Annotated in this window: 51 protein-coding genes and 1 pseudogene (1 of these 52 running past the window's edge); 29 read left to right on the top strand and 23 right to left on the bottom strand. The window is 60.5% G+C overall.

Annotation, left to right across the window (positions count from 1 at the left end; all coding sequences use genetic code 11):
• Both JQ624_RS27290 and JQ624_RS27285 read left to right on the top strand, forming a co-directional pair.
• Positions 1-1,623: the 3' portion of a type I secretion system permease/ATPase gene (locus tag JQ624_RS27290; RefSeq protein WP_212421998.1), read on the top strand. The gene continues 111 nt to the left of window position 1, outside the view; 1,623 of the gene's 1,734 nt are visible here — the last part of the coding sequence; its start codon lies beyond the left edge, outside the window; the stop codon is at positions 1,621-1,623.
• Entirely contained in the window at positions 1,620-3,128 is a 1,509-nt protein-coding gene (locus JQ624_RS27285) for an HlyD family type I secretion periplasmic adaptor subunit (RefSeq protein ID WP_212421997.1), read from the top strand. Before JQ624_RS27290 ends, JQ624_RS27285 begins: the two co-directional genes overlap by 4 nt.
• Positions 3,129-3,160: 32 nt before the next feature.
• Here JQ624_RS27285 and JQ624_RS27280 read toward each other — a convergent pair whose 3' ends face one another.
• From JQ624_RS27280 to JQ624_RS27270, 3 genes are all read right to left on the bottom strand, one after another.
• Positions 3,161-3,940, bottom strand: coding sequence for a response regulator transcription factor (locus JQ624_RS27280; RefSeq protein WP_212421996.1), 780 nt, complete (start codon positions 3,938-3,940; stop codon positions 3,161-3,163).
• Between the two features lie 182 nt (positions 3,941-4,122).
• On the bottom strand, positions 4,123-4,731 hold the full coding sequence (locus JQ624_RS38790; protein WP_249130106.1) for a hypothetical protein: 609 nt from the start codon (positions 4,729-4,731) through the stop codon (positions 4,123-4,125).
• Positions 4,732-5,761: 1,030 nt separating this feature from the next.
• On the bottom strand, positions 5,762-7,594 hold the full coding sequence (locus tag JQ624_RS27270; protein WP_212421995.1) for a hypothetical protein: 1,833 nt from the start codon (positions 7,592-7,594) through the stop codon (positions 5,762-5,764).
• A 730-nt stretch (positions 7,595-8,324) separates the two neighbouring features.
• Here JQ624_RS27270 and JQ624_RS27265 point away from each other — a divergent pair.
• From JQ624_RS27265 to JQ624_RS27225, 9 genes are all read left to right on the top strand, one after another.
• A complete protein-coding gene (locus JQ624_RS27265) occupies positions 8,325-11,423 on the top strand; it encodes an efflux RND transporter permease subunit (protein WP_212421994.1) in 3,099 nt (1,032 codons plus the stop codon).
• Complete coding sequence (locus JQ624_RS27260; protein ID WP_212421993.1) at positions 11,420-11,905, top strand: hypothetical protein; 486 nt, start codon at positions 11,420-11,422, stop codon at positions 11,903-11,905. Before JQ624_RS27265 ends, JQ624_RS27260 begins: the two co-directional genes overlap by 4 nt.
• A gap of 58 nt (positions 11,906-11,963) precedes the next feature.
• Positions 11,964-15,119, top strand: coding sequence for an efflux RND transporter permease subunit (locus JQ624_RS27255; RefSeq protein WP_212421992.1), 3,156 nt, complete (start codon positions 11,964-11,966; stop codon positions 15,117-15,119).
• 19 nt (positions 15,120-15,138) lie between these two features.
• Complete coding sequence (locus tag JQ624_RS27250; protein WP_212421991.1) at positions 15,139-16,044, top strand: hypothetical protein; 906 nt, start codon at positions 15,139-15,141, stop codon at positions 16,042-16,044.
• Between the two features lie 76 nt (positions 16,045-16,120).
• Positions 16,121-16,819, top strand: a complete 699-nt coding sequence (locus JQ624_RS27245; protein WP_212421990.1) for a hypothetical protein — start codon at positions 16,121-16,123, stop codon at positions 16,817-16,819.
• 142 nt (positions 16,820-16,961) lie between these two features.
• Positions 16,962-17,258, top strand: coding sequence for a PepSY domain-containing protein (locus JQ624_RS38785; protein ID WP_249130104.1), 297 nt, complete (start codon positions 16,962-16,964; stop codon positions 17,256-17,258).
• Positions 17,259-17,305: 47 nt separating this feature from the next.
• The gene (locus JQ624_RS27235; RefSeq protein ID WP_212421988.1) at positions 17,306-18,175 is read left to right on the top strand and encodes a hypothetical protein; all 870 of its coding nucleotides are present in this window, start codon (positions 17,306-17,308) and stop codon (positions 18,173-18,175) included.
• A gap of 142 nt (positions 18,176-18,317) precedes the next feature.
• A complete protein-coding gene (locus JQ624_RS27230; protein ID WP_212421987.1) occupies positions 18,318-20,054 on the top strand; it encodes a peptidoglycan-binding protein in 1,737 nt (578 codons plus the stop codon).
• Positions 20,051-22,024 carry an ATP-binding cassette domain-containing protein gene (locus JQ624_RS27225; RefSeq protein ID WP_212421986.1) on the top strand — a complete coding sequence of 658 codons (1,974 nt, stop codon included), beginning with the start codon at positions 20,051-20,053 and terminating at the stop codon, positions 22,022-22,024. The genes JQ624_RS27230 and JQ624_RS27225 overlap by 4 nt, the downstream gene beginning before the upstream one ends.
• Positions 22,025-22,779: 755 nt before the next feature.
• Here the strand turns inward: JQ624_RS27225 and JQ624_RS27220 are convergent.
• Positions 22,780-23,082, bottom strand: coding sequence for a cupin domain-containing protein (locus tag JQ624_RS27220; protein ID WP_312014505.1), 303 nt, complete (start codon positions 23,080-23,082; stop codon positions 22,780-22,782).
• A gap of 485 nt (positions 23,083-23,567) precedes the next feature.
• On the opposite strand from JQ624_RS27220, the gene JQ624_RS27215 reads away from it, so the two are divergent.
• Positions 23,568-23,789: a hypothetical protein gene (locus JQ624_RS27215; protein ID WP_212421985.1), complete on the top strand. Its 222-nt coding sequence runs from the start codon at positions 23,568-23,570 to the stop codon at positions 23,787-23,789.
• A gap of 39 nt (positions 23,790-23,828) precedes the next feature.
• Here the strand turns inward: JQ624_RS27215 and JQ624_RS27210 are convergent, their stop codons facing one another.
• Genes JQ624_RS27210 through JQ624_RS27200 form a run of 3 tightly spaced genes read right to left on the bottom strand, consistent with a single transcriptional unit; the run spans position 23,829 to position 27,185 of the window.
• The gene (locus JQ624_RS27210; RefSeq protein ID WP_212421984.1) at positions 23,829-24,488 is read right to left on the bottom strand and encodes an HAD family hydrolase; all 660 of its coding nucleotides are present in this window, start codon (positions 24,486-24,488) and stop codon (positions 23,829-23,831) included.
• A 58-nt stretch (positions 24,489-24,546) separates the two neighbouring features.
• Complete coding sequence (locus tag JQ624_RS27205) at positions 24,547-25,989, bottom strand: hypothetical protein (protein ID WP_212421983.1); 1,443 nt, start codon at positions 25,987-25,989, stop codon at positions 24,547-24,549.
• A gap of 59 nt (positions 25,990-26,048) precedes the next feature.
• A complete protein-coding gene (locus JQ624_RS27200; protein WP_212421982.1) occupies positions 26,049-27,185 on the bottom strand; it encodes a GTP cyclohydrolase II in 1,137 nt (378 codons plus the stop codon).
• Between the two features lie 134 nt (positions 27,186-27,319).
• Between JQ624_RS27200 and JQ624_RS27195 the strand changes: the two genes are divergently transcribed.
• Positions 27,320-28,129: a RibD family protein gene (locus JQ624_RS27195; protein WP_312014504.1), complete on the top strand. Its 810-nt coding sequence runs from the start codon at positions 27,320-27,322 to the stop codon at positions 28,127-28,129.
• Here the strand turns inward: JQ624_RS27195 and JQ624_RS27190 are convergent.
• From JQ624_RS27190 to JQ624_RS27175, 4 genes are read right to left on the bottom strand one after another with little or no spacing between them, the layout of a single operon-like run.
• Positions 28,090-28,899, bottom strand: a complete 810-nt coding sequence (locus JQ624_RS27190; RefSeq protein WP_212421981.1) for an SAM-dependent methyltransferase — start codon at positions 28,897-28,899, stop codon at positions 28,090-28,092. The genes JQ624_RS27195 and JQ624_RS27190 overlap by 40 nt on opposite strands.
• Complete coding sequence (locus tag JQ624_RS27185; protein ID WP_312014503.1) at positions 28,896-29,948, bottom strand: glycosyltransferase family 4 protein; 1,053 nt, start codon at positions 29,946-29,948, stop codon at positions 28,896-28,898. Before JQ624_RS27185 ends, JQ624_RS27190 begins: the two co-directional genes overlap by 4 nt.
• On the bottom strand, positions 29,942-30,343 hold the full coding sequence (locus JQ624_RS27180) for a 6-carboxytetrahydropterin synthase (protein ID WP_212421980.1): 402 nt from the start codon (positions 30,341-30,343) through the stop codon (positions 29,942-29,944). The genes JQ624_RS27185 and JQ624_RS27180 overlap by 7 nt, the downstream gene beginning before the upstream one ends.
• 10 nt (positions 30,344-30,353) lie before the next feature.
• A complete protein-coding gene (locus JQ624_RS27175) occupies positions 30,354-31,232 on the bottom strand; it encodes a zinc-binding alcohol dehydrogenase (RefSeq protein WP_312014502.1) in 879 nt (292 codons plus the stop codon).
• A gap of 229 nt (positions 31,233-31,461) precedes the next feature.
• Here JQ624_RS27175 and mdoH point away from each other — a divergent pair, with 229 nt between their 5' ends.
• The 3 genes from mdoH (at position 31,462) to JQ624_RS27160 (ending at position 35,317) form a co-directional block, all read left to right on the top strand.
• Positions 31,462-33,243 (top strand): glucans biosynthesis glucosyltransferase MdoH, encoded by a 1,782-nt coding sequence (gene mdoH / locus JQ624_RS27170; protein ID WP_212421978.1) that lies wholly within the window; start codon positions 31,462-31,464, stop codon positions 33,241-33,243.
• A gap of 84 nt (positions 33,244-33,327) precedes the next feature.
• On the top strand, positions 33,328-33,990 hold the full coding sequence (locus tag JQ624_RS27165; RefSeq protein ID WP_249130103.1) for an FkbM family methyltransferase: 663 nt from the start codon (positions 33,328-33,330) through the stop codon (positions 33,988-33,990).
• A complete protein-coding gene (locus tag JQ624_RS27160; protein WP_212421976.1) occupies positions 33,974-35,317 on the top strand; it encodes a hypothetical protein in 1,344 nt (447 codons plus the stop codon). The genes JQ624_RS27165 and JQ624_RS27160 overlap by 17 nt, the downstream gene beginning before the upstream one ends.
• A gap of 7 nt (positions 35,318-35,324) precedes the next feature.
• Here the strand turns inward: JQ624_RS27160 and JQ624_RS27155 are convergent, their stop codons facing one another.
• On the bottom strand, positions 35,325-35,846 hold the full coding sequence (locus tag JQ624_RS27155; RefSeq protein ID WP_212421975.1) for a cytochrome c: 522 nt from the start codon (positions 35,844-35,846) through the stop codon (positions 35,325-35,327).
• 202 nt (positions 35,847-36,048) lie between these two features.
• Between JQ624_RS27155 and JQ624_RS27150 the strand changes: the two genes are divergently transcribed.
• A complete protein-coding gene (locus JQ624_RS27150; protein WP_249130114.1) occupies positions 36,049-37,758 on the top strand; it encodes a sulfatase-like hydrolase/transferase in 1,710 nt (569 codons plus the stop codon).
• A gap of 264 nt (positions 37,759-38,022) precedes the next feature.
• Here the strand turns inward: JQ624_RS27150 and JQ624_RS27145 are convergent, their stop codons facing one another.
• Both JQ624_RS27145 and JQ624_RS27140 read right to left on the bottom strand, forming a co-directional pair.
• On the bottom strand, positions 38,023-38,694 hold the full coding sequence (locus tag JQ624_RS27145; protein ID WP_212421973.1) for an RES family NAD+ phosphorylase: 672 nt from the start codon (positions 38,692-38,694) through the stop codon (positions 38,023-38,025).
• Positions 38,691-39,218 (bottom strand): MbcA/ParS/Xre antitoxin family protein, encoded by a 528-nt coding sequence (locus JQ624_RS27140; RefSeq protein WP_212421972.1) that lies wholly within the window; start codon positions 39,216-39,218, stop codon positions 38,691-38,693. Before JQ624_RS27140 ends, JQ624_RS27145 begins: the two co-directional genes overlap by 4 nt.
• 207 nt (positions 39,219-39,425) lie before the next feature.
• On the opposite strand from JQ624_RS27140, the gene JQ624_RS27135 reads away from it, so the two are divergent.
• Positions 39,426-39,734 (top strand): alcohol dehydrogenase catalytic domain-containing protein, encoded by a 309-nt coding sequence (locus JQ624_RS27135; protein WP_249130102.1) that lies wholly within the window; start codon positions 39,426-39,428, stop codon positions 39,732-39,734.
• Here JQ624_RS27135 and JQ624_RS27130 read toward each other — a convergent pair.
• The 3 genes and pseudogenes from JQ624_RS27130 to JQ624_RS27120 all read right to left on the bottom strand — a co-directional run bounded on the left by JQ624_RS27130 (position 39,622) and on the right by JQ624_RS27120 (position 42,060).
• Positions 39,622-40,809 (bottom strand): OpgC domain-containing protein, encoded by a 1,188-nt coding sequence (locus JQ624_RS27130; RefSeq protein ID WP_212421971.1) that lies wholly within the window; start codon positions 40,807-40,809, stop codon positions 39,622-39,624. The genes JQ624_RS27135 and JQ624_RS27130 overlap by 113 nt on opposite strands.
• Before the next feature lie 165 nt (positions 40,810-40,974).
• Positions 40,975-41,251, bottom strand: a pseudogene (locus JQ624_RS38780) (hypothetical protein).
• Between the two features lie 170 nt (positions 41,252-41,421).
• Positions 41,422-42,060 carry a S24 family peptidase gene (locus JQ624_RS27120; protein WP_212421969.1) on the bottom strand — a complete coding sequence of 213 codons (639 nt, stop codon included), beginning with the start codon at positions 42,058-42,060 and terminating at the stop codon, positions 41,422-41,424.
• A 131-nt stretch (positions 42,061-42,191) separates the two neighbouring features.
• Here JQ624_RS27120 and JQ624_RS27115 point away from each other — a divergent pair, with 131 nt between their 5' ends.
• From JQ624_RS27115 to JQ624_RS27105, 3 genes are read left to right on the top strand one after another with little or no spacing between them, the layout of a single operon-like run.
• Positions 42,192-42,725, top strand: coding sequence for a GcrA family cell cycle regulator (locus tag JQ624_RS27115; protein ID WP_212421968.1), 534 nt, complete (start codon positions 42,192-42,194; stop codon positions 42,723-42,725).
• Positions 42,722-42,892: a hypothetical protein gene (locus JQ624_RS27110; RefSeq protein ID WP_212421967.1), complete on the top strand. Its 171-nt coding sequence runs from the start codon at positions 42,722-42,724 to the stop codon at positions 42,890-42,892. The genes JQ624_RS27115 and JQ624_RS27110 overlap by 4 nt, the downstream gene beginning before the upstream one ends.
• 47 nt (positions 42,893-42,939) lie before the next feature.
• Complete coding sequence (locus JQ624_RS27105; RefSeq protein ID WP_212421966.1) at positions 42,940-43,515, top strand: DUF6456 domain-containing protein; 576 nt, start codon at positions 42,940-42,942, stop codon at positions 43,513-43,515.
• Here the strand turns inward: JQ624_RS27105 and bamA are convergent.
• On the bottom strand, positions 43,496-45,841 hold the full coding sequence (bamA, locus tag JQ624_RS27100; RefSeq protein ID WP_312014501.1) for an outer membrane protein assembly factor BamA: 2,346 nt from the start codon (positions 45,839-45,841) through the stop codon (positions 43,496-43,498). The two genes, JQ624_RS27105 and bamA, sit on opposite strands and share 20 nt — an antisense overlap.
• Before the next feature lie 237 nt (positions 45,842-46,078).
• On the opposite strand from bamA, the gene JQ624_RS27095 reads away from it, so the two are divergent.
• The gene (locus JQ624_RS27095) at positions 46,079-47,131 is read left to right on the top strand and encodes a hypothetical protein (protein ID WP_212421965.1); all 1,053 of its coding nucleotides are present in this window, start codon (positions 46,079-46,081) and stop codon (positions 47,129-47,131) included.
• 21 nt (positions 47,132-47,152) lie between these two features.
• On the opposite strand, the gene JQ624_RS27090 is transcribed toward JQ624_RS27095, so the two are convergent.
• The gene (locus JQ624_RS27090; RefSeq protein WP_212422010.1) at positions 47,153-48,709 is read right to left on the bottom strand and encodes a winged helix-turn-helix domain-containing tetratricopeptide repeat protein; all 1,557 of its coding nucleotides are present in this window, start codon (positions 48,707-48,709) and stop codon (positions 47,153-47,155) included.
• A 144-nt stretch (positions 48,710-48,853) separates the two neighbouring features.
• Here JQ624_RS27090 and mddA point away from each other — a divergent pair, with 144 nt between their 5' ends.
• The 3 genes from mddA to JQ624_RS27075 all read left to right on the top strand — a co-directional run bounded on the left by mddA (position 48,854) and on the right by JQ624_RS27075 (position 51,682).
• Positions 48,854-49,630, top strand: a complete 777-nt coding sequence (gene mddA / locus JQ624_RS27085) for a methanethiol S-methyltransferase (RefSeq protein ID WP_212421964.1) — start codon at positions 48,854-48,856, stop codon at positions 49,628-49,630.
• A 36-nt stretch (positions 49,631-49,666) separates the two neighbouring features.
• Complete coding sequence (locus JQ624_RS27080) at positions 49,667-50,089, top strand: GFA family protein (RefSeq protein WP_212421963.1); 423 nt, start codon at positions 49,667-49,669, stop codon at positions 50,087-50,089.
• 330 nt (positions 50,090-50,419) lie between these two features.
• Positions 50,420-51,682, top strand: coding sequence for a CaiB/BaiF CoA-transferase family protein (locus JQ624_RS27075; protein ID WP_212421962.1), 1,263 nt, complete (start codon positions 50,420-50,422; stop codon positions 51,680-51,682).
• Positions 51,683-51,878: 196 nt separating this feature from the next.
• On the opposite strand, the gene JQ624_RS27070 is transcribed toward JQ624_RS27075, so the two are convergent.
• Together JQ624_RS27070 and JQ624_RS27065 are read right to left on the bottom strand one after the other, a co-directional pair.
• The gene (locus tag JQ624_RS27070) at positions 51,879-52,046 is read right to left on the bottom strand and encodes a hypothetical protein (RefSeq protein WP_212421961.1); all 168 of its coding nucleotides are present in this window, start codon (positions 52,044-52,046) and stop codon (positions 51,879-51,881) included.
• 39 nt (positions 52,047-52,085) lie between these two features.
• Entirely contained in the window at positions 52,086-53,192 is a 1,107-nt protein-coding gene (locus tag JQ624_RS27065) for a Fic family protein (protein WP_249130100.1), read from the bottom strand.
• Positions 53,193-54,120: 928 nt separating this feature from the next.
• Here JQ624_RS27065 and JQ624_RS27060 point away from each other — a divergent pair.
• The 3 genes from JQ624_RS27060 (at position 54,121) to JQ624_RS27050 (ending at position 56,450) form a co-directional block, all read left to right on the top strand.
• Positions 54,121-55,254: an alpha-hydroxy acid oxidase gene (locus JQ624_RS27060; protein ID WP_212421959.1), complete on the top strand. Its 1,134-nt coding sequence runs from the start codon at positions 54,121-54,123 to the stop codon at positions 55,252-55,254.
• Between the two features lie 159 nt (positions 55,255-55,413).
• Positions 55,414-55,620, top strand: coding sequence for a hypothetical protein (locus JQ624_RS27055; protein WP_212421958.1), 207 nt, complete (start codon positions 55,414-55,416; stop codon positions 55,618-55,620).
• Between the two features lie 476 nt (positions 55,621-56,096).
• Entirely contained in the window at positions 56,097-56,450 is a 354-nt protein-coding gene (locus JQ624_RS27050) for a phasin (RefSeq protein WP_212421957.1), read from the top strand.
• Between the two features lie 9 nt (positions 56,451-56,459).
• Here the strand turns inward: JQ624_RS27050 and JQ624_RS27045 are convergent, their stop codons facing one another.
• Positions 56,460-56,681, bottom strand: a complete 222-nt coding sequence (locus JQ624_RS27045; RefSeq protein WP_249130111.1) for a hypothetical protein — start codon at positions 56,679-56,681, stop codon at positions 56,460-56,462.
• Positions 56,682-56,878: 197 nt separating this feature from the next.
• On the opposite strand from JQ624_RS27045, the gene JQ624_RS27040 reads away from it, so the two are divergent.
• The gene (locus tag JQ624_RS27040) at positions 56,879-57,163 is read left to right on the top strand and encodes a hypothetical protein (protein ID WP_212421956.1); all 285 of its coding nucleotides are present in this window, start codon (positions 56,879-56,881) and stop codon (positions 57,161-57,163) included.
• An 80-nt stretch (positions 57,164-57,243) separates the two neighbouring features.
• On the opposite strand, the gene JQ624_RS27035 is transcribed toward JQ624_RS27040, so the two are convergent.
• Positions 57,244-57,429 carry a hypothetical protein gene (locus JQ624_RS27035; RefSeq protein ID WP_212421955.1) on the bottom strand — a complete coding sequence of 62 codons (186 nt, stop codon included), beginning with the start codon at positions 57,427-57,429 and terminating at the stop codon, positions 57,244-57,246.
• Positions 57,430-57,671 lie beyond the last annotated feature (242 nt).

Here is a 57,671-nt window from a genome sequence, read left to right as displayed (position 1 = left end):
AGCTACAATCTCCTTCTTCTCGCGCCTTCCATCTATCTGCTTCAGATCTATGATCGCGTCCTGTCGAGCCGCAGCGGCGATACGCTCCTGATGCTGACGCTGATTGTTGCGTTTACCGTCGTGGTTGGCGGAGTGCTTGATGCACTGCGCCGCGCTGCATTGGGCCGGATGGGCGAATGGCTTGAAGAAGAGCTCCATCCGGCAATGCTCTCCGCATGCCTCAAATACGCCCACGAAGCCGATCGGGCGCGGTCATCGGAAGCATATCGCGATCTTACGACCCTGCGTCAGTTCGCTCAATCCGGAGCCAGCTCGACCCTGTTTGACGCGCTCTGGACCCCACTCTTTCTCGGCGTTCTCTTCCTTGTGCATCCGTTGCTGGGAGTGATAGGCGCACTCAGCGCGCTTCTCCTGCTTGGTCTCGGGCTTGCCGGAGACCGGCTCACGGAAGGCCCGCAGGCGCGGTCGGCTGCCGCACTGACGAGGAGCCAGGGATGGTTCGCCATGGCCGCCGCAAACCTCCACGTGATCAGGGCCATGGGAATGCTCGACGGCGCTGCGCGCCTCATCCGCCAGGCTGCGCAGGATGCGAGAAGCGAGCAAGCAGTGGTGCAACGCCGCCACGAGATCATCATGCTGATCTCCAAACCCGCGCGGGCGCTGGCGCAGGTCCTGATCATGGGCACTGCCGCCTGGCTCGTCCTGGAACAGAGCAGAAGTCCCGCCATCATCTTTGCTACCAGCATGCTGTTCGGGCGCGCGCTTGCGCCCGTTGAGGGGGCGATTGCAGGCTGGAAGGCATTCGCGATGGCCCAGGCCGCCTACCGCCGGCTCAACGACATCATGTCCGCTGTCACCCCGGTTAGGAAACTCAAGGCCCTCCCGGACTGGAAGGGCAGCCTCATCGTCAACAATGTTGGCGCCGCACTGCCAGGATCGGACCATTTGATGCTGAGGGGTGTGTCGTTCTGTCTCGCACCCGGTGAATGCCTTGGCATCATTGGTCCCTCCGGCTCCGGCAAATCCACGCTCGGCAAAATCATCGCCGGAATCTCCGCTCCGACGGTAGGTTCGGTCTCGCTCGATGGTATCGACGTTTTAGCCGTGCGCGATTCGGGCGGCGGCCGGCGCCTCGGATATCTGCCGCAGGATATCGATCTGTTCGGAGAAACGGTAAAGGACATCATTGCACGACTGGACGACGCCGATTTGCAGAAGGTCATTGAAGCAGCAAAGCTGGCCGGTCTTCACGAGACGATCATTCGGCTGCCGCAGTCGTACGATACGGTCGTCGTTGGTGGAGGGGTCAATCTCCCGCGTGGATTTCGCCAGCGCCTCGGCCTTGCACGGGCGTTCTTTGGCGACCCACACCTTGTGGTCCTCGACGAGCCGAACTCCAGCCTGGACAGTCTCGGCGAGCGCATGCTCTTCGACGCCATTGAACGGATGAAGGCGGCCAATACGACTGTCATCATCATCACCCACCGGATAGGGATCCTCGGCGCAACGAACAAGCTTGCCGTCATGCAGGGCGGAGCGGTCAGCGCATTCGGTGAGAGCAGAGAAATTTTCGAAAGGTGTTTGGCGCGCCCCCAAGTTACCTCGCGCGAGCCGGTCGCATGAAGATTCCATCCGTGCCCATCAACATTCGGGAGGTGCCGCGGCGGCTGGGATCGGCGACGTCGGCGCTCTGCGACCGGCTGCGCGGCGTCACCTGGATCCGCATCAAGCGTTTTCACCGTCGCTTTGCCCGAAGGGGATGGGCTCGTCTGAAAATTGCATTCGCTCACGTCGATATCTGGGAGGCCCCACGGTGGTTGAGATCGGCGCCGCCGGCGCTCCGCGACCGACTTCGCGGCGTCACCTGGACTGGAAACTTGCTGGTTTGCGGCTTTGTCGTTGGTCTCGGTACCTGGTCAGCCTATGCCCCCCTCGAGAGCGCCGCGATTGCAATCGGCACCGTCGAATCGGAGTCGAGCCGCAAGACGATTCAGCACCTTGAGGGTGGCATCATCAGGGAAATTCTGGTCGCGGACGGCGACGTTGTCCGCGCTGGACAAACACTGATCACGCTGGAGGACACCAAGGCTCGTGCCGAAGCCCAGAGCCTGCAAGGCCAGTTGTGGGAGGCGACGGCACGAGAAGCACGGCTGCAGGCAGAACAGCACGGAGAAGAGCGGGTGTTGTTTTCGGCCAAGCTGGAGATGGCGCAGTATGCTAGTCCGTCGGTCGCGGACGTTCTTGCGGGGCAGCAAGCCATCTTCGAAACGCGTCGGCAGGTCTTTCAATCGCAAGCGGCCGTAAATCGGGAGAAAAGGTCGCAGGTGGAAAAAGAGATCGAGGGCCTCAGATCGCAGGAAAGCGCGGCCTCAAGGCGCATCGAAATCGTCCGCGAAGAAGCGGCGACCGTCGCCATGCTTGTTAACAAGGGACTTGAGCGGCGCCCGCGCCTTCTGAACCTCGAGCGGGAGATGGCTGACATCGAGGGGCGGCGGGGTGAGATTGTCGCGCAGATATCGCGCGCCGGGCAGGTTATCAACGAATCGCAGGCAACTCTGCTCAAGCTCGAAAATGACCGTCAAAACGAGATCGCGCAGTCGCTGCGCGAGGTGCAAAACCAGATTTTTCAGATACGCGAGCGACTGCAGGCGGCTGACGACCAACTGTCACGAACGGCGGTCAAGGCGCCCCAGGACGGCGTGGTAACGGACCTGAGGATTCATACCCCAGGTGGCGTCATTGGCGCCGGCGCACCTCTCATGGATATGGTTCCGCGGCAAGATCGGCTCATCGTGATTGCGCGCGTCAGGCCCGAGGACATCGACGTGGTCCGTCCCGGACTGAGCGCCGATGTGAATCTCTTGCCCTACAATCAGCGCCGCGTACCACGGCTCCATGGGACCGTGACGCACGTTTCCGCCGACCGTTTGGTCGACAAACGCACCGATCAGCCCTACTACGCAACGAAGATTCGAGTGCAGGATCCGGCCAGTGCCGGGATCGATGGTGTCCAGATTATTCCGGGAATGCCGGCCCAGGTGTTCATCAAGACGGGTCGCGGCACCGTGGCGCTCTACGCTCTCAGGCCTCTGCTCGACAGCTTTCACGGCGCGTTCCGCGAGGATTAAGCTGTGACCAGAACTGCGAGCTCAGGCAGCGCTCAGGATGACCGCACGCGTGAGGGCTGCGCATAACCGTTAGGTCGCCGGCTCCAGCGAACGACCGCCTCCGTGCGGTTATGCGCGGAGCATTTTCGCATGATGCGTTGGATGTGCATTTTTACGGTGTTTTCCGAAAGGTTGAGCCTGACGGCAATCAACTTGTTGGGAAGGCCGAGCTGCAGCGCCTCGAGCACATGTTGTTCGCGTGGCGTAAGGTCGACCATCGCCTTCTCCGGCGCAATCCTGGTGGCGCCGTTACCCTCGTTAGTTCCGAATAGCTCGGGCGCGTCGGGGCATTCCGATATCGCCTTGAGGCTCGACGCTCCATTTTGCCCAACGATCGGTAACGGTCGGTAGACCCCACCGGCAAGGACCAGGCGTAGTCCGGCAATAGCGACTTCGACAGGGATCGATGTCGGAAAAAAGCCACGCACTCCCCGTTGCATCGCAGCTGAAGCCGTCGCGTCGTCGTCGCGATTTGACAACACAGCAACCGAGGCTTTCGGGCAGGATTCCGCGAGGTGGGCGAGGCTTTCCTCGATCGAAGGGTCGGTGATCTGCTTGTCCCCGATATTCAGCGCAATCAAGCGGATATCTCTACCTGACAACCAGTTCAGGCCGCTCGTCGTTGGCATCTCGACGATCTCGAATCCAGTGAGTTCTCTCTTGAGGATATTGAGGATGCACGTACGCGCCAGGACATGTTGCTCGATGATTACGAGCACCGGCGAGTTTTGTGATACCAGGGCTAGTTCCGCGGGATTAGAAAAATCGTCCATGATGTCCCCGAATTCAGAGAAAGGCTTGAGTCACTCCACCAGTTTTGATTTCCATTTTCCATGGAGCAAAATCTGCCCCACACACTTTGCAGCGAAGCGCTGCTAATCGCGACGTTGCTTCCGACTTTCCAGTTCGTTCGCAGGAACGTCGTCAGGGGACCTTCTGGTCCGTCGCAACAGATCTAGCTGCTGCAAATATTGCGATACGCGCTCGCCGCCGCCGAATTCGCGGGGCCATCGACGACGTATGCTTCATCCTCCGTCACGAGATACAGAAACGGCCTATCTCCGGTATCTTCGCCCGACGCTTTTTTTCCTTTGACACGGCCGCAAATGGTGTCGACGGACTTCCCGAGCGTGTTTTTGCGGATGGCCCGTTTCATCTCACCGAACTCGGCAGACGCCGGATCCTCCAACTTAGCAGCAATCGTGGTCTTCGCCTTGATAATGACCGGATCGGGCGTCTCAGCGGGCCGACCAGATGCCGGAGCCTCAACTTTCGCTTCGATCATGGTGGCCTTCGCCTTTTTCTCAGCGAGTTGGGGCCTGTCGCGGACGTGGGCAATCGACGGCTGTTCCGTCTTCGTCGCGATCGTGGATTTGACCTTCGTTGCCGCGGAATTGGTCCTGGATGACGCTGGCGTCGGTTCAATCGACCGACTGACCGCCATCTCGTTGAGACAGCCGGACCCACTCGCGTCCGTGCATGCTTCCATGCTCGCTTGCGGCGGTAAAAGGCAGCTACAGCCGACCAGGGTCGCAGCCAGAACACCAATGAGAAGCGTTCTCATGCTAATCCCTCATAAGGGGCCTGAGTTCCGCTCGCAGTTCTTGCGGCGATCTAAATGTTGCGCTGGTTGTCTATCATTTGCGCAAAAGTATTAACTGCTGCTTAAGCGCCCGTCCTTCGCCGCGGCAAGCTCTCACATCATTATGCCGGCGCATCACAGTTCGCGGTAGGTGAGCAGTTTCGTGGCGGATCGGGCCACGCTGCTCAACAGATCGATATCCAACTCCACCGTCAGCGCTATCATCACGGCCTTGCTGGACATCGTTGCGACTGCATCCTGCGAACGGCACACGATGGCGTGCGCTCCCGATCGCTGAGACAGCTGGGAGCACCGGCGTCAATTCGTATGCCGCATGTCTGACACTGGCAGACAGTGTTACAAGCCCCTAAAAGTTTCGAGCGACTAATTTTTCCGCCAAAGCAGGAGACAAGCGCTAATCGCAAAGCGGTATGGTCTCAGCTTCGTTACCGATCTCGCCCGTGAGTTCGTCGCTCGATCATGTAGTCCCTCACATAAAGGTTTGATCGCTGCACCTGCGGTCCGGAAAATTTGTGCTCAGTGATCCAAAAGGGGTTTGCAACAGTATCGGCACGAAGCAGACCTGAACATCGTCTCGACGAAAGTTCGTTGTGGTTCGATCACTCGACGTGTCTGGCTTGCAGCGCGCTTCGCGATATTCTCTGCCTCGGGAGAACGCAGGAGCTGAAGGTCTATGACGCGTTCGCAAGAACGCTCGGATCGCAAGGGCGTGATCGGGTTTGGCTGTTGCTCGCTAGTCGCCATACGTCGCTGTCGGTGAATTACGGCGCGTTTAGCTTTCACAATTCGCGGCGGCCGCGCTCTACGCTGGCGCGTGGGAACGCGCACCATCGCTCCGACCGGAAACGCAACTGCATTCTGCCGCTATCCGGGAGTCATTAATCTTCTTGCGTTCATTCTGGTGAGGGGCGGGCGGATGCGGCCTGCTCACTCCATCTGTCGTGACGATGCTTCCAGGATTTTGGCACATTCTCTAAGCGGCGCAAACGGATCAAAAATTGAGCTGGATTAGTCCGAATGCACCATGCGCGACCTTTCCCGTCCCGCCGACGCTCACCGGGTAGTCCCAGTTGGCTGAATATTCCACGGCCACCTTCAGCCCATCCATCACCCACTCGCCTCCGGTAAGGAAAAGCCGGTGTTGCGGGACGAATCCGATCCGGGTTGGCACGCCGTTTTGCAGGATCGAAACGCCCGCCATGTCTTTGCTGCCGGAATATCCCAGCGAGATGAAGTCGCCCTGCGCGCCGATCTCCTGTATCCACGGATTCCAGTCGAACTGGTAGGCAATCGAGGCCTGCCAGGTCATCGGCATCATGTTCCGCGCAATGCCGAGCCCATCGATAAACCTGGCGTCCTGAATTGCGGCATTTACCTCGCCCACGAACGCGAACGGGCCGAAACTGGTTTTGAGGCTCGCGGCCACTCCAGGAATCCGGCCGATCTGATTCAGGAACGGTAGGTAGGACGTACGCAAAAATCTGCTTTCAAAAACGGAGGTGTCGTAGTCGACATGAAAGTCGAGGGTCCATGGACAAACCAGCGAGTCCTTCAACTGGTCATAGGGCACGCCGCAATGGCCTCTCGTCCGGAAACCGAGACTGGCATTGTAATCGTCGATTTTTGTCCGGCCGGGAATGATGCTGTCGCTGCCTCTGTAGGTCATGACTGAGCCGTAGAAGGGCGCCGGGTCGAAGGGGAATGTGACTGGCGTAGGTCGGAACGGACGTTCAGGCAGCGGGGTGTAGCCGAGCCAACGCATCAGTTGGCTCACGGCCGGTGCGACGACCAACGGACTAACGCGTGGAACAACGACAGGTGCCGGCGGCGGCTGCCGCGGTGGGGTTGGCCAGGCGAATTCCAGGCCTCCCGCCGTCTGACGGTTTTCAAACACCTCGGTCGTCAGCGGAGTGCCGATCGAGAGCGTATCCAGGCGTGCCACGCCGGTGGACGTACCGAAATGCAAGACCTCCACGCCGAAGCGGGCCGCGATCGGGAATTGCATCAGATCGCCGACTGCAATGTGAGTCCGATCAAGCGTGAAGCGATCCACGCCTACGCCGGCGATGTTGGTCGGCACCACTGGTTGATTCCCGGTCGGGAATATCGCGCCAGTGCCGTTGTCGAAGTGGAGAACCATCGCACCGGTCAACCAGTCGCTGAGCTTGATATCGAAATCGAGTTCAGCCGTACCCAGCGACAGGTTTTCCTGGGTAGGGCCGGTGAATGAGCCGGTCCGCGAGGCCACGCCTTCAATTACGCCGCTCAGCGAGAGGAAGTTGTTGATCTTCGGTCCGGTCTTGTTGAGCGTGTCGCGGAGGATCTGGCGCGTCGCGTTCTCGTTCGCCGCCCAGCCGATCTCCAAATCTCGTACACGCTCGTTAAGCGGCCTCTTCGCTGCGGCTTCCGACAAATCCGGAGCGGGCAGTGCGGGCGGATCGACGGGCGTTGACAGAACCGTGGATGCAGGCTTCGCCGCCGTTACGGCAGGTGCCGGACGTTGATGTTCCGCCGCGGGCTTGCTCCGCCGCGCCGGCGATGTCCCCTCCAGGGCGCTGAGACGTTCGGAAAGTTTGCGGTTCTCCGCTTTGAGCTCTCCGAGCATACGCCGGAGAACTGCGATGTCCTCGTTCTCCGCGGCGGCGGCATGGGAAGGGACGAGCAGGACGAGGCTGAACAATGCGGGCGCGGCGCGAAAGACAAACGGGTACGCGGAGCAGACGCGGTACCGGCCGCGCGTCGTTGACTTTATGATGCTAGTTTCCGCAGCGTGCCGACGTCGCCCTGATCCGGCGACGCGTTCATCCCGCTTACCCCAGATCATGCGCGGCCCCATCACTGTCTCAGTTCGACGCACTCACATCGTCGAACTAACTCGTTCATAACAATTCCGCTCTGGTAATCAGACTGTCTCAGCCAGCGTTTCATCCGTCAGGCCGACTACAGACAAGAGCCCGCTCAACAACCGCGGAGCAAATAATTGCCGGAGCCCCCCAGCAATGTTGGGATAAGAGTGACGCCGATGACGAATTACGCAAGCGCCACGAAGTGATATATCCAAAGTGACGTATCTAGATCACAGCAGGAGTTGCGAACAGCCTCGGCGGCTTTCAGGCAACTTCAAGTGGCGATAGAGCTTTTTCACCTAAGCTTGCAAAAGTGCGTAAACACGCGTGACCCAATTGGACCAGCATGTAATCCAAATGGGTGGATTGTGCCGACAAGAATATCAACCTAAAATTTTCACTCGCCTTAGTCTGGTCCTCAGTTTGGTCCAGGAAAGGCAGCATTGCGGAATTTTGATTACGGCGAAGCCTCACTATGGCGTTAGCACGACCGAAATAAAGCCGGCGCAAGGCCGACAAAAAATTCGGACTCGTGGGGAATAATAGTGGGTAAGAAATTGTGTTGCCTCTACGAGCGACACAGCGGTCAGAAAATCCCGCGTTCAACGGGCCCTCTCAGACGGAGTTCGACTACAGGCACAGATCGAAGACAACCAGAGGTCAAAAGAGGGGGGCGTCGAAATGTTGGCGTGGCTCATATCCTCTAGCGTGCGTTTACGTACCCTCGTTGTAGTTGTTGCTGCCGGCTTGCTGATCCTCGGCGCCGTCGATATCAGGAACAAGCCGCTCGACGTCATCCCCGAATTGGCGCTGCCCTCGCTCACTGTGAAGACTGAATCGCTTGGCCTCTCCAGCGCCGAGGTTGAATCGCTGATCACTGTGCCGCTGGAGGCGGACCTGCTCAACGGTGTGCCGTGGCTGCAGGTCATCCAGTCGGAATCGATGGCGGGCCTTTCGACGATTGAGATGATCTTCGCGCCCGGCACCGATCTGATGAAAGCCCGCCAGATGGTGCAGGAAAGGCTGACGCAGGCGCACGCGCTGCCGAACGTCTCCAGTCCGCCGGTTATGCTTCAGCCGGTTTCCTCGGCCAGCCGAGTGATGAACATCGGACTGAGTTCGAAATCCGTCTCACTGATCGACATGTCCGTTCAGGCGCGCTGGAATATCGCACCGCGCCTCGCCGGAGTTCCGGGTGTGGCGAATGTCTCGATATGGGGTCAGCGCGAGCGGCAGGTCCAGGTGCTTGTCGATGCCCGGAACCTGAACAAGAAGGGCGTCAAGCTCGATCAGGTGATCAAGACGACAGGTGAGGCGGTGTGGTCCTCGCCTCTCACCTACCTGAACTCATCCACGCCCGGCACCGGCGGCTTTATCGAAACGCCGAACCAGCGGCTCAGCATCCGTCACCAGCTGCCGATCTCCACCGTGGGTACCTTCGCCAAGGTGCCGCTCAGCGGCACGACCACGAGCGTCGGCGACGTCGCCTATCTCGTGGAGGGGCATCAGGCGCTGATCGGAGACGCCATCGTCGGCGAAAACCCCGGCCTGATGGTGGCGATCGAGAAATTCCCCGGCTTCAACACATTGGACGTGACGCGCGGCGTTGAGCTCGCGCTCAACGAACTGAAACCCGGGCTGCCCGGTATCGAGATCAATACGACCATCTACCATCCCGCGAGCTTCATCGAGCGCGCGACCAGCAATCTGGGCAAGGCCATGCTCATTTCGATCATCCTGGCCGCCGTCATGCTTGGCCTTCTGATGGGCAGCTGGAGGACCGCGGTTATCGCCCTGGCCGCGATCTCATTGTCGTTCGTCTGCGCTGAACTGCTGTTAAGGGCCGCTGGAATCCCGCTCAGCATGATAGCCGTCGGCGGTCTGCTGATGGCCTCCGGCGTGATCGTGCATGACAGTATTATCGACGTCGAAAACGTGCTGCACCGCTTGCGTGCGCCGCAACGCGACGGTCGGTCCGGCTTCATCGTCGTCGTTCGTGCGATGCTGGAAACGCGTCGGCCGATGCTGTACGCGTCGCTGATCGTCGTACTCGCAGTGCTGCCCGTTCTGTTCATGTACAGCCGGTCCGCCGCATTCTTCGCGCCGATGGCCTGGGCCTATATCGCAGCCGTGTCCATCTCGATGCTGGTGGCGTTGCTCGTGACCCCAGCGCTGGCCGCGGTGCTGCTCGCCAATGCGCCACTGACGACGACGCGCGGTTCGGTCATCGACAGGTTGGTCGGGCCGTTCGACCGGATCGTCGGCCGCGTCATCCACGCGCCGCTCGCCTGCATCGGCGCCTGCGTCGTGGCGGCGATCGCGTGCTTCGCGCTCTGGAGCCCGCTCGAACGCAATATGGTGCCCAGCTTCGGAGAAACGGATCTGATGATCGAATGGCAGGGGCCGCCCGGCACCTCGCTGCAGGCGATGACCCGATCGACCGAGAACCTGATCCGCGATCTGCGGCAGATCCCGGGAGTGCAGAACGCTTTCGCCAATCTCGGACGGGCCGTGCTTTGCAACTGCGAACGCGCGACGGACGTCAATGCGGGGCAAGTATGGGTCAATATCGATCCGAAGGCCGATCGCGAAACAACGGTGGATGCGGTCGAAGCTGCCATCACCGCCTATCCCGGGATGCGCGGCAAGCTTGGAACATACCTGTCCACGAAGCTGCGCGAGGCGCTCACCGGTGACCCGGACAGCCTCACCGTCCGTGTCTATGGCAACAGCCTCGATGTCATTCGCGCCAAGGCGGAGGAGATCCGCGCATCGATGGAGAGGATCCCCGGCATTGAAAATCCGCGGGTCGAATTACAGGTCGAAGAACCCTCGATCGAAGTCAAGGTGGATGTCGATCGCGCGGCCGGTTATGGCCTGAAGCCGGGCGACATCCGCAGGGCGACCTCCGCGATGGTCGGTGGCATCACCGTCGGTGCGCTGTTCGAGGACCAGAAGGTTTTCGACGTGGTCGTCTGGGGGCGGCCGGAGTTACGCGACAACATCGATGACGTGCGAAATCTGATGATCAACAGCGAGAGCGGGTCCCAGGTTCGCCTGGCTCAGGTTGCAGACGTCCGCATCGCGCCGGCCACCAGCATCATCCAGCGACAGGGGTCCTCGCGTCGTATCGATATTTCCGCGAAAGTGGATGAGCGGGCGCTCGGTGATGTGGCGGATGAAGTCGCCAGGAACGTCAAACAGATCGCATTCCCGTTCGAGCACCGTGCCGAGGTGCTCGGCGAATACAAGGAGCAGCGAGCTTCTCTGCGATCGATATACAGCTACATGGCGGCGGCTGCGGTGTTGATGTTCCTGCTGACGCAGGCGGTGCTCCGCAGCTGGACACTCAGCGCCCTGTCGCTGCTCGGCGTACCGGTCGCTGTACTCGGCGGCCTCGCTGCGGCCGCAATCAATGACGGCCACTTCTCGCTTGGTTCTCTGTTGGGTCTGGCAGCGGTGCTCGCACTGATGGTGCGGCAGGGTATCGGCCTGGTCGCCCATTTTCAGCATCTGCAATTGAACGAGGGTGAACCGTTCGGCGAACAGCTGGTGCGTCGCGGCATGCAGGAGCAATTCCCGAGCATCATCGCCTCGTCGGTGACGACGCTCGCACTGGTGCTCCCGTTCGCGATCATGGGCGATGTCGCCGGACTTGAAATCGCGCACCCGCTCGCGCTCTCGGTCCTGGGCGGCGTCGTTACCATGACGCTCGGAACATTGTTCGTGCTGCCGACGCTTTACCTGCGGTTCGGCAGTGGCTGGACGGCCGACCGGCTCGATCTTGAAATGGAGACCGCGTCATGACTGCCGCGCGCTTCACTTCGAAAGCCTTCGAAAGGGAGGGACGTCTCATTGCCCGCATCACCGTATTGATGGTCGCGGCATTTACCGCGTGCCTTGTAGCCCCCTGTGCATCAGCACTGGCCGCCGAGACGGCAGTCAAGAAGGTCATGCCCGCTCGCGTCGAGGCCACAAGTGACGCAAAGATCATGAAGGTGACGCTCACGCCGAAAGCGGCTGAACGGCTCGGTGTCGTGATCGATGAGGTGCGCGCCGATCCGTCGGGCCGCCTGATCGTGCCCTATGCTTCTGTTCTCTACGACCTGACCGGAAAGACGTGGGTCTATATCAGCGCCGATCCGCTGACCTTCGCTCGCGGCGCGGTGGTGATCGATACCATCAAGGGCGACAACGTGTACCTGACTGACGGGCCTCCCGCCGGCACGAAGGTGCTTGCGGCCGGAGTTCCTCAGGTCTTCGGCACCGAGGTGAAGGTAGGTCACTAGCTGCGCGTCGAAATTGTTTTTCCACGGCGGCTTCGGCCTGAGTGGGGGATTTTTTCCGATGATGAGGCTGATTATTGGTTCGAGTCTGCGCTTTCGCTATCTCGTCCTCGCCCTCGGGGTGGTGCTGACCTGGTTTGGCCTCGCGCGCCTGCGAGACGTACCCGTGGATGTATTCCCGGAATTCGCGCCACCGCGGGTCGAGATCCAGACCATCTGTCTTGGGCTTTCATCGGCCGAAGTCGAGCAACTCGTCACGGTGCCGCTGGAAAACGCGCTGAACGGCGTCCCGGACATTGACGTGATGCGTTCGAAGTCGGTGGCGCAACTATCTTCAATCCTGTTGATCTTCAAGTCGGGCGCAGACGGGATCCGGGCGCGGCAGCTGGTCAGTGAGCGGATGGCCCTCGCGAGCAAGAGCCTGCCGACTTGGGCAGCACCGCCGTTCATGATGCCGCCGTTGTCCTCTACCAGCCGGATCATGAAGATCGGCATTACCTCGAAAGACAAGTCCGTGATGGACCTGTCGATGCTCGCCTATTGGACGATCCGGCAGCGGCTGCTTGGGGTGCCCGGCGTTGCAAACATCGCGATCTGGGGAGAGCAACTCAAGATGCTCCAGGTCATGGTTGACCCGAAGCGGATGGCCGCCGCGGATGTCACGCTCGACCAGGTGCAGGAGGCGGTTTCCGATGCCCTCGACGTTGGCCTGTTGCGCTATGCCCGTGGCGCGCATATCGGCACCGGCGGCTTCGTCGAAACGCCTAATCAGCGTTTCCAGCTTCGTTTCGTCGGCTCCGGCGTTACGCCGGAGACTCTCGCCAGGGTGCCGGTAACCCACTTGGCCGGGAAACCGCCGCTGTTGCTCAGCGATGTGGCCGATCTTGTCTATGCGCCGCAGGGAATGATTGGCGATGCCGTCATCAACGACGGTCCAGGCCTCATGCTCATCGTCGAAAAGTTTCCCTGGGGCAACACGCTCGCTGTTACCCGTGGGGTAGAGGAAGCGCTGGAGAGAATGAAGCCCGGCTTGCCAGGGGTTGAGATCGATACCACGATCTTCCGGCCGGCGACTTTCGTCGAGGATTCGATCCACAACCTGTCCTGGGCACTGTTGCTGAGCTGCCTGCTGGTCGCGGGAATCATACTGATCTTCCTTTACGAGTGGCGTACCGCGATTGTCTGTATCATTGCCATTCCGCTATCGCTGCTCGCTGCCGGTCTCGTCCTGTTCACGTCCGGCGCCACGGTCAATACGATGACCCTGGCGGGCTTCGTCATCGCGTTGGGGGTTGTCGTCGACGATGCGATCCTCGACGTCGAGAACATCATGCGGCGACTTCGTCTTGCGCGGCGCGCGGGAGACGCGCGAAGCACGGCGCGCATCATTCTGGACGCTTCTCTCGAGGTGCGCGCGCCGATCGTCTACGCGACCCTCATCGTGGTCACCGCCGTCGTGCCCGTCCTGTTCATGCAGGGCCTGACCGGATCCTTCTTCAAGCCCCTGATTGCCGCCTATGTGCTCGCGATTTCGGCCTCGCTCGTTGCGGCGATGACGGTGACACCGGCGCTCTGCCTGATCCTGCTGCGCGGCGCGCGACTCGAAGGGCGTGAATCACCTGTCATCGTCTGGCTGCTGCGCCATTATGCGCCCTTGCTGGAACGCGTTACCCGAGCTCCACGCATGGCCTATATCGCTGTTGGAATAGTGATGCTCTCGGGGGTCGTTGTTTGGCCGCTGCTTGGCCACTCGCTGCTGCCTTCGTTCAAAGAGCGCGACTTCCTGATGCACTGGGTCACCACCCCCGACGCGTCGCTTCCCGAGATGCTGCGCATTACCACGCGCGCAAGCAAGGAACTGCGCGCCATTCCGGGCGTACGCAATTTCGGTGCACACATCGGCCAGGCCTTCGCCGCCGACGAGGTCGTCGGCGTCAATTTCGGGGAGAACTGGATCAGCATCAGCAGGGACGCTGACTACGACAAGACGCATGCCAGGATCGAGGAAATGGTGGAGGGCTATCCCGGCCTCTACCGCGATGTGCAGACTTATCTGAAGGAACGCATTCGCGAGGTGCTGACCGGCGCCGGCGAGGAGATCGTCGTCCGGATCTTCGGCCCCGATCTCGACGTTCTCAGGGACAAGGCGGAGGAGGTCCGCGCGGCGCTCGCGGACGTTCCGAATCTCGTCAATCTGCACAAGGAGTTGATGGTCGAAGTACCGCACATTCAGGTGACGGTGAAGCTGGAGGAAGCACAACGCTACGGTCTGAAGCCGGGCGATGTCCGGCGCGCCTCTGCGACCCTCATGGCCGGAGAGGAGGTCGGCGATATCTTCACCGGTGGCCGCACCTACGACGTGCACGTGTGGACGTCACCGGCCTCCCGCCACAGCTTGGACTCGGTCCGCGAGATGCTGATCAACACGCCAACCGGGCAGCGCGTTCGGCTGGCGGAAGTAGCCGATGTCAGCATTCGGCCGACGCCAAACGTCATCAAGCGTGAGGCGAGTTCCCGTCGGATCGACGTGGAGGCGAATGTGAAGGGCCGCGACCTCGGCGCAGTCGCCAGCGACGTGCAGGCTCGTTTGGAGAAATTGTCGTTTCCGCTCGGCTATTACGCAGTGCTGCAAGGAGAATATCAGGAACTGAGTGCCGCCCGCAGGCGGCTCGAACTGTTCGCCGTGCTGGCGCTCGCCGTTGTCTTCGTACTTCTGCAACAGTCCTTCAACAGCTGGCGGCTAGCAACGCTCAGCTTCCTGACCCTGCCTTCAGCGCTGGTCGGCGGCGTGCTGGCGGCGTGGCTGGCGGGCGGCGTGATTTCCCTTGGCTCGCTGGTCGGGTTCCTGACGGTGCTTGGCATCGCCGCCCGCAACGGGATCATCATGATCAACCACTTCCAGCATCTGGAACGCCATGAGGGAGAGCCGTTCGGCATGAGGCTCGTGCTTCGCGGCGCGGGCGAGCGGTTACGGCCGATCCTGATGACGACCGGCGCCGCCGGGCTCGCGATCCTGCCGCTGATCATTTTCGGCGACCTGCCGGGCCACGAGATCGAATATCCGATGGCGGTCGTCATTCTGGGCGGCCTCGTGACATCGACGCTGCTCAACCTGTTTATCTTGCCTGCATTCTATCTTCGTTTCGGTCGCGGTACCGGCGCGCTGACGGAGAGTCTGACTGTTCCGGGAGCGGTACGAGTCTCGGGGAGTGTCTGAAAGTTGGGAGGAGTCCAGGATGGCACAAGCAGCGATAAGATTGTGTCAGAGAACAAAGGCCCTGGCCGTGCTTACGGTTTTCATTTGTTTCGGACTGTCCAGCGGCGGCGCTTTGGCGCAGAAGAGCAAGGCTGCCGAGGACACGCTCGAAGCGTTCGATCGCAACAATTTCGATAATTCCGCCAACGTCGACAACAAGTGGTTCCCGCTGCAGCCAGGGACTCAGCTGGTCTACAAGGGGTTCACCCAGGAGGACGAGAAGCGCGTTCCCGCTCGCGTGGTGCAGATCGTCACGGACCTCACCAAGCTCGTCAACGGCGTGCCTACGGTCGTTGTGTGGGACGTCGACTACAAGGACGGCAAGGTGGCAGAATCGGAGATCGTTTTCTTCGCGCAGGACAAGGATGGCAACGTTTGGCTGCTGGGTGAGCTGGTTGAAATATACGAAGATGGGGACTTCAAGGGCGGAAGCGCCTGGATCGCCGGCATGGATGGCTCGAGTCCAGGGATCATGATGAAGGCAGACCCGCGGCCGGGGACCCCCAGCTACTCCCAGGGCTACGCGCCGCCTCCGTTCAACTGGACCGATCGCGCAACGGTAGAAAAAGCAGGTCAGAGGGTCTGTGTCCCGGCCGGCTGCTACAAGGATGTGCTGGTGATCGTGGAGGGCAGCAAGGGTGAAGGCCCGGACGCCCAGCAGCTCAAGTACTACGCACCCGGTGTGGGCTACATCAAAGTCGGGTGGCGGGGAAAGGGCGAAAAGCTGCGAGAGACCCTTGAGCTGGCCGAGATCGTGAAGCTCACCCCCGATGCGCTGGCCAAGGCCCGCGCCGAGGCCCTGGAGATAGAGAAGCGCGCCTACCTCTATGGTCGCACGCCGCCCGCCGAACAGATGAAGGGGGCGGCAAATGCCAAGGCCGAATGAGTATGGCCCTGTAGGGGCGTGCCGGCGAAGCGTCCGACTGGTCCAGAACCGGTAGGAGTATCTGTGGGAGGCTGATGTGAACACCATGCATCGCCACAACGGCTGGATTGCCGCCACTGGCGCTTTGTTCGCCATGGCCTATCCGTTGGCGGGAGCCTCGGCCGAGGATGGTCGCTTCGAAAAGCTCTCCGTCTATCTTGAGCGTAACGTGCAAGACCACGATGCCGAGATCCGGTTCGATGTAACCGGTGTCACGGATGGGCTCGCGGCGCTGAAAGTAATGGCGCCCGGCGCGCGCACGGTGATCGACCTTAGATCGCCGGACTCGAAGTTGGGAGTTCGCAGCCTCACGCTCGAATCGCCCGAGCCCGATGACGACGGGATCGTGCGTGCCGATTTCCCGGCGGGCGCCTATCGCTTTGAGGGAACGACGACCAAGGGGGCGAGCCTGCGCGGCGAGGCGCAGTTGAGCCATGTGTTCCCCGAACCGGCCGCATTCGAATATCCGCGGCCGGACCAGAAGGACGTACCCGTCACCGCTCTCACCCTGAAATGGTCCGTGCCGAAGGGGATCGACGCCTGCGCCATCGTGATCGAGCAAACCGGCTCGGCTTACGAAATCCGGGCCCTGCTGCCGGGCTCGGCGAGATCCTTCACGGTGCCTGATGGGTTCCTGGGCGCTGGAAAGGCCTACAAATTCGCGATCGGGACCGTCGCAAAGGACGGCAACCGGTCCTTCATCGAAGCAAGCTTCACGACGGCGAGGGCGCGATGAACCGATCTCGACCGAGCCGACGCTCCGAGTTTACGCGCCGAGGCTGCGCGATCCGGGGAGGAACTCGCGTCTTGGTGGACAGGCGCGCGGCGAAGGCGAAATGCGAACTCTATGTGGTTTCTTTTCAGGAAGGGACATTGCCATGAAGGGAACGATCCACGCGCGCCTGCCCGCCATCCTTCTCCTAGCGGCGGCGATGGCCACCGCGCAGACGCAACAGCCAGCTCCTGCCGCTGAGCGTGCGCCGGCCGGGGCAAAGATCACGAAAGAGCAGGCGACGAAGGTTGCGCTTGAACAGGTCCCCGGAAAAGTCACCGACGTGACGATTGAACGAAAGCGCGGCAAGAATGTCTACGTTGTCGAGATCCAGTCGCCGGATCAGGGCGAGAAGGACGTCCTCGTCGACATGGAGTCCGGAAAGGTTATCGGCACCGAATGAGATGGGATGCCATCCTGACGAGGTTCATGATTGGAGGGGATAGCGTCATGAGAAAAACGATCTGCGCGGGTTTGTTCGCCGTTCTATTTGCGCCGGCGATGGCCGCGGCACAGGCGCCGAAGGGCCTTGGCACCGAGGAGTTCGGCATGTCGCCGCGCGAGCTGGTTCAGGCAATCGAGAAGACGGAGCAGCTCATCGCGCGTTGCATGGCCGATCAGGGCTTCCAATACATCGCGGCCGACCACAACACGGTGCGGGCGGGCATGTCGGCGGACAAATCGCTCCCGGGCCTCAGCGAGGAGGAGTTCGTCAGTCGTTATGGATTTGGCGTATCAACCTTCTATACGGGTTTGCCGCCTCAGCTATCAACCGGCTACAACCCCGCCCGTGTTGGTCTCGGCGACCGCAATGTGCAAATTTTCCGTAAACTTTCCTCCGCAGATCAGGTCGCTTACAATCGTGCGTTGCTCGGAGATGACCTGAGCAGCACCTTCGCGGTTGCTTTAGAGATCGAGGATTTGTCGCGGACCGGTGGCTGCACGCGCAAGGCTCTCACTGAAACGTTCAAGCCCGACCAGCTGAAGGCCAGCCACTACAATCCCCAAGACGCGCTGATCAACAAGGACCCGCGCATGAAGGCCGCGCTTGAGTCTTGGCAGCGCGAGATGAAGAAGGTCGGCTTCGAATACGGTCACCCAGACGAAATCGAACCTGACCTGCGGAACCGGCTCAGCGCGCTGACCGAGGGGGGCAAGCTGCTGGTCTCCAAGATGTCGGCGGACCAGAAGGCCGCGCTGCGGAAACTACAGGATTTCGAGCGCCTGGTGGCAGCCAAAAGCTTCAAAATGTCGGAGGACATGTTGAAGCCGATCGAGGAGAAGATCCAGGAGGAGCTGTTCTCCCGGAAGGTGCAATAAGACGGTGAGGACTTCCACACCCATACTTCCCCAGAGCGGCGACGATGAGTAATCTCCTTTCCTGGCATCGCATGACGAAGGCCGACGTATTGCTCCTCGCGAAGAAGGCCTGTGCGCTGCCAGTGGCGGGGAGGATTACGGCATGTTCAAAAAACGCGTAAATATTCTCTGGGCCATTCTGGGCGTGGTTGGAGGCATGGCGCTTGGCGCCTGGTACATGGGTTCGAGGATCCAGTCGCCGGCAGAAATGGCGGCTCGCACCGCGGCCCCCGAGGCATCCCCGATCCTCGTCCCTGTTGAGTCGCGTGTACTGAGTTCCGATGTGGTCACCCGCGGCACGGTCCGTTTCGGACTGCCGCAGCCGATTTCGATCGCGCCTTCGACGGTCAAGGGCGGCGTCGGGCTGATCTCGTCGCTGCCCCGACCCAATACGAACTTTGGGGAAGGCGAGGTGATTCTATCCGCATCCGGCCGTCCGGTCTTTGTCCTCAGCGGCGCGGCCCCGGCTTTTCGCGACATGGCGCCTGGAACGAGCGGCGGCGACGTCCGCCAGCTCGAAGAAGCCTTGGCTCGTCTTGGCTTCGATCCGGGCACAGTCGATGGCAATTACGATCAGAAGACATCCGCCGCGGTCGAGCGCATGTATAAGAAGGCCGGATGGGATCCGTTCGCACCGACGCGCGAACAGCGCGCTGCCGTCGCGGCGCTCGAACGAGAGTGGTCGGATGCCGCGCGCGCCCAGCTCGCGGCGGAGGCCACGCGCGAAACAGCGGTGAAAGCGGTTGCCGCCGCCCGGGCCATCGCGGAGCAGAACACGCGCCAGGCTTCTCTCGACAGCGCGGCACGCGTTGGCGACAACCGCCAGCTGGCGGACGCGCGCGCCGGAAAATCGCTTGCGCTTGAAACCGAACGCGCACGGGCCGCGCATTCCGCGACTGCGGCCAGTGCCGACGTCGCCACGCAAGTCGCCGATCGTGCGCTGATCGTTCTCGATCCGCGCCAGACCGAAACGGCGCGTGCCGCGGCTGAGGCCAAACTCAAAGTGGCGCGTGCCGCGCAGCGCAAGGCGAAGCTGGAAGCCGATCTGGCGATTCAGACCGCGGCGCGCGAGGCAGCGCTGGCCGAGGAACGGATCCGGGTTGCCGAGGGAGCAGTGAAGGCGGCCCGGCTGGAAGGCGAGCGTAGCGTGCGTGCGGCGCAGGAACAGCAGTCGCTCGCCGAATTTGACGTCAAGGTCGCAACCGAACGCGCAGAACGACTCGCCGGTGAACTCGCGGCGGCGCGCGCCAAGCTTGGCGTGCAGGTGCCGGCGGACGAGGTCGTTTTCATCCCGTCGCTTCCGATCCGGGTCCACGAGGTGACCGCTGCGGTCGCTGCCAATGCTTCCGGGCCGGTGATGAGCGTGACGGACAACCAGCTCAGCATCGACTCGCAGCTCCCGCTTGAGGCCGCGCCATTGGTGAAGCCCGGGATGAAGGTTGCGATCGACGAGCAGGCGCTCGGGATCAAGGCAACTGGCATCGTTGAGACGGTGGCGAACACGCCCGGTACGCGCGGCGTAGACGGCTACCACTTCTATCTCGGGGTCAAGGTCGAGACCACGCCTGTGCTTCTGGCAGGGTTTTCCGTCCGGCTGACGATCCCCATCGAAACGTCAAAGGGCGCGGTCACCGCGGTCCCGGCCAGTGCGGTGTCGCTAGCCGCCGACGGAACCTCGCGCGTGCTGGTTGATCGTGGCGGCAAGCAGGAATACGTCACCGTACAACCGGGGCTTTCAACCGGTGGCTATGTCGAGGTGAACGCCAGCGATGGACGACTCGTCCCCGGCCAACTCGTGGTGGTTGGCTACAAGACAGCGGAGCCAGCGGCAGTGAAATGAAGCTCGTGGAAAACATACCGGAGGCATTGCCGACCAAGGCGGTTGCTGCCGATGCCGACCATGTGCTCGACCTGCGTAAAGTGTGCAAGCGATTCGGGACCGATCCCGCGGTCGACGCCTTGATCGATGTCGACCTTGTGTTGCAGCGCGGCGAATGGCTGTCGATAACCGGGCCGTCCGGTTCGGGGAAATCCACGCTGTTGAATATCCTCGGTTGCCTCGACCGTCCGACCGGCGGAAAGTACCTTTTTGATGGTATCGAAACGACGACACTGAGCGAGAATGAGCGGGCCGGACTGCGCAGCCGCCGCGTTGGATTCATCTTTCAGTCATTCCACTTGCTGCCTTATCGCACCGTCCTCGAGAACGTCATGCTGGCGGAAGTATACCGCAGGCACAGCGGACGCGGGCGGCGCGAACGGGCGATGGAGGAAATTCGCCGCGTCGGCCTCGCACATCGTGCGGATTTTCTGCCTTCCAAATTGTCCGGCGGCGAATGTCAACGGGTGGCGATCGCCCGCGCCCTGATGGGTTCACCGAGCTTGCTCTTGTGCGACGAGCCGACCGGCAATCTTGATTCCAAGAACACCGAGTCGATCCTGGATTTCTTCACCGAGCTCAACAGGGAGGGTATGACGATTGTCGTCGTCACGCACGACGAAAACGTTGCGCGCCGGGGCTCGCGCCGGGTCAACATGAAGGATGGTAGGCTCTTTGGTGGAAGCGAGGCGGCATTGCCGCCTCCATCCAGGGCGGGCATTGCCTCTTCCGGGATCACGATGCGCGACCTTGTCTCCGAGGCGATCGCGGGGGCGATTGCACGGCCGGCCCGCATGGCGCTGACGGTGCTCGGCATCGTGATCGGCATGTCGGCATTGGTGGCCACTATCGGTCTTGCGCGAACCGCCGGCAACCGCATCATCAGTCAGTTCGATCAACTTGCGGCCACGGAACTTTTCATCACCGCGCGGCCGGGAATGGCGACCGGCACGATTGATCCGCGTGCCATTCCGTGGGACGCTCCGGAACGACTCATCCGGTTAAACGGCGTGGTGGCCGCGGGCCTGCTCAGCGATGTCAATGTCCATGACACGCTCGTCAGCGCCTCTCCGGTGATGGATCCGTCCAATCAGACGGCATTCAAACTGGCGGTGCGTGCTGCCTCACCGGAGTTGTTCCGCGCCGTGCGTGCCGACCTCGCCTCGGGACGGTTCATTGACGGCGGGCATTCTGCACGCTCCGAGCGCGTCGCGATCCTCGGTCCCGATGCCGCGCGCCGCCTGGGCATCGCCGGCGTCGAGCGGCTGCCTGCGATCTATGTCGGCGATCACCTCTATCTCGTGATCGGTGTCCTTCGCGATGTGGTCCGAAAGCCGGAACTTCTCGGCTCGGTCATCATTCCCGAGGGCACGGCGCGACAGCACTTCAGCCTGTTCGGGCCTGGCATGGTGGTCGTGGAGACGAAGATTGGCGCTGCTTCCCTGATCGCGCTGCAGGCCCGGGCGGCGCTGCGGCCCGACGACCCGCGCGCGCTTCGCGTGCAGCTGCCCCAGGAGCCGCGGCGCGTACGCGATGACGTGCAAACCGATCTCAATATGATGTTCCTGCTGCTGGGTGGCCTGTCGCTCGTAGTCGGCGCTCTCGGGATCGCAAATATCACCCTGGTGGGCGTAATGGAGCGGACGGCGGAGATTGGACTGCGTCGTGCCATTGGGGCGACGCGCCGCCACATCGCCTCACAATTCCTCATCGAGAGTGCGTCGATGGGTGTCGTGGGGGGACTGCTCGGATCCAGCGTCGGCGTGCTGATCGTGGTGGGTGTATCGGCGTATCAGGTCTGGACTCCGGTGCTCGACCCGCTCGCTCCCTTGCTTGCGCCAGCTGTTGGCGGCGTGATCGGTCTGCTGTCCGGAGTCTACCCCGCCTCGCGTGCCGCCGCGCTCGAACCGGCCGAAGCGTTCCGACATTAGTTCGGACATCAAACCCGATTTGGTTGGCAAGGGTCGAATCGGGCGACGCTTTTGCTTACGAAGGCAATCCTCTCGCTGCTTTCTGGCTTCGCTTCGGGGGAGGGCGCTTGCGCCATATCTCAGGTCTGGTCTTGCTTAAGGGAACTTGGTCGCGCTCCAGCGCGGTCACGTTATAAAGGTCGGCTTCACCGTAGATTAGGTCCGCCGCGTGGCGAACCTTCTTAAGTACCACGCTTGGGGCAGTTTTTTCAATTATTTATGGGAAACTTAACTCGGCTAGATCGAACTCTCAGTGAGTGTCGGTATCGGTGTGGCGCCTCGGGATTTGAACCTATCGCAGCATTCCCATGAGCTCAGATTTGCGCGTTTGACGTTCGATGACACTTGCTGAAGTTAGTTCAAACTTGCTCATGATGGATTGGAGCGAGAGTTCAATTTTTTTAGATTGGTTAGAAGGCGGCGTGTGCACGATGTGTGCACCGGCAGATCAAAGAAAATTTGGAGACAGCCAATGTGAGCACGCCGCAACGAGTGCGTTGGCGTCAGCGGCAGACGGGTGTGTTGAGAGGGTGTCAAATGTAGCGAAGAGCGAAGGCCGACCTGCTTCAGGCGAGACTGATCGGCGCTGAGTGAAGCGGCGGCTACACTAGTCTAGACCAATTGCACGCCAAATGACAATCAAGCGCGCAGCGTTGCGCTTCGTTATCTCGCGACGCGATGCCGCAACGTAACAACGTAAGCGGCCGCATCGCGCTTCAACCAGCAGGCGGATCGGTTCGGCGCAGCGTCGTCACCCAGATGACGCGCGCTACCTGCTGCGTCGGATTGTCGAACATGTGTGGTACGATACTCGGGAAGCGGAAACTATCGCCCGCCTCCAGGACATGGGCCTCGTGGTCGAGCCACAGACGCAGGCTGCCCGACAGTATGTAGCCCGCCTTTTCACCGGTGTGCTGGAAGAAGTCGGGTCGGAATACATTTGAGTGAAACGCCGGGGCGCGATGACTCAATTGTGCTCGCAGGTCGATGGCGACCCGCCGCAACTCAGGCCAGATCACGGCTCGCGTAGCCGTCCACAATCTTTGCTGCGCCGGCTAACTCCCGCTGCGGGCGAGATAATATGCTCGTGGACCTCTGTCGTCGCGCGATCTATGCGGTCAGGAGTCCATCACAGCTCCCGTGAATCGAACCCGCCCGCGTTCAACGCGGCGAGTACGGCTTGGGTGTGTTCGCCACCGCATTTGAATCACCAATTCAATCTCAACGCTCTGCACCGACAGCATTGTGAAGCCGCGTTGGTGAAGATCAATAGCCGGCCTATTTGCTGATCCGCTTCCGTATCGTCGCGTTTCATTTCTGGGAACTTGCCCCATTTTGGGTTTCTTGGCGTGCGGGGACAAACGCTACCCGACGCAGCCTTCGCGCCCCCCGGCTGAAAGCCAGGCGGGTCGTTGAGGGGGGCGGATAATCTCTCAACGGTTCGAAACCTTCCGGCGAACAGCCCGTACCCTACAAACAGCTGCCAAACTGGAAGTATTCGATCTTGGACAAAGCGTCTCACGTTGATCGCCTGAGCGATCAAATCAAAAGACTTCGCGAGAAGGCCAGAGGGCTTCCCGCCGGTGACGAACGAGATGAGCTGCTGCGCAAGGCAGAGCAGAACGAAATTGCACTGCGCTTGATCGAGTGGGTTACCTCTTCAGATAAATTTCCTCCCCCTGAGGATCTGATTCCGATTCGAAGACATCGATTACGCCGGAAATGATACGACACGGCGTACCTCCAGGGACTCTGGACGGTCGGTTCACTCGTTCATGAAAGATCGAATACAGCTTCTTAGCTCGTCGACGGCCTTGGCAACGCGGTATGCCCCAGCCGCCATCAATCGGTCCGCCCGATGATATCCCCAGCCGACACCGATCGACCGCAACTGGGCTGCCTGAGCCATCTCCACGTCAAAAGTGGTGTCCCCAATGAAGATCGCATTCTCGGGCGTTGCCCCTGTTGCCGCGAGTGCCTGAAGGAGCATCCCGGGATGGGGTTTGGAGGGCGCCATGTCGGCGGCCTGAATGGTTTGAAAAAAGTTGTTCCATCGCAGCGTTTCCAGCGCGGGAGCGACCGTGTCAGACCTGTGCCCGGTCGCGATGCCCAGAACGGTACCCGAAGTAGAACTGAGCTCATACAGAAGGTCGCCAACTCCGTCGAATGGCCGTTCGGCAAAGGCGGGATCCGCTCTCAGTTGCGGCAGCAGGAGATCGTAAGCCCTGACCATCTCAAGTATAGGGGCCGTCGGGCCGGCCAGCTGAGTCAGAATGACATCGAGTGACTTTCCGACCAGCGCAAGACTGTCGGCGGGCGATGGGGCAGGCAATTGAAATTCGGCAAATACGATTCGATGGCTCTCCAGAATCAGCGAGCGGCTGTCGACCAATGTGCCGTCGAAATCAAAGATGATTAGTTTCAAGACTATCTCTCAACGTAGGTCGTTGGTGATCTCGCTGTCACGGGACATCGCCCCTGGCTTATCGATGCAGGCACGAATAAACCCGGACCAAGTCACGGGTCTGTACCGGAACGACAAGCTCCGCATCCTTGTTCCTTGTTGCTGTTCTGCAGGATAACCAGAAGTAATTTCCAGCGGGATCGATGACCAGCCTATTCGGCGAGAAATTCGAGAGAATGATTGACAGATAAGGAATAGTCGAGAACCACGATAGGGGAGCGAGGGTTGGCGAAATTCGCTCGGCCGAGACAAAGCGCGGATCACCGAGCGCAGGGTCGGAATCGCTATTCATCGCCAGCATCGCAATTGCGTCACGGTAATCGCTCCACGACGCGACGAATTTCCTGGTTTCGATCGCATGAATCAAGGTCACCACGAGAAAGATCGAGGCGAGGGCGCACAGCGTCCCGCCACGGGGCGAGTTGAGGGCGTGCCGCAGCCTCGCTAATCGATTGGGGGCAATCCCTTCTCTGGTCATGGTGGTTATGGCACCCAACGCGCCGAGCAGAGGTGTGGCGACGACCAGGGCGGTCCGCAAATAATAGCGGCTGCTCGCATGGACGGAATGATCGAAATACAGCCAGTAGATGCATAGCAATCCGATCAAGATTCCCAGAGCGCAAATGCACGCCCCTCTCGGGAGCCATATTGACAACAGCATGAGGATCGCGCCGTAGGCGATGACCGCTGCCAGCAATAACTGGACGACCCCTACTTTCAAGATCTCGAGATCGAAGAAGTGCAGAGCGGCCCGCAAGAATGCGTCTGCGTAATAGTCATCGGGCGGAAGAGCGATCTTCGATACCGAGGCCAGTATCACAATAATCATCAAGATGATCGCGGCACGTACGAAAGTTGCGCTCCATAATCCACGCGGCGTCAGCATTGCTCCGATGGTCAGCAGCAACACCAGAGCTCCTTCGTGCGTGAAAGCCAGCAGGAGCCACGCGGTAAACACCAGTAAGGCGCCAGCCCTGGTCGGTTTCGCATAGTGGCTCAGCGCCAATGCAGGCCAGAATATCGCGTGGGCGAGCCACATCTCCGTGGGAAAGCCGAAGATCAGTGGGCAAAGCAAGGCTGTGGAGCCGCACGCATAGACAAAGATGAGGCGGCCCGGTGAGCGGTCGGCCGCGTAGGTCACGGCCAGTCCCACCAATGGAGAAATATAGAAAAGTAGACCATAGGCGATGATTCCAGCCCAGGGATTGCTCGTAATTCCGACGAGCGCCTCAGCCGGCAGCAGGGTCAACAGGAAGACGGACGTTCGGCCAGAGATGTTATGCCAATGGAAGGCCCAAACATCCCGGACAGCGACAGCGTACGAAAACATCGCGCCATCGCCATAGAGTTCAAGTTGGTAGAATAGTGCAATGAAAACGAATGCGACGGACCAAGATAGGCCTGCTCCAACGATCAGAAGCCGGAACGAACGGTCATCGAGGCGCAGTGCCTGGCCGGACATGTCAACGACTGTCCATACAAGGCATCAGACAGCTCAACGCGAATAATGGCATTGCAGGTTCAGGACTTTTCGCTAGCGGAAGCTTTTAGAGTAACGAATTTGTGCCCGGAGCGTATTGCTTTTGTGGTCAGGTAACGCCTGTTGTGGGGATTGATCGGCGCCTCGAGCGGAACGCGGGCGGCGATCTCGATATCGGCTTTTGTGAGACCGTCGAGCTTGGCTGGGTTGTTGGTAAGCAACACGATCCGCGTACAGTTCAGCGTTCGCAGCATCATCGCCGCAACTCCATAGTCGCGCTCATCGTCCTCGAAACCCAGCATCGTGTTGGCGTCGCGCGTATCCAGCCCCGCGTCCTGCAATCGATAGGCTCGCATCTTGTTCGCAAGACCAATGCCGCGGCCCTCTTGGGCCAGGTACAGAATGACGCCACCACCGAGGCTTTCCAGGCGCGTTATCGCGAGCCGAAGCTGGTCGCCACAGTCGCATCGTCGAGAGCCAAAAACGTCGCCGGTCAGGCATGCCGAATGAAGCCGAACCGGAATCGGCTCAGCAAAATCGGGCTCGCCGATGATGATGGCGACCTGATCGACGCCGAGAGCGTCACGAAACACAACAAAGCGGGCCGCTGTGCCCGACGCGAGCGGAATTGAGGCTTCGCTTGCCACGGCCAACGCGTTCGCTTTGCTTACAGCAAAGCGCTCGACCGCGTGCGCCTCAACGGCGACAATAGAACGCATCAGGTCGCTGTGGATGTTCGCCACGTTTGCTGCAAGAACCGCCGGCAGGCTACGGCTGAGTTTGACGAGCCGGATCGCCGCCTTGGCGGCGCGGCCGGCAGCCTTCGCCTTCGATGAAAAACGACCCCTGCGTTCATCATCGGCAGCGAGGGCGAAGATATCGCTCGTACGGGCCTCTCTGGAAAGCGACAAGGCCATCGGCGTTGATGCCTCAATTCCGATGGCGCGCGCTCGCTGTTGCGTCACTACCAGCTCCGGCGCATTTGGGCCGCACAGCTCCACAAATTCGTGCAGCCGTTGGTCGTCAAGGCTCTCCACGGGCAAAGCGAACAATACCTCACCAAGGGCGTTAACACGAATCGGCCTTCCCGCTCGCAGTTCGCCCAAAGCGCGGCTAACGCTGAGGTGTTCCTCGTCGCCAAACAGGGCAGAGCTTGCAGGAGAGAGGGCTGCGTTCATTTGCACGACTTTCTTTTACTGGGCGCGTTCGTGGAACACCGAAAGTCCTGAATCATTCCGCCAGAAATCAGATGGATTTTTAGGATCGAGTGGCAGATAGTATCATTGATAACTCGCGAGAACCGAATTCTGCCGTGCAGCTTAGCAATTTCCCCACCCGCAAATTTGCTTCTCCCGATACCTGGGAGAGCTTTGTCGAGCATTTTCGTAAAGGACAGCAACCCCTGCCGCAAGCCTGGGCGGATTTGTTCGGCCCGTTGCGCACCGGGACGGTGGACGATCTCGTGATTGTCGGGCAGGTCGGCCAATCGCTCGACGGTCGGGTCGCGACGGCGACGGGCCACTCGAAGTATATCAACTGTCCGGCCGGGATCGAACATCTGCATCGGCTTCGCGCGCTGGTCGATATTGTCGTGGTCGGCGTTGGAACGGCGCTGGCTGACAACCCGCAATTGACGGTCAGACAAGTCGCTGGTCCCCAGCCAGCCCGTGCCGTGATCGATCCGAGAGGGCGCCTCGGAGCGAATGCCAAGTTGTTCGCCGACGACGGTGTTCGCCGTCTGTTGATTACGACAGATGCCTCGCGGGCCACACCGCCCCCCGGCGTTGAGGTCATCACCTTGCCTGCGGAGGACGGAAACATTGCTCCGTCCGCCATCGTGACGTCGCTGGCCGGTGCAGGGATGGGCCGAATTTTGATTGAGGGCGGTGCTGATACCGTGTCGCGTTTTATCGCGGCGCGGTGTCTCGATCGGTTGCATGTAAACGTGGCGCCCGTCATGTTGGGCGCTGGAGGCCCCGGGATCGAGTTGCCGCCGCTCGAACGGGCCGATCAGGCCCACCGGATGCAGGTCCGCGTGCACAGAATCGAGGACGATGTCCTGTTCGATTGCGACCTGTCTGATCAGCGGGTAGCAATCGGCGTTGCAAGAAAGTCGACATGACCCACGCGCATCGTTGAAGCGCGTGCGCCGACCTCGTTCTTCCGTCTTGCCAACCAGTTGTCGATATCGCGGCGCGGTAGCGCTTCGATTTCACTCGCGGCAGCAGCCCATCCGGCCAGCAATTCGAGCTGGATCTCCTGGTCGGCAGCTCCGATCACCCAATCGGAGTTGCCGTGAACTACCGAATATCCCAGCGCCTCAAGCCGCGACATGGCCGCAGCGGCGGCCGATGGGCCAAGCGCCGGCCCAAAGCCCTTGTCGGTGCGCTGATGGGCATTGACCGCAGATGTGATGGCCTCATCGAGCGGATCGGACGGGGAAATGTCGATGCGGCCATCGTAGGTCAGTGCTGCATAGACCGGCAGCGCGTGCGAGGCGACATGGCGGGTAAAGCGATCCAGCCAGTTTTCGGAGACGAGATCGAGCAGGGCAGAGATCGTGATCACGTCTTTTGTGCCGTCGAGCACCACTTCGAAATTGCCGCTGATATCGAGTGGAATGGCATTCAGCCTGACATCACCGGTAGATTTTCCGCTACACGCCAAAGTCAGCAGGCGTTGATCGTTGTCCACGAGATCCCAGCGCTGTCGTGCCGGCAAGTGTGAGCTGAGCGCGCGGACGGTGGAGCCCGCGCCGCAGGCGAGATCGATGACGCTTATTGCGTCGTGCGATTTGAACAGGGTGGCCACCGCGTCGAGGACGATCGGATTACGGGCGCGTAAGTCATAGCTTTCCCGCAAGGCCAGCCATTCGGCGGAGAAGCCGCTCATGCGAGCTTCTCCAATGCGGCGGCAAAGATCGCGCCGGATTGCTGCCAGGTGGGCAACGTTCGCGCTGCCGCCAATGCCGCGTCCGACAGGCGGCAGCGCAGATCGGCGTCAGCGATCACCCGACGCAGGGCTTTCGCCAGTACATCCACGTCGCCAGAGGTCACCAGGATGCCCGCTTCTTGCGGAACTGTGTCCGGGATGGCTCCCGCCGTTGTCCCGATCACAGGCAGACCGTGCGACAATGCCTCGGCGTAGGCCATTCCATATCCCTCGAAGCGGGAGGCGAGAACGAACACATCGGCGTCGTCATACAGTGCAGCAAGACGTTCGGAAGATACGGCGCCAAGCGCTGCGATTCGGCCGGTAAGCTTGTGTTGGGATATGCAGACATCGAGCCTTGCCGCCTCATTCGGATCGCGCGTGAGATCCCCGGCAATCGTCAGCCGCCACGGAAGCTCAGCCAATGTGGCCAGCGCGGCAACGAGTACGTCAAATCCTTTTCGGGGCACAACAGCGCCAACCGACAGCAAATGCGGCACTTCGCTTCGGCTTCCTGAAGACCTCGACGGTGGATCGCTGCCGGGCCTTGCTACAGTGATGCGCTCGGCCGGGACGCCATAATCGGAAGCGACAATATTTGCTGTTGTAGGGCTCGTCACTACGACTTCGCGCACTAGAGCTAGGGCAGCCTGCTCACTGCGATGCAAGGCATCGGCTCGTTCGGCAGACAGCCCCCATTCCAGTGCGAGGGGATGATGAACCAGCCCGAGTAAGGGATGCCGGCTTGCAACTTCTGCCACAACGTCTGGCAGAACTCCCAGCGCCAAGCCATCAACCACGATCGGTTGGCTGTCCGGTACCTTCAACAGAAGGGATCGCGCAGCAGACCGGGTTGCCTCATCTGGCGAAGGAAATCCTTCGCCGATGTCGAGACATTCGACGTTCCAGCCCAATTGCCGGAGTTCGGCCATGATCCGCCGGTCGTAGGCGTAGCCACCGGTTGGCGTATCGAGACTGCCTGGCACCGCGAAAACGACGCGCTTCACCACAAGAGCGCCTCATATTGCGCGCGCGCGAGGTGCGACTCGGAGAGCGTAATGCGCAGGGCCTTGAGCTCCCGGCCGGGACGCCCGAGTTCACCGGCGCGGGCCGGCTTTGCCAGGCTGTCGAAGATATGTTTGGACAGAAATTCCGTCGTGGTGTTGCTACCCTTGAATTCGGGTACGTCGTCGAGATTGCGGTAGTTGAGCGGCGTCAGGACCGCCTTGAGCGCATCGTGTGCGCGGCCGATATCGATCACAATTCCGTTGTTGTCGAGGCTCTCGGCGATGAAGGCGGCATCTACCACGAATGTAGCGCCGTGCATCCTCTGCGCTGGTCCAAAAACCGCGCCTTTAAAAGAATGAGCGATCATGATGTGGTCGCGAACTTCGACGGTGAACAAGGTAGCTCCTTTACGAGTAGATGATGGGTTGGCAGAGTATCCCGCTTCCAGCGTCGAGAATTCCCGGCAATCGCTCCGGCAGATCGCCGAACGCAACGGCTGGCGCCAGCAATGCATCGAGCCTTGGATCATCGAGCAGCGCGATTGCGGCCGCGAGGCGGCGGCCGTGCGTCCAGCGCGGACGATGCGATGGCGCGATGTGTCCGACCTGGCTCGATACAAGCCGAAGCCGGCGGCTGTGGAAAGGGCCTCCAAGCATGGCGGTCACTGCCGCGTCACCATACCAGCTCATTTCGAGGACCGTCGCTTCGTCCCCGGCGAGTTCGAGCGCCGTCCGTAGTCCATCGGGCGAGCCGCTGGCGTGAACAACGAGATCGCAATCGGCTTTTGCGTTTCCGGGCTCTGCGAAACTAACCCCGAGCTTCCCTGCTAATTCCGCTCGGCTGGAGTTGATGTCGACGAGCGTGACGTCCGTCCCGGCTATCCGCCCGCATAGATAGGCGACGAGGGAGCCGACCACGCCGGCCCCGACGATGGCAATGCGGTCGGCCGGTCCTGGTGCGGCGTCCCACATGCCATTGAGGGCGGTTTCCATATTGGCCGCCAGCACCGCGCGGTGTGGCGGCACATCCTCCGGAAGCGCCACGGCTGCGCTTGCAGGGATGTTGAATGCGGTCTGATGCGGATAGAGCGCAAAGACGGTCTTGTCTCGCAAGGCATCGCCGCCGTCCTCGACCCGTCCTACGGCGGCGTAGCCGTATTTGACGGGAAAGGGAAAATCGCCAGCCATGAACGGAGCGCGCATCCTCTGGAACTCGCCCACAGGTATACGCCCGCCAAGCACGAGCGATTCAGTGCCGCGGCTGATCGCGGTATAGAGGGTTTTCACGCGTATTTCGCCTGTGCCGGGCGGCGCTATGGCTTCCCGGCGGATCTCCACCTGTCCGGGTCCTCGATACCAAAGGGCCGAGGCAGTATCGGCGCTCGCGCTAACAGCCATTTTCTTCCATCTCGGACTGGAATTCCCGACGGCTCGCCGTGTTATAAGTTGTAATACGCACCGCCCGCCGTCGAATGAGAAGTCGTAACCTGTTCTACTTCAAGCACACCCCCCCGCCATGATACAAGCCGATGCCGCCGAGAAGAGCATGTTCGCAAGGCGGGCGATTTTCGCTGTCCTGTTTTTGGTCACCATGGCGGGATCGCTATGGCTCGCCGGACTGGCGTTGGCGCCCGGCGGATTTGGAATCGTCGATTTTGCCGCGCTTGCCTTGTTCACCGTCACTTTGCCCTGGATGGTCGCGGGGTTCTGTAATGCCGTGATCGGATTCATCATCATGCGCTTTTCCGTCGATCCGGTGGCTGCGGTACTGCCCGTGGCCAGCCTGATCGGGGATGACCAACCCGTGACGGCTTCGACGGCAATCCTGCTTTGCGTTCGCAACGAGCTGCCGTTCCGTATCATCCGTAACCTGGAGCCGATGCTCGAGGGAATCCACGCTTCCGGCTATGGTGAGCGCTTCCACCTCTACCTCCTCAGCGATACCAACGATCCCGATCTTGCGGTCAGGGAGGAAGCGCAATTTTCCGAGTTGATCGCAAGCTGGCGCGATCGGATCGCTGTTAGCTACCGGCGTCGTACCGTGAACGTCGGCTTCAAGGCCGGCAATATCCGCGAGTTTTGCGAGCGCTGGGGAAATCGCCACGAGTTGGCGGTCACGCTCGATGCCGACAGCTTCATGTCGGCGGACGCAATTATCCGGCTCGTCCGGATCATGCAGGTCGATCCCAGGCTCGGTATCCTGCAGGGCTTGGTCGTGGGGCTGCCGTCAACGAGTTTGTTCGCCCGCATCTTTCAGTTCGGCATGCGGCTCGGCATGCGCTCCTACACGATCGGAAGCGCGTGGTGGCAGTCTGATTGCGGCCCATATTGGGGACACAACGCTGTCGTGCGGCTTGAACCGTTTATAAAGCACTGCCAGCTTCCGTTGTTGCCCGGGGACGGCGGGGAGGAGCGGCATATCCTCAGTCACGACCAGATCGAGGCGGCGCTGATGCGCTCTGCCGGCTATCATGTGCGCGTGATGCCGCGGGAAGACCTCGGCTGGGAGGAAAGTCCACCGACATTGCTGGAGTTCATGCGTCGCGACCTGCGCTGGTGTCAGGGCAACATGCAGTACTGGCGATTTCTGTTGCTGCCGAACCTTAAGCCGGTCAGCCGCTATCAGCTGGTACTCGCGATCCTGATGTTCATCGGCTCTCCGGCCTGGATTGGCTTGCTCGCCCTTGCGACAATCGCGCTCATACGGTGTGACGATCCCGCCACGATCATGCGCGCCGATGCCGGCGGCGCGTTGCTGACGTGGGTGCTCGTGATGTGGTTCTCGCCGAAGATCGCAGGCGCCCTCGACGTCCTGCTTTCGCCGGAGGAGCGCCGCGCATTTGGCGGCGCGGGCCGGTTCACCGTCAATTTCGTTATCGAAACCATGTACTCGATCGTCCTGTGTCCGATCCTCTGGATCAGTCACACGATCTTTTTCTTTGGCCTGCTGTTCAATCGCGAGATCAGCTGGATGGGGCAGGTCCGCGACGATCACGCGGTGCCCTTGAAACTGGCGTTGCATGATCTTTGGCCGCAGACCCTCGTGGGATGCACCTCGCTCGGCCTCGTGCTGGCAAGCCAGCCGTGGGCATTGCCGTACATTCTCCTGCTTGCCGGCGGGCCGGCCCTGTCGGCTCTCTTTGCGATGGTAACGGCCCGGCCAGCGCTTGGCGATCTAGCAGCCCGTATGGGCATCGGCCGGGTTCCCGAGGAGACGGCAACCCCGGAGGATCTTCTGGAATTGGCATTGCCCGCGATCAATTCAGAGAGCCAGCCGCCTTTGACAAGCTCGGTTTAGCCAATGCCCAGCCACATCAGGACCGTGCGCGCCACTATCAGGTCGTTTCGTATCTATTACGGAGACAAGCGGCGGGCTGCGGCGATGGACCGGCTCTATGGCAGCTTCGTACGGCCCGGCGATCTGGTGTTCGACGTCGGCGCACATGTCGGCGATCGCGTCGCCTCGTTCCACCGGCTGGGTGCGCGCGTTGTCGCCGTCGAGCCGCAGCCGTCGATGGTGCGAGCTCTCAGGTTTCTTTATGGCCGCAGCAAATCTGTTGCAATCGAGGCGTTGGCGGTGGGGCGCGAGTCGGGCAGGGCGCGCATGCTGATCAATGTCGATAACCCGACAGTGTCGTCGGTCTCCCCAGCGTTTGTTGAAGCCGCTCATGGCGCGCCGGGTTGGGAAACCCAGCGCTGGAGCCGGACCATCGACGTCGCGGTCACCACGCTGGATGCATTGATCGCCAAGCACGGCGTTCCCGCATTCATCAAGCTTGATGTGGAGGGTTTTGAGGCAGAGGCGCTGTCAGGCCTGTCACAAGCGGTGCGCGCGGTTTCGTTTGAGTTCACTACCATCCAGCGCGACGTGGGGCTTGCCTGCATCGAGCGGTGCTCGGCGATGGGCTACAAGCGCTTCAACGCGGCCCTTGGGGAAAGCCAGACGCTGGTCGCGGAGTGGGTGGATGCGCAGGACATCGCTCGTTGGCTGATTGAGGTGCCGCAGGCGGCCAATTCCGGAGACATCTATGCCGTCGCGGCCTGATCAACTGCTGTTACAGCCGCGGCTTCTGATCATCTCTGTCGCCATACTGCTCGCCGCAGGTTTCGGCTTGACGCTATTGATCTTCTACCCCGGCGTCATGACCTACGACGCCAAGTTTGTCTATGAAGATATCGCCAAGGGCACGAAGGGCGATTGGCAGTCGCCGGTCATGGTCTGGCTGTGGGGTCTGATCGATCCGATCGCTCCCGGCGCCGCCAGCATGTTCCTGCTCATTGCCACGACCTTCTGGATGGGCTTTGGCGTCCTGTCGCTTGCGCTCGCATCCCGCGGCAAGACCAGCGCGTTGCTGTTGCCTCTGTTGGCAATGACGCCGCCTGCCCTGGCCTTGGCCGGCATCATCTGGCGGGACGTTCTGCTTGCGACGTGCTGGTTGCTTGCCGCGACTGTCGCGTTCGCGGTGTCCGAACGTCCGTCTCCGGTTAGGTTGACCGGTCAGGTGCTGGCGCTTGTGTTGGTTATACTTGGGGTCCTGCTGAGGCCGAACGCCTTGCTGGCTGCGCCGGTACTCACCGCTTACATTGTTTGGCTGTCGCGAGTCTCCCTGCGCAAAGCGGCCATCCTCTACGTTCCGGCCGTGATTGGTCTGTTTGGCATCGTGCAGCTCGTCTACTACGGTATGCTGGACGCGAAACGAAAGCATCCGCTGCAAACGATCATGATCTTCGATCTCGGCGGCATCAGTCACTACTCAAAAGAGAACCAGTTTCCGGTCGACTGGAGCGAATCGGAAAACGCGATACTGCTCGATAACTGTTACCAGCCGACGCAGTGGGACATTTATTGGCGGCTCGAGCCGTGTGATTTCGTGATGCGCAAGGTCGAGCGTGAAAAAGGTTTGTTCGGTACCTCGGCGATATCCAAGGCCTGGGTGGCAGCAATCCTTCACCATCCGATTGCCTATTTGCGGCACCGCTCGGTCTTCATGTGGAATTTTCTCGCAGCCGACAATCTGACGATGTGGACGGCCGATGTTGAACATCCGACGAAGAATGTCTTTTCCGATCGAGCTGCGTTCAACGCGCTGGTTTCGGCACACGACGTGCTCAAACCTACGCCCTTTCTTCGCGCTGGCTCTTGGCTTCTGGCTTGCATCATTGTCTGTTGCTTGAGCTGGCGGCGAAGCGCCCCGCGCGAAGCAGCGTTCGCGCTGGGGGTTTGCGGTTCGGCAACGATTTATGTGTTGAGCTTCTTTGCCGTGGGCGTGGCGTCCGACTTCCGCTACGGCTATTGGGCGGTGCTGGCCGCCATCGCCGCTGGCGTCGTTGTTATCTCCGGTGGAAGCAAGAGAGCGGAGCTTCCGCGCTAGAAAGGGCCTATTGCTTCGGTTCAGTCGACGCGGTCCAAGCCTTGTAGTCTGCGTCGGAAACGCTCGGCAATTTTTTGACAAACGCCGCAATCGACCAGATCTCGTTGTCCTGGGCGCCGGCCTGCGCGAAACTGGGCATGCCCGTCATGTTGATGCCGTTCTTGATCACCCAGAACAGTTGGGCAGGGGAGAGCCCACCGGCGACTTCCTTCAGGTCCGGCGGATCGGGATGTAGTCCCTCCGAGAACTTCAGCCACTTAACGCCTGGCGCGCCGTGGCAGGTTGCACAGCCGAAACTGGCATAAGCTTTGGCGCCGGCCTGTACCATCGCGGCGTCGCCAAACGAGGCCGGTGGATTATCGTTGGCGTGGCGATTGATCGACGCGGTCCGCACCCGGGTCAGAGCCCATGTAACGGCAGCGGGATCTTCGGCCGTCCCGGCGACGCTATAATAGCCGCTGAAGAAGAAGGCCGCACAGCCAATGCCGACCACAATTGCCAATGCACCGAGTGTTGCAAGAAAGCGCATGCAAGCCTCCGATCGCCTGTTTGCCGCCCCGGAACTGAAATTAGTGGCTCGGGACGGGAATAACCAACCGTTCGAAAGGTTGTATATGATACGACATCACATGCAAATTTCACGCGACGCTTTGCGACCAAAATTCAATGGGTGGTGATACCAAAGGCGAATTCATCATGTGCGCGGAACCGGTTTTGAGCGCGCGTTGAGCATGTTCTGCGGTGCATCAAGTGCTTTCGTCAGCGGCACCATGAAGAGGGCTGGCCGCGGCTGGAGCAGGGAAGCACTCTGCCTGGCGCTGTTGCTGCACGCAGGCGCGGTCGTCCTCATGGCCGCGACCGAGGTCCACCCCGCGGGCATGACCGTTTTCCTCCTCGTCTGGATCATGCTCAACTGCCTGTGCTTGACTTTGCTCCGCAGGCCGACTGTGGCGGCGCTCATTTCTCTTGAAATTTTGATCGCGCTGACGCTGCTGTCGCGCTTCAAGTTCGACAAGCTCTGGATGACGATCGATTTCGTCGATGTGATGATCGTTGATCACGACACGACTGCGTTTCTACTGGAGACATTTCCTGGCTTACGCTGGTGGATCCTGCTGGCGGTTGCGGTGACGGCGGTCGTGATCGTCATCGCCTGGCGGCTGGACCGATATCGTGTGAGCCTCCAGGCCAGCCTCGCTGGATTCTCCATATCGGCTGCGACACTCGTTGCTGTGTCGCTGTTTTGGCCGACCGGACTCAACGAGGATTTCGAAGGCCGAAGCTACATCTCGAAATTTGCGCGGACGGGGGTGGAGGCAGTTCACGAACTGTCCTCTCGCGGATATCTCGACGCGGCTGAGAGTGGGCACGGGCACGTGACCGAGGCTGCCGACGCCGTCTGCCATCCAGCACGCAAGCTTCCGCATATCATACTGCTGCACGATGAATCGAGCTTTGACATTACCGTAGCGCCCGGGGTCAATGTACCGGCCGAGTATCATCGACATTTTCAGTCGTTCGATGGCCGGGAGCGCAAGCTTCTCGTCGAAGGCGTCGGCGGACCAAGCTGGTTCACCGAGTATAACGTGCTCACAGGCCTTTCGGTTCGATCGTTCGGGCGGTTTGCGACATCTGTGACGCGAATCGCTGCTGGACACGTCTATCGCGGTCTGCCACGCGTATTGCGGCGATGCGGTTATGAAACCTTCAGCCTGTACCCGTTCTACGGCTCCTTTCTGGGGTCGCGCGCATTTCACACGACCACCGGTATCGCGCATTACCTGGACATGCAGGACTTGGGGACCAGCGCTTTCGAGGCCGACAGCTTCTACTACGACCGGGCGATCGATCTGATCCAGCGAGAACGCGGCAAGGGAGCGCTCTTTCTCTATGTGTACACGGTGGCTAATCATTTTCCATGGGACGAGCGGTTGCGCCCGGAGCTACCGCTCGAATGGCGCGACCTTGGCAACGCACCTGACGTGGAAGAGTACATTCGGCGTCAGGCGATATCCGCGCAGGAATATCAAGCACTCCTGAAAAGGCTTGCTCAGGAGTTTCCCACGGAATCCTTCCTCATCATCCGCTACGGCGATCATCAGCCCCAGTTTGGAGTTCGCTTGATCGATCCGTCGCTCGGCAAGGAAGAACTTGCGAAACGGGCGAAAACCTTGGACCAGCGTTACCTGGCGACATACTACGCGCTCGACGCGGTGAACTTCGCGCCGGTCGATACCACAGCGGCGCTCGACCTGCTTGATGCGCCGTACCTGCCCTTGGTCGCGCTGCTGGCAGCCGGTATTCCACTCGATGCGAGCTTCGCGGAGCAGAGGGCGATCCTGCAACGGTGCGGGGGGCTATTCTACAGTTGCGAAGAAGGGGGGCAGGCCAGTCGCCTGAACCGACTTTTGATAGATGCCGGACTTATCAGGGGGCTATAGGTAATGCGAGCCGTCAGATCAGGCATCGCCTGCCCTAGCGACGAAGCGCTCTTCATTATCAATGCTTTCACGTGCGAAATTCCATAATTGTTCGCCTGCGAATCCGAATTCCGAAGTTGGAGATCGCGCTACCGGACGGGGTCGACCTGATTCAATAGCGGCGAGCCGCAACGTCCGCTTCGGCTTTGTTGGAAACTAACTGCGTCATCAGATCATGCCAAATTTGCGACAGGCAGTGCGGTTCAACTCAGTCGGGTGCATTACTCATTTAGATAATTGTCGCACGTCAATCGTGCGTGCTGTTGCTTGGACCGTGATTTCGAAGTGGTCCGTTTGCACGATATCTACAATGTTGCGCGGTCTATGCGCGACGATGTTGATGCCAGTGCGACGCCGTAGGCTGCCGTAGAGCAGCCCCGCACCACCTGACGCTCGAATATCCTCGCCAAGCTTCTGCGAAGCACCATAACGATCGCTCGCATACACCTCGGGACGTGCTAGTTGCTGCCCCGTGATGTCGAGATAATCCCCTAGCAGCGTAGCGGTGTATGCCCTGTAGGTCCGGCTCATCGTGGCTGCGTTGCGAGCAGCCGCTTCGCGCCGCAAGTGATGACCGACCTCGGCAGCGGCCGTGCGAATATCATCGGCTGCATACCAGGCGCCAAGCTCCGGTCCGTTGAATCTCATTCCGCCGGGAGCGACGTGGAGAAAGGCTGCCATGACGATACTGGAGTTGGCTGTGCCATATACCCATTCGCCCCGCGGTAGCCGGTCGATACGTTCGGCCACCAGGCGGTCGTTCGTCCAACCGACGAGCTCCATCACCGCTGAAAGATCGGCCGCCGTCGCGACCGTATCGAACAGCCCGATGGGAGGAAATTGTGAGGGGATCAGGCGATGGGCAGGCCGCGGCGAGGGTGCGAAAGCGTCCGTCACCGGAAGACGATCTCCGTGTCGTCGTAAGGTGTGAAGGTCTCGTCGATCGTGTTCGGATGCATGTAGAGGCCGCCACGCGCGCCGTCGAGGAAACGACGCACCGAGAGCAATCCATCTTGAGAGCCGTTAGTGATGAGGTCGAGCGGCGGATGTCCACCGAAGACGACCTCGTTATGTGGACTTCGCAACCAGTCAACGCCGAGCCGTTCCTGGGGAAAGAGGACCCCCAGCGCTTGGTGGATGCCGAATATCGCTGAAATGCGCGTGAGAACGTCCACATCGAGGGTGAAAGCGCCGTGCTCACGCGCCTGCTTGCACCAGTTATGGTAAGTGGACCGGGATGGATACCCCAGGACCAGGAGGCGCTGCTCTTCCGTCAATCCCCACAGATCAGCGATAGCGAGGAAGGTCCGTAAAGCTGGGGCGCTGAGCCGCCTTCGGTTAGCCGGAGCAAATCGTGAGTTATCGAGACGCTGAGGGCCTTTTACTGCCTCAATCTGGGGCGATTTCCGTTTATTCAACATAGGTTGCCTCTTCATCCAAATTTGAATATAGTCCAAATCAAGACAGATTGCAACCCTGTGATCCAGCTGTTCGGAGGTCGCTTACCCCGTCCCAATCAGGTATTCCTGCCGTTGGCCCGGGCTTCCCATGTGTTTTGACGTGCAATCTTGCCCCCTATAGGTTGGCCTGTTGCGCTGCCTGCTTCGAAGGAAGCAGGTGGTGGGGGGATGCTGGGTCGTGGCGAGGTGATCGAACTTGGCTCCGAAATCACGAACCAGAAGATCGGTGATCGCGTCATCGTTCCATTCACTATCGGCTGCGGTCAATGCTGGTTCTGTCAGAAGGGTCTGTTTTCGTGCTGCGACCGAACCAATCCGAACGCCGAAATGGCAGCCAAAGCCATGGGAGAGGCGCACGCCCGAATTATTTGGCGAACCGACCCTCCTCCGGTAGCCCGGTCATTGCGGGGGGCCGGAATGCCGGCTTGTGATCCTGCCGTTTGGACCACGACACGTAGTAGGCCACGCCCGTCATGATCAAAATCCCGGCAAAGCTGACCAGGACGTGCATGGCAAGCGAATCCGGGCCCGTGATCAATACAAGGTGCCCGGCAAACGAAAGAAACACGCCGGCGCAGAAGACCGCCAGCCATTCCTGGCCGCACGTCATGATCGGCCGCAATGCCGGCCATTGGAATCCGGCCCAGTCTCGCGACACCATCCAGGCAAACAGAAAAGCCAGCGCGAGAAAGTGAAGCGCCCTGTGGGGGGCGAGGTTTTCCTTGTCGTTGGGAAGAAAGGCATCGCGCAGGAGGTCCGGGACGATGCCGGCTTGCGGAAATTTCCCTGCCACCGTCATGGCCAGGGCAAAGAGCAGATACAGCCACGCCAGGGTGCGCAGGACCGCGACTTCCTGAAGCGTACGTACGGCGCGCATTTGTTTCGCGCCGCTCAATGCCAACCAGGCGCCGAGCACAAACAGGAGTTGCCAGCAGAATGGGTTGAGATACCACCGTCCATCCGGAAACGAAGACAGATTCCAGTCGAATTGGCGGGCTGCGAAGTAGAGAGCGATTGACCCCGCCATGGTGACATTCGGCCGGCGGACCATGCCGAACAGAACGAACGGGAAGACCGCCATCAGTACGATGAACAGTTGCAGCACTTCGAGGTTGAGCGGCTTGGCCTGAAGCAGCAGGCCATGAATCAGCGTCCGGATCGTATGGTCGACGATGCCCGTGACGTTGAAATCGCCGATTAGTTCGGATGCACGGGATTTGCGCGCGACATATCCGATCAGATCGATATAGATCACGAACAGGACGATATAAGCGGCGTAAAGCTGCCACAGCCGCTTGAAGATACGGGTTGCCGTCACGACGAGCCCGCGCTCCAGCATCATCCTTCCATAGAGGATTGCGGCGGTGTAGCCGCCGATAAACACGAACAGGTCGCTGGCGCCACTGAACCCGAAATTGCGCATGGTCAGCAGGCTGACCGCATTGTGCGGGACGTGATCGAGAAAGAGAAACCAGGCCGCGATACCAAGCAGGAGACAGAGTCGGAGATCGCCGTCGCGCGCAGCGAGCTCGGCCTTCATTGACGGATACATTGTGGATTAAGAACTTTGAGGTCGGAGGAATCGAATCGCGAATCTAGCGCGACTGTCCGCTCAGCCGGAATAGACTTTACGTGAAGAATAATTAAGCAAGTTGTCGGCGATTAAAGCCCGCCCGACAATCACAATATTTTGAGGGAATAGAGCGACCGGACAGGATCATGCTCGCTCGTGCTTGCGAAGATCGCGGATGTGGTCGAAATGGCTGGCTTGCAGATCGGCGGCGGTCGCGCCGAGGTCGGGCAGGGCAGCCTCGCTGAGGATCTCGGCGGTGATATCCTCGACCGAGCAATCCGCGATTTCATGGATGAAGCTGATATTCCTGTATTCACCCGACGCGACCCAGGGAGATGACCTCGCGCCTTTTGATATCCGGGTCGACGATGGCCTCGCGACCGCGCCGGCAGTAGTCGATCATCACGACAAAATACTGCATGTTGGCGATCTGACCTTATCCGTGCGCCGGTATCGACCATGACAGTACTTCTGAAAAACGGAAGTAAGGCAAGTCAAAATTCGGAAAAACAGAAATTGCATCGTTGAGGACGGCGCGGCTGTCGCGGCATCGATAGAATCAGTCGATTAGGAGAATCGCGACGGCGATAGCTATTTATCCGGCGTACGGCCACCCGTCGTCTTGGTCGCCTTGCGTGCCCGGGCTGCCGCCTTGTTACGCAATCGCTCGATCTGCCCCCTGGGCAGGGTGACGCAGATCTCGCCGATCCATTCCAGCTTGACGCCGGTGATCGGCTTGGCATTGAAGCTCGTGAGGTTGACCGAGGTCGGGGATTTTCCCCGCTCGATCGTCTTCAGATAGCGCTCGCCGGTCTTCAGGCGGACGGCGGCTTCCTCGCCATAGAAGCTCGACAGCGGATGGCGCTGCTCGCGATAGACCACAATAATATCGCCATTCTCGTACTTCGGCAGCATGGAATCGCCGGATACTTCGAAGGCGATGGTCTCTTCAGCGATCGGGAAGGGCAGTTCGACTTCGCCGAGGCCTTCCGGCGGCACCTGCTCGTGTTCCGGCTCGATCGAGGCGCCGGCGCCGACGCGGCCCATGATCGGCACCGAATTCAATTCGAGATAGTCAATGATCGGCGCGATTTCCGACGCCTTGATCAGGCGTATCCCGGACAGGATCTCGGAAACCGCGCCAGGGCGAACGCCCATCGCAGCGGCCAATCCACCCTTGGTCTTGCCCGGCTTCTCCAGTCCCCGTTCGATCAACCTGATGTCCAGCATGGTCAGACCTTTCCGAATTTCAGAAATCATAGCAATTCCGATTATCAGAAATCAAGCTTGACTTTCATTTCGGAATATCAGAAATTGATTGCCGGCGTCGGGCGGCGTTGACAAGAGCAAGGACAACAAAAATGGAACTGTCGAACTGGGCGCCCGAGCACTCGGACGCGCTGCGGGAATTTCTTGCCAAAGGCATGAGCTTTTCGGAGGCCGCGCACGCGATCAATTCACTATTCAATACGTCCTACTCTCGCAGTGCTGCGCTCGGGCGCGCCCGGCGCCTGGGGCTGGGAGCGGACGATCGCCGTCAACCCTCGATGCCGACCAAGCCTGCTGACCTGCACCAGATCGCTGAGCCCCGTCCCGGCAATTTCAGGGCGCCGGCGCTTCCCTGGCTGACGCCGGTGTTCAAAGCGATCAAGCCGGTCAAGCTGCGCTGCATCCGGATCGATCCGCGGCATCTCTCCCTGATCGAGCTGGAGCGCGGCGCCTGCCGCTATCCCTATGGCGGCGATGAAGAGGGCGAGGCCATCACCTTCTGCGGTCATCCGCGCCGCCCGGGTTCGAGCTATTGCACGCCCCATTTTCATCTGAGCCGCGATCCGATCGTGCCCGCTGAACGCGCGGTGAGCATCGTTTCGCTGCGCGTAGTGGAGGCGGCATGAACAACGCTGCTGTCATCTGCGTGGCCGACAGGCTGAAACGGCTGCCGCGCCGGCATCGGATCGCTCACCTGCGCGCGCTGATCGAACTTCAGCCGGAGGGCTGCGGCCGCCGCGAGGAATTGTCCGAATTGCTGCGCGAAGAGATAGCGGACGCATCAATCGAATAGATTTTCCGGTCGAAAACGAATTCTCCTGCTTTCAAGGAGTCCATCAGATGCCGAAAGCCAAACGCCGAAAGCCGTACAATCCCGCCAAGGCGCATGACCGAAGGACGCGCGATCTGTTACGCAATGCCGAAGTCGCAACCGTCGAGGTCGATAATCCCCTGGCGTTGGAGCCGGGCGAGAAGATCATTGCCCTGCGTTCGATCCGCAACGACCCGCTCGCTCGCCTGCATTCCCACCGCCAGATCGACGAGGCGCAGTATCAGGCAGGGCGTGCGTTCCAGGGTGACTGGGAGAAGGCCGAGCGCGGACCGCGCGCGGTCGATCCGACCCGGGAATATGTCGATGGCGGGCAGAGCCGCGAACCGATCACCGAGGGCCAGCGCAAGGCTGTGCTGCGGTTGAACCGGGCCGAACGCGAACTCGGCGCGGACGGCTCGGCGCTGGTGCATGACGTGCTGGTCCAGGGTCTAACCATGGAGCAGGTCGGCCAGCGGAGGGGCCTGTGTACCAAACGCTGGAGCGACTATTTTTCAAGGCGATTGCGCGAATGCCTCGACCGGCTGGCGCTGTTATATGGGTTCGCGACGGAGCATCCTGTCCCCGTCAAAACCCTCCCGCGCTGAATCGCAGAGGCTGCACCACGTCATAGGCAGCCTTGCTTAGCGGTACCGCGTAGTCGACGGTCAATGCGCCGAATGGCGAGGCCCAGGTCAGGCCCGCGCCGACCGACGAGCGCACGACATTCTTGTTGGCGACCTGAAGCGATGCCGTCGATCCGCTATAGCGAAATACGCTGCCGGCATCTACGAATGCCGTGGCCTTCAGGCCGTATTCGTTGGGTACGCCGGGGATCGCACTCTGCAGCTCGGCGGTCGTCGCCCAATAAGCGCTGCCGCCGACATTATCCATTGTGGTGCCCGGCGTCAGGTCACGTGGGCCGAATCCGTTGGGAGCAAAGCCTCGCACCATGGTTGGGCCGCCGAAGAAATTGTTCATCAGCGGCACCTGCTGGCCGCCCCAACCGGTGACGTAGCCGCCCTGGGCGCGGACCATGCCAACCAGGTCGTTACTGAGCGATTTGTAATAGCGTACGTCTTCGGTGGTCTTGAGAAATTTGACGTCGCCACCAAGTCCCGCCAGATCCTGGCTGAGCTGCGACCTGATTCCGCTGGTCGGGTTCTTCGTGTTGTCCAGTGTGCTGTAGGTCGTCGTGCTGCCGGGGGCGGAGACCCAGGTCGGACCGGCGGCGGCCGCCTGCCGGACGGCCAGCGAGGACGTCAGACCCGAAGCGTTCGGCGAAAGCGTGATGTTCTGATTGTAGATCGAGTAGCGCCATTGCACGCCGAGTTGCTCGTTGATCGGCGTGCCCAGCTGCAGTCTCGCGCCGTAGGTGGTGCTGCCATAGGATTGGTAGCTATTGGCGTCGTTCTGGCGGCCGAAGAGTTCGATTCCGGCCGCGACCTTGGTGCCGAGAAAATAGGGTTCTGACGCGGCCAGGTCGATCCCGCGCGCATATTGGCCGTAGGTGAAGGCGGCCTGGACGTTTTTGCCCGTGCCATAGAAATTGCGCTCGCCTACTTTGACCTCGACAAGCGCGCCATCGGTGGTTGAGTAACCGCCGGCGACGTTGAAATCGCCTGTTGCCTGGTCAATCGCCTCGACATCGAGGATGACATGGTCCGGCGCCGAGCCCGGCCTGTTCGATATCTTCACCGTTTTGAAGTAGTTCAAGTTCTTCAGGCGCCGCTCGGCCCGGTCTATCAGCGTCTTGTTGTAGGCATCGCCTTCCGCGATGTCGAACTCACGCCGGATCACAAAATCGCGCGTGCGCGTATTGCCGTGGATCTCGATCCGCTCGACATAGGCGCGAGGCCCTTGTTCGATCACGAAGGCGACGTCGATACGTTGTGTGGCGGCATCGCGCGTGAGGCGAGGGGTCGCCTGGGCAAAGGGATAGCCGAGCTTTGCCATTTCGATCGCCAGCAGCTCCGTGGTCTTGTCCAGGGCGTTGCCGTCGAACACCGCGCCCGGATGGGCGGTGGGGAGGGCGCGAAGCTTGTCGCAATCCATGCCCGGGACGTTGCAGGCGACGCTGACTTCCCGGAAGCGATAGAGCGGGCCCTCATCGATTGCGAAGCTGAGCGTAAAACCCTTCGCCGCTGGATCATACTCGGCCTTTGCCGATGAGACGCTGACATCGGCATAGCCCTTGCCGCGGTAATAAAGCCGCAGTTGTTCCTGGTCTTGCGCGGTGCGGTCGGGATCGTAGACGTCACCGCCGGTCAAAAAACTCAACATATGGTGGGCGGAGGTCTTGATCACGGCGCGGAGCTGCCGTTTGCCGAAGGCCTTGTTGCCGGTGAAGTCGATCTGCCGTACCGGAGTTTTTGCTCCCTCCGCTATGGCGTAGATGAGGTCGACCCGGCCATTGCCGCGGTCGATGATTTGCGGATCGACGCTGACCTCGGAGCGGCCGGCACGCCGGTATGCCTCGATGATGCGGCCGACGTCGGCCTGCACGGTGGCGCGCTGCAGCGATCCGTGCGGTTTCGCTTCGACGGCGGCGGCAAGGTCGGTGTCCTTGACCTTCTTGTTGCCCTCGAATGCGACGCGGTCGAGCACAGGTGCTTCGGAAAGATGCACCACAAGCCGCCCGCCGGCGCGTTCGATGGAAACCTTTTCGAACAGGCCTGTCGCGATCAGCGCTTTCAACGCCGCGTCGCGCGCGGCATCGTCGAAATGCCCGTCGGGCATTGCGTGAAAGTAGGAGCGTACGGTCTCGGCATCGACGCGGCGGTTCCCCTCGACGATGATCGACCCTTTCGATGGCGGTACGGTTTCGGCGACGGCAGGCGCCGCGAAAATCAAGCCGAGGGCGCCCGCAAGCCGGCAAGCAGCCAGCCCCGATCTGGACGATCGGTTGTGCTGCGTGATGCGTCTGATCTCCACGTCCCGCCGGACCCCTATTGATCAGCTGAGATCGAATTGCCCGCGCGGGGCAAAAAAATGTCTGGGATAAGGTGAGTTGCGGGCGGGGTTTTCGTGATGCGCCACAATTTGGACGCTTTCTCTTAATGCGGATTTTCTCAGAATTGTCGCAATGCGCGCTTCATGCTCCGCCATCGAGAGAGCCCAAGACGCGCGCGCCAAAATTGCCGCATGCGTCTAGGCTCGCAGGAGCATCACATGCGTTATGCAGCTTTCATTGCCGCCGCGCTCATGCTGATCCAGCCCGCGCATGCAGAGAAGACGCCGGAGGTCGATCCGCGGGCCTCGCTCGGCGTGGTCCAGCAATGGATCTATAACTACCGGGCCAAGCCGGACTATGCCCATGTCCCGGCAGCCGTGCGCGTACTGTTTCATTCGCAGACGTTCAAGGAACCGGAGAATGCCGGAATCTATCTCGGCTTTATCGCGGGTGCGATCGGCTCAAACCCTGCCAAGGCCGAGCAGCTCATTGCCGGTCTGTTTCCTGTTCGACCGGAAGACGAGTGGGTGATCGTCCGTGCCATCGCTTATTCGGGGCTGCCCGACTGGAGAAACGTTCTTCGCCGGGTCGCGCCCCGAATGCCGGGCCGGCGGGTTATGATCGACGGCTATCTCACGGGCAAGCTGCCGACCTTGACCGACATCCCGCTGGAAGAGGTAAAGCCCGGCATGATGGACAAGTTACGCGGCGCGTTCACCAAGAGTCCCTTCGCCAAGGACGAGCGGAAGCTGAACACGACGCTCACGTTTGCGAGCAACCAGGATTTGCTGGATACGCTGTGGGGCTACTATTTTGCAACCGGCTCGCATGCGCCTATCCAGCGCATCATCCAGATGCTGCCTTGGAGCAAGAGCCGCGACACCATCGACAAGCTGACGGTCGGAAGCATGGCTCGCTATACGCTGGCCAGCTACGCGATCCGCGACGCCGGTTTGCGCGAATATCTCCGCAGCGAACTTGTCAGACAGCCGGCGGCGGTCAAGGTGCCGCTCGCCGAAGTGGTCGAGGCGGCGGACACGGTGCAAATCGCAGCCCTGCGCAAGGATGCGCTCGCCGCCGTGGATGAACTCAAGATCAAGGGCTCCGATAGCCGCCGCGACCTCAGCTTCTGGGGTCAGGTTGGTGTCGGCGCGGTCGCGCTCGGTTGTGTCTCTGCGGCTGCGCTGGGGCAGGTCGCGGTCGGCATTCCCTGTGTAATCGGCGGCTCGGCCTCGCAGGGATTGCTGTCGTTCTGGGAGAAGCAACAGTAATCCAGTGCCTGCGGCCGCGGCTCATTCCAGCCCGGCGCGGCGAAAGCCTTCGAGATAGTGCTCGCGATCGGCCTCGTGCTTCCAGGGTAACTGCGTCGCGATCCAGGCGAGCGAAATATTGGGCTGGGTCCGACGCAACTCGTGAAGCGCGGTCCGGGCGAGTTCGATCTGGCCGGTCATGCCGGCCGCGACCGTCAGCACCCGATAGGCGCCGGTGAGGTCGCCGCGCTGACGGGTCGCCTCGCGCGCCAGTGCAATCGCTTCCTCATAGTTCCGTCCGACGAATTGGGCGTAGGCGGCAACGCCGTAATAGATCGCGGAAGAGGGATCGCGCGGACTCTGGCGGATGGCGCGCTGGGTCGCCGCATAGGCATCCGTCCATCGCCCGCTATAGGACAGCGCCAGCGCATAATACCCCTGCGCCAGCGAGAAGTTCGGGTTGAGCTGGAGCGCCAGTTCGAACTCGGCGAGCGAATGGTCGAGCCGGCGCGTGGAGAAATACACGCTTGCTAGCGCCGTATGTGCCCAGGCATCCTCGCTATCGGCGACAATCGCCGCCAATGCCGCTTTCTCGGCGACAGGTGCTGCAGTTGCAAGGTCAGTCCAGCCCAGATGCACGCCGAACATATGGTTGGTCGCGAACAGGGCCAACGCCTGGCCGTAGTTCGGATCGATCGCAATTGCGCGTTCGAGCAGCGCCTGTGCGGCAAGGCTGTCGGGCCGCGTCACTCGCCAGTGATGCGATAACGCCCGCATCACCAGGTCCCATGCATCCACGCTGTTGGGTGGCTTGCGCCGGCTGCGAAAGTTCTCCGCCGCGTAGATCTGCGGCTCGATCGCGGTGACGATGGCGTCGGTGATCTCGTCCTGCACGGCGAATACGTCGGTGAGGTCGCGGTCGTAACGCTCCGCCCAGATATGACTACCCGTTGCGGTGTCGTTGAGCTGCGCGGTAATGCGTACGCGACCGCCGCTCCTTCTCACACTGCCTTCGACCACGTAGCGCACCCCGAGCTCGGCGGCGATCTGCTTCATCTGGACCGCCTTGCCCTTGTAGGTGAACGACGAGTTGCGCGCGATTACGAAGAACCAGCGCAATTTCGACAGTGCGGTGATGATGTCCTCGCTGATTCCGTCGGAGAAATACTCCTGCTCCCGGTCGCCGCTCATATTGTCGAAGGGCAGTACGGCTATTGCCGGCCGGTCGGGCAGCGCCAACCCCGAACGCGGTTGTTCCGCTTCTACCGGCGATGCTGCTCGTGCATCGCATGGGCCGTTCACGGCGCCGACGAAGCGAATCCCCTTGCGGGGAATGGTGCGGATGAGCCGCTGTTCCTTGCCGTTGTCGCTGATCGCGTTTCGAGCGGCGTTGATCCGGCTGTCCAGCGTCGAGTCCGAGACGATCCGCCCTCCCCACACTAGCGCAATGAGATCATCCCGGCTCACCACGTGATCGCGGTGTTTCAACAGGTGAACCAGCAAGTCGAATACTTGCGGCTGCATCGCCACCAGATCGCCGCCACGGCGCAGCTCGCGACGATCGGTGTCCAGGATGTGATTATCGAAGTTGAATTTCACTTGCCCCATCGCATATTTTCTCAAGAAACAATCAAGTCCGTCTCATGAAGAGATCAAGTGTCAGGCAAAGTCCTGGCGCCATTCTCCGTGCATCCTGCCAAGACCGGGAGTTGCAATCCCATTTCCCGCAGCGGAGTCAATTTCATGACGGAAACCCAAGCCATCAGCCCGGCAATGCCGGGCAATCGGCTGCTAAGATTCACTGCATTTCTGTTCGGCGGTGTGGCCTATCTCACATTTCTGTTCACGATTCTGTACGCCATCGGGTTCGTATCGGGGCTTGTGGTGCCGAAGGCGATCGACACCGGGGCGAAATCGGGGATATTCGAGGCAATTGTCGTCAATCTCGCATTGATGTCGTTATTTTCCGTCCAACATAGCGTCATGGCGCGTAAATCGTTCAAACACTGGTGGACGCAGTTTATTCCGAGGTCTGTCGAGCGCAGCACCTATGTGCTGTGTGCAAGCCTGACGCTTCTGTTGCTGTTCTGGCAATGGCGCCCGATGCCAACCGTGATCTGGAATGCCCAGGAGCCCGAGATGGCCATGATGATCGCCACACTGTCGTTCATTGGCTGGGTAATCGTGTTCACGAGCACCTTCCTGATCAATCATTTCGAACTGTTTGGACTACATCAGGTCGCCAACAATCCCGCAGGCCGCGAGATGCCGGCGCCCGTGTTCCGGACGCCGTTCTTCTATCGTTTTGTCCGGCATCCGATCTATCTCGGCTTCATCATCGCCTTCTGGGCGGCCCCGACGATGAGCGCGGGGCATCTGCTGTTCGCGGCGGTGACGACCGCCCACATCTTTGTCGGCATCATGCTCGAAGAGCGTGATCTCGTCGGCATGTTCGGCGACGAATATCGCCATTATCGGGAACAGGTTTCGATGCTGTTCCCCTGGCACAAACTGAGCTGACCACTTCTCAATTGTCTGAAGGGAGACGGAAGAATCATGAAGCATACTGGAAGCTGTTTTTGCGGTGCGGTTGAGGTCCAGGTCACGGGCACGCCGGAAGGAATGGGTTATTGCCATTGCCGTTCCTGCCGTTCATGGTCCGGGGGACCGGTGAATGCGTTCACCCTGTGGAAGCCGGAAGCGGTACGGATCACGGCGGGGGCGCAGCATGTCGCGACGTTCGAAAAGACTCCGATGAGCCAGCGTAAATACTGCGCGGAGTGCGGCGGTCATCTGATGACCAATCATCCGACCCTCGGGCTGGTCGATGTCTTCGCTGCAACCCTCCCGACACTCCCCTTCACGCCCGGCGTGCACGTCAATTACGCCGAGACGGTGCTGCCGATGCGGGATGGGCTGCCCAAACTGAAGGATTTTCCTGCCGAACTCGGCGGCTCCGGTGAGGTGATCGCCGAGTAGGAAAGACGGGCTTCCACAGCAGTGACGGCGCTGCGAACGCTGTTCGCGGCGCCAATTCATCGATGAGACGCCGCTCGACTCCCGGACCTCACCGGGGCGGGCGGCGTCTTTTTTGGGGCAGCGTCACGGTCGAGTTCGGGCCTGCAGCCTGAATGCGAGAGCCATGCGGCGGCCCCGCGTGCCGTCCTAAGAGCTATGTCAGCGGCAGGTCCCGCCCTGCAAAATCGGGGTTTGGTGTTACCCGCCTGGTTCCGGTAAGAAAGCCTTGAAGTCGCGGCGAAAGCCTTCGTTTCGCCAGGCAGAATAAAATAACAAGAGGAAATGCGGGAGATGACTGCCAGACCGCAATTGCCGGAGCGAATGCCGCGCGTAAAGGGCGAACCGACTGCGCTGGATGGTCTGCTGGTTGTCGACTTCACCCGGGTCGTGGCCGGCCCGGCCTGCACGCAAACACTGGCCGATTTCGGCGCCGAGGTGATCAAGATCGAAAACCCTGACGGGGGCGACGATACCCGCCATTATGAACACGCGGAAATCGGCGGCGAGAGCGCGGCCTTCCTTAGCCTCAATCGCAACAAGCGCGGCATCGCGCTCGATTTCAACAATCCTGCGGCGCTCGAAGTCGCGCGCGAACTGATCGCGAAAGCGGATGTCGTCGTGGAAAATTTCTCCGGCGGCATAATGAAGAAGTTCGGTCTCGACTATGCCTCCGTCGCGCCGATCAATCCGAAGCTGATCTATTGCTCGATCTCGGCCTATGGCCGCAAGGGCGAGTTCGCCTTGCGTCCGGGGTTTGATCCGATCACGCAGGCCGAAAGCGGCTTCATGTCGCTGAACGGATTTCCGGATGGCGAGCCGGTGCGGACCGGTCCGCCGATCGTCGACATGGCGACGGGTATGTCGGCATGCAACGCGATCCTGCTGGCGTTGATCGCCCGCGACCGGCTCGGCCGCGGCCAGCAGGTCGAGGTCGCGCTGATCGACACCGCCGTGACGATGACCGGCTTCTACGGCATGGCCTATCTGATCAGCGGCGCGAACCCTGGCCGCTTCGGAAATTCGCCGAACGGCTCGCCCACCGTCGGGGTCTATCAGGCATCCGATGGACCGCTTTACATGGCCTGCGCCAACGACCGCCTGTATCGCCGGCTGGTGGTGGACGTGCTCGATCGGCCGGACCTCGTCACCGATCCCGAGTTCGCCCACAGGAAAAACCGAACCGCCAACAAGGAAAAGTTGCGCGCCATCATCGCCGGTATCTTTGCCAGCGATAGCCTTGAGCACTGGATGGCGAAGATGAAGAAGGCCAACATACCGGTCGGCTATCTGCGCACCGTTGAGGAAGGTTTCAATGCACCGGAAGTGCGCGACCGCCATCGTCTCAGCCGGATTCCGCATCCGACCGCAGGCACCGTCCCCAATATTGAAACGCCGCTGCAGATGAGCCTGACGCCAACCGTCGATCCCGTGGCGGCGCCGCTGCTCGGCGAGCATACCAGGGAGGTGCTCCGAAAGACCCTCGGCTATGATGAGCGACGTATCGCGGCCCTGGCGGAGGCGGGGGCTTTCGGGAAGCCGGGCAATACGGCCTGAGCAGCGGCGATCGAGTTTGAATATCTGCAGCGGGGCGGTCGGCCATGAAGTCCCCGTCCGTTCGTTCAGAAAATTCACTGAACACTGACGTTTTTGGTCGCAACCGGAGCGGATGCTGGCGCCATGAAAACGCTGGCTGTCATGTCGCTTCTTGCATTGCTCACGATTTCTGGAGCGGCCTCTACTGACCAACTCTTCATGGGCGATCGGGAAACGGCGCGAGGGGTGGATTGTAGTTATGCCGTTCGGGCTCGGCTCGCTCTTTCCGGCGATGGAGGGTGGCCGATAAGATTTGCTCGAGGCGCTTAGACTGCAAGAGACGCTGCTCGATGTGCTGGGCAACGACGTTGTCGAGCTTTTTCATAGGAACGGTCCGCCCCTTACGTGTGTCATGGAGCGGCATTCAAGCGGAGACGAGGGAGTAGCTTGTGCTTCTACCACCGCCTTCGTCCTTGGCGAGGATGCCCTGGTCAACGAGATTTTGAATGTCGCGCAAGGCCGTATCGGGCGAGCACCTCTCGATTGTTGCCCATTTGCTCGAGGTCAGTTTTCCCTCGAATCCGTCCAGCAGACGATTGAGCATATCGCGCTGCCGGTCATTGAACCTGGCGGCGGCATGCCGCTTCCAGAATTCCGTCTTTTCGAGCACAGCTGCGAGAATAGTATTAGCTCCACTAAAGGCGCGGTCGAGACAGTCTAAGAACCACTCAAGCCACAACGTGACGTTGAGGTCGCCCTTCTGGGTGCTCCCCAGCATGTCGTAGTAAGTTTTCCGTTCCGCACGTATTTGGGCGGACATGCTGTAGAAACGTTGTGGGATTCCTTCGGAACGGGCAAGCGACATATCGGCGATGGCGCGCGCAATCCGTCCGTTGCCATCCTCGAAAGGGTGGATGGTCACGAACCAAAGATGCGCGATCGCGGCCTTGATGATCGGATCGATGTTTTCTTCCGTGTTGTACCAATTGAGAAACGCGGTCATTTCGCCGTCAAGCTTTTCCGCCGTCGGCGCCTCGTAATGCACGCGTTCGCGTCCGTAATCGCCGGAGACGACCTGCATCGGTCCTGCCGACGCGTCGCGCCAGGCTCCCACGGTGATCTTCTTCATGTTGCTGCGGCCCGTCGGGAAGAGCGATGCATGCCAGCCGAAGAGTCTCTCCGCCGTAAGCTCGGCTTGGAATTTCTGAGTGGCGTCGAGCATCATCTCGACAATGCCTTCGACATCGCGATCTGCCGACGGCAAAGCGCCCGCGTCCATGCCAAGGCGCCGCGCCAGCGATGATCGCACCGCGTTCTTGTCGAGCTTTTCTCCCTCGATGTCGCTGGATTTGAGGACTTCTTCGGTCAGGGTGGTCAGGACAGCTTCTTCCTGCTGGGGGAAGCCCAGTCCCTGCATCCGGCCGATAAGCTGCCCCTGCCGCAGCCGAACCGCGGCGAGCTGCTTTGCCAGGGTGTTCGAATCCCAGGAAAAGTGAGGCCAATCAGTTAGTTGGTGGATATAATTCGACATTATCCGCATCCTTTGCGGAGAATATGCCAGCTTTTCTCCGCATCCGCAAGGCTATTGTCCGCAAATTGTGCGGAGAATAGGCGGCCATTTCCCGCGTCGGGCCTAAATCCCAGGATCGGACGATCGATTGAGCCCGGGGTTAGCGGGAGCGGTACGTTCGTCAGCTCGCCCTGAGGACGGTTCTGCGACCCAATTCGGCCACGTAACCCAAACGTCCCTGACCGTCGATTCAGGCGAGACGGTGTAAGCGTGGAGCGGGCCGTTCTTTCGCATGCAATCATAATCGTTTCGTCAAATGATTTAATCCGGCGCCTTTTCGGGCAGTCAGTCGATCCCACGACGCTCGAACGAGGCACTTCGATTCGCTCGCCTACTGGCGCAAGTTTTTGTGCAGCGCTATCGAAGCAGACTAGACATTTGATCCAGTTTGATCATTCCGTTCACTTCTACTGAGGTGTTTCCCGCGCCGAAATTGGCGCAACGACGGTCTCACCTCGACGCTTTGATCAACGCGGATTTTGTTGGGGACCACGATTTTTGTTTTCGATTGAATGTGCATCGCTCTCGCCGTTTTTCAACGCGCCGTTCACCCCGCGCTATGAAGGGCAGCGAATGTTTCTGAAAAGGATCTCCGGCGTGTTCCTCGGTCATGCAGCGCCGGCCTCACAAACTTCCGCCGTTGATCCATTAGCGGCACCCTTGCCATGGCATGCTGGAAGCGCAGATCGCGATTCATCAGTGTGCCGGCCCTGATGGCGGCGCTTCCGGTTGCTTCCCTGGTTTCGAGGACGGGAAACTCCCACTCGATCCCGACGCCTCTCGCAAACGAATAACATCCCTGCGTTTGCACAACGCCTAACCCGTTTCAAAGCGGTAGCTTTTCCCATTTATCTGCGGCTAATGTGCCGCCAAACGGGAGAGAAGCAGCATGAATGAGGGGACCCCCCTACGGCCGTCGAGGAATGTCGAACTCGGCGCCAGTGGTGAAGAATTCCAGAATCTCCACGAATTCGTCCGAAAAGCCCGCTCCCGACTCAACCAGAACGCATGGGACTATATCGTCGGCGCCTCGGAGACGGAGACCACCATGCGCCGCAACCGCATGGCGCTCGACGAGATTGCATTCCGTCCCCGGGTGCTGAGGAACGTCGCTGAGGTCGACGGGTCGACTGAGGTATTCGGCCGCCGCTTGCGCCTGCCGGTCATGATTGCGCCGGTCGGCGCGCTCGAGATTTTCGATCCCGATTCAGGTGCGGCCGTCGCGCGGGGAGCCGGTCAGTTCGGCGCGGCCCACATGCTGAGCTCGGTGTCCGAACCAGGACTTGAGGCGACCGCCAAGGCGGCACCCAATGCGCTGCGCATTTACCAACTCTATGTCCGCGGTGACGACGCCTTCGTCGAAGACGTTGTCAGCCGCAGCATCGATAACGGTTATGCTGCATTCTGCCTGACCGTAGACACGGCGCATTATAGCCGGCGCGAGCGCGATATCGCCAAGCGGTATGTCCGCGAAAGCCGCATCCGGGCCACCGGCGGCGATTTCCAGAAGGGGCTGGATTGGCGCACGGTGAAGCTGATCAAGGACAAGTATAAAATTCCGCTGGTGATCAAGGGTATTGCGACTGCGGAAGACGCAGCCATCGCGCTCGATAATGGCGTGGACTGGATCTATGTGTCGAACCACGGCGGCCGCCAGCTCGACCATGGACGCGGTGCGATGCACGTCTTGCCGGAAATCGTCGACGCCGTTGCCGGCCGCGCCAAGATCATGGTCGACGGTTCGTTCTGCCGTGGCACCGACATCGTGAAGGCAATCGCGTCCGGGGCTGATCTGGTTGGCATCGGCCGCCTGCAATGCTGGGCGCTCGCAGCGGCAGGTGAAGCCGGCATCGTGCGGATGCTGGAGCTGCTGGAAGATGAGGTGATCCGCTGTCTCGGACTGCTCGGCGTCACCAGCCTTGCCGAACTTGACAAATCTTACCTGCATGCGGCGACCGCGACGAATCTTCCGAGCGTGTTCAGCGCCTTTCCATTGCTGGATATCGAACCCTATCGCTATTGAGAAGGGCAGCCGGGCCGGGTCTTTTCGCCTTAAACCAGCCCCGTCATTTCCGGAGTTGGTCGCTCGTCAGGGAACCTGGCGGGCGTCTCCGCATTATCAGCTGCGCCGAGGACGGCGTCGCCAAACACGAGTCTGATCTCCCATGGTCAAGTAGCCGGAATGGCAGAAAATCCTTTCGCTCAATTCAGCCTCGAGAAGGCAATCGGTCTTCGCTGGACGTTGCGGGATATTCAGGCGCGCCGCCTGAAAATGTCGCCGGTCAGCGACGAAGATTTGATGACATTGACAGGCCTCGGCCTGGTCGAAGTGCGCGACGAAGGGCTCGTGCTGACGCCGGCCGGAATCGCCGTGCTGAACGGGCCGTAATCAGCGCGCCTTCAGGAAGCTCTCACCGGAATCGCAAGGCGTGCAGCGGTAGGTCAGGACGTCGTAATTCTGGTCGCGCGGCTCGATCATGGCCAGCCGCATCTGTGCGCCGCATTTCATGCAAGGCATTTCAATGCTGATTTGAAACCGCGTACAGGTCGGCGTCGGTCGAAGCGTTTGCAGCATTTTATCCCCATGTCCCAAGAGAGACTTAAAAATCAGAGACGCAACGCCACCGACAGTCGGTCCTTAACCCGAATCACTATGCCACACTGTTGCCACCATTGGAATCGGGGTCGCACCCGTATGGCTACGGGCCGCGAGGAAAGGAAATCATTCCTTTTGCCATCCGTTGGGATTGGGTCTGCCGGATGCCGGCGGACCAGGTCCGTGCCCGGCGGATGCCCGGTCCAATACGACGCAGACGCAGCCGGGAATTGTGCTAACCTGCCAAAGTCGACATTGGAGAAGCGACCATGACCGAACCGAAACTCGAAGTCCCGGCGGAGCTGCGCGAACTGGCCGAGAAAACCATCGATCAGGCAGAAAAGGCGTTCGGCATGTTCTTCGATGCCGCCGGAAAGTCCATGACGTCGATGCCCGGCGCGGGTACGGAAATTTCCAGGCAGGCGCTGACGTTCACCGAACAGAATATGAAGGCTGCGTTCGAGCATGCTCGAAAGCTGGTCCATGCGACCGACCTTCAGGAAGCGATGCGGATCCAGTCTGAATTCCTGCGCAGCCAGTTTACCAACGCCGGCGAACATATGCGTCAGATCACCGGCGGGGTCATGTCCGCTGCAAAGGATTCGACGAAAGGCAAGTTCTGAAGAGGTGCGCTAGCGGCGGCGCGCGATCGCGACGCCGAACAGAAAGGCGATGAACAAGCTGGCCAGCGGCGCTTCGCGGGTAATCGCGCTGATGGTCGCGAGCGGCATTCCCGGTCGCCGTGCGGCTGTGATCGCGTCGCTGATACGGCCGGCCGCGGCCTGCAGCGCGTCAGACACTTCCGTGAGCGTGCGCGATACATCAGTTGCCGTGTCAATGGCGCGTTCCGCCATGCCGGGCTGCGACGGGTCTGGGGTTTCGATTTTCACGTGCTGCAACTCACTCGGTCGCCGGCATTTGCCGGCCACGGCTGATATCCTGACAATGCGCAGTCAGAACATTTGTTCCCTCATCGCCTTGCTGGACTGATGAGGAACCTTCCTCATCGTCGGGATTTATTCCCGTCAGAGGAAATCAACGCGGATCTTATATGGCGAAGGTTTTGACGGAAGATCGTCTGAATAGACCCGGCGGCGCGCCGCTGAAGGCAGCGATTGCAGTCGCGGTTCTCGGCGTGCTCGGCATGCTGATCGTCGACCATGGGCCGTGGAGCAAGCCGAAGGTACAGCCGGCCTTTATGGCGAGTTACAGCTCTACCGGCGAGGCTGCGCGGGCAGCCGGGGCCAAGGTCATGCCGACCGAACCAAAGCTGCAGGTGGAGCCTGAGCCACCCGTGCCAAAGCCCGTTCATCCGGTAAACCCAGCGCCGGAGTAAAACGCGACGTTTGACACCTCCGGCAAATCACCGGCATAACGGCATCATCACCGAGGTCCGCAAGCTTCTGAACGAGCGCGTCAGCGCACGCTGACGAATGCGCCCCAGCACGCAGCCAACCCCGCAGCGACCAGCACGAGCAGCGGATTGTCGCAGAATGGGCTGCCATATTGGCACATCGTTACACCCAGCGAGCCGATCTCGTGATGGCTTGCCGCATAGAACAAGCCCGACAGAATCGTGAGCACGGCAGCAACGAAATACATTCGACAGCCTCCTTGCGCTCGGTTGGGCCGCGGGTTGCGCCATCCATGGCCCAACGATTTTGATGTCGCTGTGCTGAATCTGGTTTGCTTTGACTACTTGACGCGTCGGGCAAATCAGGGGCACATTGGCATCATCGCCGATATCGTAGAGCCCGCGCCGGAAACGGCGGCGGGCTTTTCCGTTTCGAGATTGTCGGCCAGGGCAGTTTCAATTTATCGAAACCGTTTCGTCGAATTTTCTG

It is taken from the genome of Bradyrhizobium sp. AUGA SZCCT0283 (assembly GCF_018130385.1).
In the GTDB taxonomy this organism is placed as follows: Bacteria; Pseudomonadota; Alphaproteobacteria; order Rhizobiales; family Xanthobacteraceae; genus Bradyrhizobium.
This window is presented reverse-complemented; position numbering and strand designations above follow the sequence as displayed.

Bases quoted from the DNA above. Each gene is read 5' to 3' on its own strand.
- JQ624_RS27285 (WP_212421997.1), top strand. From the start codon at position 1,620: ATGAAGATTCCATCCGTGCCCATCAACATTCGGGAGGTGCCGCGGCGG.
- JQ624_RS27280 (WP_212421996.1), bottom strand. From the start codon at position 3,940: ATGGACGATTTTTCTAATCCCGCGGAACTAGCCCTGGTATCACAAAAC.
- JQ624_RS38790 (WP_249130106.1), bottom strand. From the start codon at position 4,731: ATGAGAACGCTTCTCATTGGTGTTCTGGCTGCGACCCTGGTCGGCTGT.
- JQ624_RS27270 (WP_212421995.1), bottom strand. From the start codon at position 7,594: ATGATCTGGGGTAAGCGGGATGAACGCGTCGCCGGATCAGGGCGACGT.
- JQ624_RS27260 (WP_212421993.1), top strand. From the start codon at position 11,420: ATGACTGCCGCGCGCTTCACTTCGAAAGCCTTCGAAAGGGAGGGACGT.
- JQ624_RS27255 (WP_212421992.1), top strand. From the start codon at position 11,964: ATGATGAGGCTGATTATTGGTTCGAGTCTGCGCTTTCGCTATCTCGTC.
- JQ624_RS27250 (WP_212421991.1), top strand. From the start codon at position 15,139: ATGGCACAAGCAGCGATAAGATTGTGTCAGAGAACAAAGGCCCTGGCC.
- JQ624_RS38785 (WP_249130104.1), top strand. From the start codon at position 16,962: ATGAAGGGAACGATCCACGCGCGCCTGCCCGCCATCCTTCTCCTAGCG.
- JQ624_RS27235 (WP_212421988.1), top strand. From the start codon at position 17,306: ATGAGAAAAACGATCTGCGCGGGTTTGTTCGCCGTTCTATTTGCGCCG.
- JQ624_RS27230 (WP_212421987.1), top strand. From the start codon at position 18,318: ATGTTCAAAAAACGCGTAAATATTCTCTGGGCCATTCTGGGCGTGGTT.
- JQ624_RS27225 (WP_212421986.1), top strand. From the start codon at position 20,051: ATGAAGCTCGTGGAAAACATACCGGAGGCATTGCCGACCAAGGCGGTT.
- JQ624_RS27205 (WP_212421983.1), bottom strand. From the start codon at position 25,989: ATGTCCGGCCAGGCACTGCGCCTCGATGACCGTTCGTTCCGGCTTCTG.
- JQ624_RS27200 (WP_212421982.1), bottom strand. From the start codon at position 27,185: ATGAACGCAGCCCTCTCTCCTGCAAGCTCTGCCCTGTTTGGCGACGAG.
- JQ624_RS27190 (WP_212421981.1), bottom strand. From the start codon at position 28,899: ATGAGCGGCTTCTCCGCCGAATGGCTGGCCTTGCGGGAAAGCTATGAC.
- mdoH (WP_212421978.1), top strand. From the start codon at position 31,462: ATGATACAAGCCGATGCCGCCGAGAAGAGCATGTTCGCAAGGCGGGCG.
- JQ624_RS27165 (WP_249130103.1), top strand. From the start codon at position 33,328: ATGGACCGGCTCTATGGCAGCTTCGTACGGCCCGGCGATCTGGTGTTC.
- JQ624_RS27160 (WP_212421976.1), top strand. From the start codon at position 33,974: ATGCCGTCGCGGCCTGATCAACTGCTGTTACAGCCGCGGCTTCTGATC.
- JQ624_RS27155 (WP_212421975.1), bottom strand. From the start codon at position 35,846: ATGCGCTTTCTTGCAACACTCGGTGCATTGGCAATTGTGGTCGGCATT.
- JQ624_RS27150 (WP_249130114.1), top strand. From the start codon at position 36,049: ATGTTCTGCGGTGCATCAAGTGCTTTCGTCAGCGGCACCATGAAGAGG.
- JQ624_RS27140 (WP_212421972.1), bottom strand. From the start codon at position 39,218: ATGTTGAATAAACGGAAATCGCCCCAGATTGAGGCAGTAAAAGGCCCT.
- JQ624_RS27135 (WP_249130102.1), top strand. From the start codon at position 39,426: ATGCTGGGTCGTGGCGAGGTGATCGAACTTGGCTCCGAAATCACGAAC.
- JQ624_RS27130 (WP_212421971.1), bottom strand. From the start codon at position 40,809: ATGTATCCGTCAATGAAGGCCGAGCTCGCTGCGCGCGACGGCGATCTC.
- JQ624_RS27120 (WP_212421969.1), bottom strand. From the start codon at position 42,060: ATGCTGGACATCAGGTTGATCGAACGGGGACTGGAGAAGCCGGGCAAG.
- JQ624_RS27115 (WP_212421968.1), top strand. From the start codon at position 42,192: ATGGAACTGTCGAACTGGGCGCCCGAGCACTCGGACGCGCTGCGGGAA.
- JQ624_RS27110 (WP_212421967.1), top strand. From the start codon at position 42,722: ATGAACAACGCTGCTGTCATCTGCGTGGCCGACAGGCTGAAACGGCTG.
- JQ624_RS27105 (WP_212421966.1), top strand. From the start codon at position 42,940: ATGCCGAAAGCCAAACGCCGAAAGCCGTACAATCCCGCCAAGGCGCAT.
- JQ624_RS27095 (WP_212421965.1), top strand. From the start codon at position 46,079: ATGCGTTATGCAGCTTTCATTGCCGCCGCGCTCATGCTGATCCAGCCC.
- mddA (WP_212421964.1), top strand. From the start codon at position 48,854: ATGACGGAAACCCAAGCCATCAGCCCGGCAATGCCGGGCAATCGGCTG.
- JQ624_RS27080 (WP_212421963.1), top strand. From the start codon at position 49,667: ATGAAGCATACTGGAAGCTGTTTTTGCGGTGCGGTTGAGGTCCAGGTC.
- JQ624_RS27075 (WP_212421962.1), top strand. From the start codon at position 50,420: ATGACTGCCAGACCGCAATTGCCGGAGCGAATGCCGCGCGTAAAGGGC.
- JQ624_RS27070 (WP_212421961.1), bottom strand. From the start codon at position 52,046: ATGAAAAAGCTCGACAACGTCGTTGCCCAGCACATCGAGCAGCGTCTC.
- JQ624_RS27065 (WP_249130100.1), bottom strand. From the start codon at position 53,192: ATGTCGAATTATATCCACCAACTAACTGATTGGCCTCACTTTTCCTGG.
- JQ624_RS27060 (WP_212421959.1), top strand. From the start codon at position 54,121: ATGAATGAGGGGACCCCCCTACGGCCGTCGAGGAATGTCGAACTCGGC.
- JQ624_RS27055 (WP_212421958.1), top strand. From the start codon at position 55,414: ATGGCAGAAAATCCTTTCGCTCAATTCAGCCTCGAGAAGGCAATCGGT.
- JQ624_RS27050 (WP_212421957.1), top strand. From the start codon at position 56,097: ATGACCGAACCGAAACTCGAAGTCCCGGCGGAGCTGCGCGAACTGGCC.
- JQ624_RS27045 (WP_249130111.1), bottom strand. From the start codon at position 56,681: ATGGCGGAACGCGCCATTGACACGGCAACTGATGTATCGCGCACGCTC.
- JQ624_RS27040 (WP_212421956.1), top strand. From the start codon at position 56,879: ATGGCGAAGGTTTTGACGGAAGATCGTCTGAATAGACCCGGCGGCGCG.
- JQ624_RS27035 (WP_212421955.1), bottom strand. From the start codon at position 57,429: ATGTATTTCGTTGCTGCCGTGCTCACGATTCTGTCGGGCTTGTTCTAT.